We start from the raw sequence: 57671 nt of genomic DNA on the forward strand, positions 1-57671 counted from the left end.
TGCTCAAGATTCCGCACACCGGATTCACGCGTATATTCGCGAATGACACGCAGTAGCGTATCCTCCCCGATAACCAGTTGTTCCTCGTCCAAGCCATGCTCTCTCTTCTGCTTGGGCAATAGGTACCGATTGGCGATTTCCAGCTTCTCCAGTTCGGTGTAGCCAGGAATATAGAGCGTCTCCATGCGGTCCATTAGCGGACGCGGGATGTTGTGTGCAGCATTGGCTGTCGTTACAAACATCACATTGGACAGGTCAAACGGCAGCTCAACAAAATGGTCACTGAACGTATTGTTTTGTTCAGGATCAAGCACTTCGAGCAATGCCGCCGATGGATCTCCTCGAAAATCGGAAGCCATTTTATCAATCTCATCCAGCAAAAATACTGGATTAGACGTTCCTGCGGTCTTCATCCCCTGAATGATCCGCCCCGGCATCGCACCAACATAAGTCCGACGGTGACCGCGGATTTCCGCTTCATCCCGCACACCTCCGAGAGAGATGCGGACAAATTCCCGACCCATGGATTTGGCAATCGAACGGGCCAACGAGGTCTTGCCGACCCCTGGCGGACCCACGAGACACAGAATCGGTCCCTTAATGGTCTTCACCAGCTTGCGTACAGCCAAATACTCCAATACACGCTCCTTGGGTTTATCCAATCCGTAGTGGTCGTTATTAAGTACCTCTTCAGCTTTGACGATATCCAGATCATCATCGGTAAACTTGTTCCATGGCAAGCTTAACAACCAATCCACATAATTACGGATGACGCCACCCTCGGCAGAGCTTGCCGGCATTTTTTCCAGACGATCGATTTCCTTTTCGACCTTCTCCTTCACCGGAACAGGCAACTCCAGTTCACTTAGCTGGTTGCGCAGTTCTTCAACTTCTCCCGCGCGACCTTCCTTCTCGCCAAGTTCCTTCTGAATTGCCTTCATTTGTTCACGCAGATAATACTCCTTCTGCGTCTTTTCCATCTGCTTCTTCACACGCTGGTTGATTTTACGTTCCAGCTCCAGTACTTCACGCTCATTGTTCAAAATATCCAGAAGCTTCTCCAGACGCTGAGTAACGTCGATCGTCTCCAGTATATCCTGCTTTTCCTTAATTTTGAGCGTCAAATGACTTGTGATTACGTCTGCTAGCCGTCCCGGCTCCTCAATATCCGATACCGCAGCGAGAGTCTCCGGTGTTACCTTTTTGGACAAGTTGATATAATGCTCGAACTGAGTTAATACAGTGCGCATTAGCGCATCCGTCTCAGGCTGTACGTTTTCTGCCTCGTGCAGCTCCTTCGCCATTACCTCGTAATATTCTTCATTGTCCGTATATTGAATAATCTCGGCCCGTTCCAGCCCTTCCACCAATACTCGAATGGTTCCATTAGGAAGTTTGAGCATCTGGCGTACCTTGGCTACCGTGCCGACTCGAAAGATGTCCTCTTGTGTAGGTTCTTCAATATTTACTTCTGATTGAGAACACAGGAGAATCAAATTGTCTTCAACCATCGCTTTTTCCAAAGCCTTGACCGATTTTTCCCGGCCCACATCGAGATGCAGAACCATACTCGGGTAGACCAGAAGCCCTCTTAAAGGCAGCAAAGGAAAACGACGACCTTTTGTCTTGGTGGGTCCCATCGCTTTCGCACCTCCAGTGATTCTCAGGTTCCGGATTTTACAATCCTCAAGTTGTTATCTTTCATATTTTATCAAATGTTTTATGAAAAAACCAATGAAAGGGTGGTTCATCAGCAAGATCCTGTATCTGATATCGTCCCGTTATGCGTTCCATCAGCCTGTAACAAGGAAGATTGGGATGGGCGAAAAGTCTCAATTGGCGCATGTACAGGCGAATCCGACGTTATCTCTTCCCCGAACACATGTCGGAACACTTCGGTAACCGACTGTACGGGAATCACCTTTAAACCCTCAATGCTGTCAAAAAGAGCTTGCCAGTTGTCCTGCGGAATGATCACTTTTTTGGCTCCTGCCTGAAAAGCGGCTTCAACCTTGGCTAATACACCACCAATCGGTTTGACACGACCATGGATGCTAATTTCGCCAGTCATTGCAATTTCATGATCCACCGGAATTCCCCGCATCGCGGAAGCAATGGCTGTTGCCATCGCAATTCCTGCGGACGGGCCATCTACCGGCGTACCCCCAGGGAAATTGATATGCAAATCGTAATTCGACGGAGACAATCCGAGCGTACGCAAAACGGTTAGAACATTTTCTACAGAACCTTTAGCCATGCTCTTACGGCGCAGTGTACGGGACCCGCCTCCGATTTCTTCCTCATCCACAACCCCCGTAATATTATAGCTGCCCTTTCCCTCAGGAACCGGAACTGCTGTAACTTCAATTTCAAGCAGCATCCCCATGTTCGGGCCATATACAGCTAATCCGTTAACAAATCCGATTTGCGGCAAGCCTGGTATTTTTCGGTCAGGACGCGGTTGAATTTGACTACTGCCCGCTACCCATTCGACGTCGGAAGCATTGAGACATTCCCTTTTCTCGGTAAGTGCCAAACCAGCAGCCAGCTGGATCATATTGACCGCCTCCCGACCGTTCGTTGCGTAACGCTGTACAACTTCTACCGCCTCAGGACAAGGGCCAAAGCCTAGCTTGTGGACGGCATCCTCTGCAATACGAGCAATCTCCTGTGGCTGCAAGGCACGGAAATAAATCTCCATGCACCGGGAGCGAATCGCAGGTGGCAGTTCATGCGGCGAACGGGTCGTCGCACCCACCAAACGAAAATCGGCTGGCAAACCGTTTTGGAAAATATCGTGGATATAAGCAGGAGTATTCGAATCTTCCGAGTTGTAATACGCACTCTCCAAAAATACCTTGCGATCCTCCAGTACTTTCAAGAGTTTATTCATCTGCGTTGGATGCAGCTCACCAATCTCATCAATGAACAGCATCCCCCCATGCGCCTTCGTCACAGCTCCGGGTTTAGGTTGTGGGATACCCGCTACCCCCATCGCTCCTGCCCCTTGATAGATTGGATCATGCACTGAACCTATCAGCGGGTCTGCAATACCGCGCTCATCAAAGCGGGCCGTCGTAGCATCAATCTCCGTGAATTTGGCGTCTCCCTTGAACGGAGAGGACAGATTCTTCTTAGCCTCTTCCAGCACAACGCGTGCAGCAGCTGTCTTCCCTACACCCGGCGGGCCATAAATAATGACATGCTGCGGATTCGCACTACATAACGCAGCCTTGAGCGCGCGCAGTCCATCCTTCTGACCCACGATATCCTGTAATGTGGCAGGACGTGTGCGTTCAGCCAACGGCTTGGTAAGTGAAATAGAACGCAATTTGCGTAGCTTATCCAATTCCTTGCGGGATTCCCGATCCACCGCACTACGGTTCGTTTTCTGGCTCCGCAGGAGGTTCCAGAAATACAGACCAATAACAATCCCGAAAAACATTTGCACCAATAACAAAATCATAGTCAAGTCCATCGTATTTCCTCCGTTTCTCATCTCAGCAATTTTAAAAATGCCGCTCTATGAAAAACAGTATTTCCTTTTCCGCGATAGCTAAACGGCGGTCTTTCAAAAGATCAGAGAGAAATACAAAAACACCGCGAAGAACAGTTCTGTAGCAGAGCTGCTCTCCACGGCGTTTAAATGATGACAATAGATTATGACTATGCCTCTTTATAATAACTGCTTTTTGCCTACACCTTCTCGGCGGTATGACGTTCTTCACGTCCAGGTATTTTCCCTGTTTCCTCATATGCTTTGACGATGATATCAATTTCTTTTTTCAATTCGTCCACCATATCAGCCTCAGGTACTTTGCGAATCATTTTTCCATAACGGAACAAAAGGCCTTCACCGCGCGCTCCGGCAATTCCAATATCAGCTTCCTTCGCTTCACCCGGGCCATTTACTGCACAACCCAGTACTGATACTTTAATCGGTACCTTGAGTTTTGCAATGTAGTCTTCTACCTCGTTGGCAATAGAGAACAGATCAATATCCAGACGTCCGCAAGTCGGACAAGAAATCAATGTAGCTGCGTTTGTGATTAATCCAAACGTCTTGAGCAACTCACGGGCTACCTTCACTTCTTCCACCGGATCAGCACTAAGTGAAATACGCATTGTGGAGCCGATGCCTGATGCTAGCAAAGCGCCCATACCTGCCGCGCTTTTAACTGTACCCGTAAAGAGTGTACCCGCTTCGGTAATACCCAGATGGAGCGGATACTTAATAATTTCAGCGGCCTTCGTATAAGCAGCAATCGCCATAGGAACATCAGACGCCTTCAGTGACACGATAATGTCATGGAAATCAAGTTCTTCCAGTATCCCGATATGATACAGCGCACTTTCTACCATCGCTTCTGGCGTAGGGTAGCCATACTTATCAAGTAAATGCTGTTCCAATGACCCGGCATTCACACCAATTCGAATCGGAATCCCTTTTTCCTTACATGCCTTCACGACAGCTTCTACTTTTTCACGTCGTCCTATGTTACCTGGATTAATGCGAACTTTATCAATCCCATTTTCAATTGCCAGTAGAGCCAGCTTGTGATTAAAGTGAATATCTGCAACTAGCGGAATATGAATCCGTTTTTTAATTTCCTTAATGGCTGCGGCAGCTTCCTCATTGTTGACGGTAACCCGCACCAGTTGACATCCGGCTTCTTCCAAGCGAAGAATCTCGGCTACAGTTGCTTCCACATCTGCTGTTTTAGTTGTACACATGCTTTGGATGATGACTTCATTGCTGCCGCCAATCGTCAGATTCCCGACTTTAACGGGACGTGTGTCTTGTCTTAAGAACATGTACTTTTCTCTCCCATTAACGCCAAACCTCCACCCCTTAAAACCTCATACAGGTTTAGTGAAGTGGAGATCCGGCTTCTCATGTTTTAGAGATCGCGAAGTATCAATCCTTAGGCGCTCTCTTCTTGTTTTTTATCCTTATCTGTACCACCGAGTTCCGGTGCGATTTTGTCTTTTACAACCTGCTCATTGATGACGCAAGTAGTCACATCCTCACGGGAAGGAACCTCATACATTACGTCCAGCATAATACCTTCGATGATCGCACGAAGGCCACGGGCACCCGTGTTACGCTTGATCGCTTCACGAGCAATGGCTTCCAGAGCATCTTGCTTAAACTCCAGTTGCACATTATCCAGCTCAAGCAGCTTCTGGTATTGCTTGGTTAACGCATTTTTCGGTTCGGACAGAATACGAACCAATGTGTTCTCATCAAGCGGCTCCAGCGTAGAAATTACTGGCAAGCGTCCTACAAATTCCGGTATCAGACCGAATTTCAAAAGATCCTCAGGCAATACCATTGAAGTATATTCGCCTGGTTTCAGATCTTTTTGTTCGCTGGTAGCGTTGAAGCCGATAACCTTTTTACCGATACGACGTTTGATCATTTGCTCCAGACCATCAAAGGCACCACCGCAAATGAACAGGATATTCGTGGTGTCAATTTGAATAAACTCTTGATGTGGATGCTTGCGACCGCCTTGAGGTGGTACAGAAGCAACCGTGCCTTCCAAAATTTTAAGCAACGCCTGCTGTACACCTTCACCCGAAACGTCACGCGTAATGGACGGGTTTTCGGATTTGCGGGCTACTTTATCAATTTCGTCAATGTAGATAATGCCGCGTTCGGCTTTTTCTACATCATAATCGGCAGCTTGAATCAGTTTCAGCAAAATATTTTCAACGTCTTCACCCACATAACCTGCTTCCGTAAGGGAAGTGGCATCTGCGATAGCAAAAGGAACGTTCAAAATTTTAGCCATGGTTTGCGCAAGCAACGTTTTACCCGAACCTGTAGGTCCAAGCATCAAGATGTTACTTTTTTGCAGTTCCACATCATCAATTTTGTTTTGAGTATTAATTCGTTTGTAGTGATTATATACCGCTACAGACAACGATTTTTTCGCTTGATCCTGACCAATAACATATTGGTCCAGAATGTCACGGATTTGCATTGGTTTCGGAATGTCTTTCAGATCTACTTCTTCTTCATGACCCAATTCCTCTTCTACAATCTCCGTACACAACTCAATGCATTCGTCACATATATATACGCCCGGTCCGGCAACAAGCTTGCGAACCTGATCCTGAGATTTACCGCAGAAAGAACATTTCAATTGTCCTTTTTCATCATTAAATTTAAACATAGAGCCACCCCTTTACAGATTAATCGGTTTAGACAGCACCTGGTCAATGATACCGTATGCTTTTGCCTCTTCCGCTTCCATGAAGAAATCCCGGTCAGTATCACGTTCGATTTTTTCGAGGGGCTGACCCGTACGCTCTACATAGATTTGATTCAGCTTAGCACGTGTTTTGATAATCCAGTCCGCATGAATCAGCATATCGGAGGCTTGCCCCTGAATGCCACCAAGTGGCTGATGAATCATGACTTCACTATTGGTAAGCGCGTATCTCTTACCTGGCGCACCCGCTGTTAGCAGCAACGAACCCATACTTGCAGCCATGCCTACACAGATCGTCGATACGTCCGGCTTAATGAATTGCATTGTATCATATATACCCATGCCCGCAGTTACAGAACCGCCTGGCGAGTTAATGTACAAATTAATATCCTTCTCTGGATCTTCCGCAGAAAGGAACAATAGCTGTGCAATGACGAGATTGGCGACATCGTCATCAATCGGGCCACTTAGGAAAATAATACGATCCTTAAGCAACCGCGAGTAAATATCGTAAGATCGTTCTCCTCGATTCGTTTGTTCCACAACCATAGGGACGAGACTCATCACGACCAACCTCTTTTCTTTATTAAAATGAACACCTGTATTCATCCGCTTCCTTATGTCCCATTAAAACGGAAGCAGCAAGCATGAAACGTGAACACCTTACAAAATATTTTAACATGTTCAGAGTCTCGTGTCATATTTGCATGCGCTCATATATGCAGTGCGGGCTATTTACAGTACACTCTGCCGAGACCTTCTCATATTTAACCATGTTTCGTATGTATGTGCAAATATACGGTAGTGACTTATGTAAAACAAGAAAACGCGACTCACAGCACTTTCCATAAACGACTAAAATTTGGGTTATCAAAGGTAAAAATAAGGCACGTAACTTTCACTACGTGCCTTATCCCTATCTAATTACTACGTTTCAGCTTGTTACAGCATACTCCGTATATTTTATCGTCTGAATTACTCAGCAGCTTCAACTGGCGCTTCTACTTCTTTGCTGTTTTCCACCAACAAAGCAATGGTTTTGCGCAGTGAAATTTCTTCTTTCAGGTTAGCGAACGAGCCGTTACCTTCCAGAATGCTACGGATTTCTTCAACTGAACGTTTGTAAGCTTCAGCCATGTTTTTCAGTTCTTCATCAATTTCCGCTTCGGAAACTTCGATGTTTTCTGCTTTAGCCACTTGCTCCAGCACGAGGTTGTTACGTACGCGCTTCTCAGCATCAGCTTTCATTTGCTCTTCCAGGTCTTCCTTGCTTTGACCAGAGAATCCAAGGAACATTTCAAGGTTCATACCTTGGCTACGCAAACGGTTGTCGAAATCGCGAACCATGTTTTGCACTTCGCTCTTCACCATTGCTTCAGGAATGTCGATTGTTGCATTCTCAGCAACTTTCTCCACTACAGCACCCTCGCGGGCTGCTTTAGCTTCGTTTTCCTTACGATCCAACAATTGCTTTTTCAAGTCTTCCTTGAATTCAGCCAGTGTGTCAAATTCGCTTACATCTTTAGCAAATTCATCGTCCAGTTCAGGAAGAACTTTGCGTTTCAGTTCGTGAACTTTCACTTTGAATACCGCTTGTTTGCCAGCGAGGTCAGCAGAATGGTAGTTCTCAGGGAACGTTACTTCAACGTCCTTGGAATCGCCAGTGTGCAAACCAACCACTTGCTCTTCAAAACCAGGGATGAATGTGTTAGATCCCAGTTCCAAAGAATACTTCTCAGCTTGTCCACCTTCGAATGGTACACCGTCCACGGAACCGTCGAAGTCAATAATAGCTGTATCACCGGATTGAGCAGCATCTTCATCAACGACAACCAGTTCAGCATGACGTTGTTGCAGGCGCTCCAGTTCTTGAGCCAGTTCTTCGTCGCTTACTTCGAGTTTGCTTACAGGCACTTCTACGCCTTTGTAATCGCCCAAAGTCACTTCAGGTTTAACAGTAACCTTTGCTTTGAATTTGAAAGATTCGCCTTTAGCAAATTGATCAATTTCAACGTCAGGGCTGTCAACCGGGAAGATGTCCGTTTGCTCTACAGCTTGGCTGTAAGCTTCTGGCAACAGGATGTCAATTGCATCCTGGTACAGACTTTCAATACCATAGCGTTTTTCAAAGATAGGACGTGGTACTTTACCTTTACGGAATCCAGGTACACTTACTTGTTTTGCCACTTTATTAAAAGCTTTGTCGAGTGCAGCGGCTACACGATCCGCGTCAACCTCAACTTCAAGAACCCCAAGGTTCTTCTCTATTTTCTCCCAAGTTGCTTTCATTTTATGCTTTCCCCTCCAACAAAATCTTCACTTAGTTTTCATTACAATCAACGCACACAAAATAACCACTATAGTATATCTAACATTACTGTCTTTTTCAAGAGCAGCCCTTTGAATGCTTCACAGGTAAACGTTTCCGGTCATTAAGGAGTGTGCATTCCCGCCGCTACGAATAGTCGCATCGACCGATACGCCTGCTCAAAACGAAAGCGCAACGCATCTGTAATGCCATATATAGCACGGGTTTCTTCCTCATTATTATTACCGTTCAAACTTTCCGAAACGGTCTGATGGAGTGCTGCAGCCCAAATATCCGGCATTCCGTCCTCTTCCACCAACATGGATCTATAATCATTCGTACCGTATACTGCCATCACAAACTGTGACCACAACTCCTGTGCAAAATAGAATAGTGTAGGCTCGTGCACCTCAGTCTGATCAGCCACCCGTTCCAAAATACGCATAATCGACTCTGGAAAATCACCAGGCTGTAACGGAACCGTTTCAATGTCGATTTCCGCTTGTTCATCACCCCGTCTGATTTCTATCGTCCCTTCCATTCCGCGTCGTCGCATTGTCTGTAGAACACGGAATTGAAGTAAAGGATGGATTTCCCGGTCCATAATCCAGCGAAGCAAGGCATCGTCGATTTCTGGCAGTTCCAAATAGGACAACTGCTCCAACGCTAAAATCGTCTGTTCGGATAAGGGTTCATCCATAGCCATCCGCAACAGCTTGTTGCCGTAGCCCGCATCCTGCTCCTGCTTAAAGCGTGCATGACGGCGAGCTAACTCTACTTCACTGACCTCTTCTTCCACAGCGTCCGTTATCGCCCCGCTGTCAGCGTACTGTGGAAATGCAGCTTCCAGCCATTGTAATAGAGCGTTCCATTCATCGTATTGCTTCTGCTCCTGTCCCTGACACTGCATTAAAAAACGCAGCATCGCCATCGCCTCTCCGTAACGTTCGTTTTCAAGCATCACAGTAAGTTGGATTTGATAATAGTCCAGTGTCTTCGGAAACAATACAATATTATTTTCTTTTGTCGTCACCTTGGAGTCCTTTATTCAAGGCACCCCCTCTCCTTCACAAGCTCAAGTATTTGTAGATTATATGAGAAACAGTAGCCGAAGTCCAACCACTCGTCTTACACATATTCACCTGTATTCTAACATACCCTTTTATAAGGCAAAAAAAACTACGTCTACTCAGAATTTATGCTGTATAAAGCCTAAATAAGCGATATATGCAAAATAAGACTTGAATTTCTTTTATCCATATGATATATTAATATTCGCTTGAATTTTATGTCCCAGTAGCTCAGCTGGATAGAGCAACGGCCTTCTAAGCCGTCGGTCGGGGGTTCGAATCCCTCCTGGGACGTCATAACAAGAAGCTTCCATAATGGAGGCTTTTTTTGTTCTCATGAAATAACTCACAGGGGAACGTCGGCCCATCGGCATCGTTAGCCTATACTTCGCAGTCAACCATAGGGAGAGTATCTCTCTTGATAAATTACATCAAAAAAAGCTTCCGCAAGGGAGCTTTTTTTGATGATAAATAATGTAGAAAGAATAGTCTGCCACGCTACTTTAGGCGCTGGTTTCAAGTCACTACTCTTTCAATAAAACGCAGATATTGCTATCATCTATCATGTTACACCATTTTGAAGTAAAGGAGGTTGGCTGACTCCCTTGACTACGAATAAACTCCAAAAGTCGCGGGAAATTCATCGTTTTGTTGCCACTTTGCTTTCTATATTAGGTACTGGATTGGGTATGTTTTATCTCGCCATTCCTTCCTATATGATTGGAGGAGCGGCTCTGATCATCACACAGGGAATTCTGATCTATTTTACATTATTTTCTCTCGGATACCTGCTTATTATTTCGGGACCGCTGGCCATTATTCTCCACATTTTAGGCATTATTTTTACAATACGATCTTTTCAAATTACAAGCAATGTGGGTAGCGCGCCGACAAGTGCATCGTTGCCTTCCAAATGGCGCATGTTGCTCAGTCTCACTGTGGGAGCTACACTTCTACTTCTTGCAGTCACAATGAAATACGTAGATATTATAGAACCTTTTACACAAACAGGTGAAAATAAACGCAACGTAGCCGCAGAATCAGAGCAATATCTGGAGCAGAAATACGGAGAGGACTTTCAAATTCAAAATATTAGCTATCATAGTATTCCCTTCACTGAATATACCATGGAGGCGATCTCTAATCGTCATCCTTCCGTCCTCTTTAACATGACCAAGCGTCCTTATGAGGATGTCCCATTTAGAGAAAAATATCTTAACGCCCTTTGGGAGAGCCAACTGGACATGAAGCTCAAACCTGTTATACAGAAGCTATACAATGATGCAGCCGCTGTTCATTCTGGGGTGCAAGAAGGGGAAACAGATAAAATGATCAAAGAATACGACGATTTTAAACTGAATCCCGAAGCGGTCGGCGATCAATATATTCGTATAATTGTATTCGAGGATCTAACTGACTCAGGATTGTCATTGGAAAAAGAACGGGTATTACAAACTGCAAAAGTTCTCAAAACAGTGTTGGCCGGAAATAAAGCCTCATTAGACATCGAATACTTCCCTTCGGCTATGAATACCAACCGAAACCTTAAGGCAATAGAACTAAACGATTATATGTTTGGTCAGGACCATTTTGATGAAAAGACCTATGAAGTCAAGATAGAAGACATTTATAAGCTTATGTCAACAAAGGATATACAAATCACATCGCTTGACCGCGTGAAGTAGCAAGGAGATTAATCAAATGAAATTAATATCTTGGAATGTAAATGGCTTAAGAGCCTGTGTGACCAAAGGGTTTTATACTTATTTAAAAGAAACGAATGCCGATATTTTTTGCGTACAGGAAACGAAGCTTCAAGAAGGGCAGATCCTCATGGAAAACATGGAGGAATACACACAATACTGGAATTATGCTGAGAAAAAAGGATATTCCGGCACGGCTATTTTCACCAAAATCAAGCCGCTCTCTGTGCATTATGGACTTGAAGAAAATGAAGAACCGGAGGGCCGAACCATCACTTTGGAATTCGAAAAATTTTATCTCGTCAATGTGTACACACCAAATACCAAACGGGACTTATCCCGACTGCCCTACAGACTGGAATGGGAAGACCGTTTTCGCAGCTACCTGCAACAACTGGATGCTTTGAAGCCTGTCATCGTGTGTGGAGACTTGAACGTAGCTCATCAGGAGATCGATCTCAAAAACGCCAAAGCTAACTACGGAAATGCCGGTTTTACGCCTGAGGAACGGGAACGCATGTCACAGCTGCTAGACGCCGGATTTATAGATACCTTCAGAACCTTTTATCCTGACCGGACGGATGTTTATTCCTGGTGGTCCTACATGCCAAAGGTGAGAGAAAGGAATATTGGCTGGCGGATCGATTACTTCCTCGTCTCGGAGAGACTTCGTTCGCTATTGATGGATGCGAACATTGATTGTCATATTACAGGCAGTGACCACTGTCCTGTGATATTGGAGTTGCAAGATATTTCAGCATAAGTCCCCTGCCCTGACACAAGGATTTATGAAACTTTAAAAAGCGGTCATGCTCTGTTATTGCAGCATGACCGCTTTAATGAATGGAGCTATGTCCCCAAATATACCTCGATACGGGAAATCAACCGCTCTCTCACATCTTGTGCCTCTTTATGATCTAATATAGCCTGTCTTATCGTCTTCTTTTCGCCACTAGCGTAATGCAGTACATACTGGGTCACTATGCATTCCGGTGGATAAGTATCCTTGCGATCCGTATTAAAATAAGTCACCTGACAGCTTCCGAGAAAACAGAAAGATAGCTCACCTGTAGCTGTGAACAGCCAGCCTGGCAGCTTGGGCTCCAGCTTCAAGGATAGGCCCCTATGATCATAGCCAAACGGCTGCCCGCCCGTCATCATCCATATCCACATATGAATAAATTCTGCCGTAGATCCGCTCAGCCTCGCGATATATCCCGTTCCATGCAAACTTGCATCAGGATTAGCACTGCTAGCAATAAAGGAGCTGTTCGGTTGGCCGGAAAAAACTCCATGATAGCTCCATTCTTATCCTCCACACCAAAGCTCGCAATTCCTTGTCCACGATTAACATAATACGCCCACAGAGGAATTCCCTGAACACCAGCAATACCGGGTAGAAAACTGGAAAAGGGCTTGGCCTGCGCAAAATTCTCAATCACAAAACGTCCTTGATCGTCAAAATAATACTGCTGCATCGTGCACCCCTTTTCTATTTAAAACCCGTTATTCGCCATCACTTGCTTGAACCACAGCGCACTTTGTTTGGGTGTCCGTTCCTGCGTGTCGTAATTGATGTGTATAATCCCAAAACGTTTGCTGTATCCCCAGGCCCATTCGAAGTTATCGAGGAATGACCATACAAAATAGCCCTTAAGCTGACCTCCCTCCCCAATAAAGCGATGGCATGCCTTTAAATGTTCCTCAATGTAATGCTGACGCCCAATGTCTTCAATCTTTCCATTCACCAGTTCGTCCTTCATCGCTGCTCCGTTTTCTGTAATCAGGATGGGTAATCCTCTGGTAAAATCCTTCTCAATCCGTGTCAGCAGCTTATAAAAGGATTCAGGGTGAATCTCCCATCCCATATCCGTTACCGGTTCTTCTATGGAAATCTGCTCGACCTGAAGCAACGAAGCGTCTGTAGTCGCTCGAATGATACTGCGGGCGTAGTAGTTGATGCCCAAAAAATCCCCTGGCTGCTGAATCAGCTCCATATCACCAGGCTGTACAAAATCCAATCCGTTCAAGTGCTCCCCGTACCATTCCACCATATCCTCAGGGTATTTCCCGTTAAACAATGGCTCGGCAAACCAACGATTAATAAAGCCATCCCGCCGGACAGCAGCGGCTACATCCTCGGAGTGTTCAGAGGCTGCATCGACATGCTCCATGTTCAGCGTAATACCGATATTGCCCGTCAGGCCCTTTTCCTTGTGTAAGTTCATGGCTATCCCGTGACACATCAGAATATGATGAGCGGCAGCAAGAGCTTCCCTCCAGTTCTCATGGCCGGGGGCATGCTCGCCTGTGCCATAGCCCAAAATAGAGGCGCAGTAGGGCTCATTTATCGTATTCCACCAGCTTATACGCTGTCCAAATCGATCCATGATTACAGAGGCATACGTTTTAAAATGTTGGATAGTCTCTCGCTGCGTCCAGCCACCCTCGTCCTCAATCCATTGCGGCAGATCCCAATGATACAGCGTCAGCATTGGAATTAGCCCAGCCGACTCAATCTCATCCAGCAGACGCTCATAGAAGAGTAGCCCCTGTTCGTTAACCACGCCAGGTGCGGGAATAATGCGCGGCCAGGCCACGGAAAAACGGTAGTGTAAAAAGCCAAGTTGCTTCATTAATTGCACGTCTTCCTTAAAGCGGTGAAAATGGTCACAAGCCACATCTCCGCAGTCCCCTCCGATCACCTTCCCGGGTACTTGACAGAAAGTATCCCAAATAGAAGGCGTTCTTCCTTCCTCATCCACGCCACCTTCAATTTGATAAGAAGAGGTCGAAGTTCCCCACATAAACGTGGTGGGGAATGTATAGGTATTCTCATTCATACTTGGTATCATCCTTTCAGGAATCAAGACTTCACAGCTCCGGCTATCTTAGAATAAATGCACTTACCTTTACGAAAGCGGTTTAGTTAATTACAGCTACTATTATGTATCGGATAGCCTGTATTTGTAAATAGAGATTTGTAAATTATCAAATAAAATACAAATCACCGTTATTACTCCTTAAAATATTAGGAACCATCCTTTATTAGCACGGTTGACTCACTTCTATGAGGTAGCATAGAATACGAGTAATCATTAATTTTGAAAAACAAAGTCAATTTAACTAAATCAGTTTAGTTGCGGAGGATTCCATGAATATAAAAACAATAGCTAGTATGGCAGGCGTTTCAGTAGCAACGGTTTCGAAAATCATTAACAATTACACAGACATCAGTGAGGAAACCCGGCAGCGGGTACTTAAAATCATGGAGGAAACAGGCTATAGACCCTCCTCCTCGGCTAAAACGCTTGCTACCAAAAAATCTAATCTGGTAGGCGTTATATTCGCTGGTAAGCTGAATGTTGATTTTAGTCATCCTTTTTTTGTAGATATCATTAATGTCTTCAAAAAACAGATTGGCTTGCTTGGTTACGACCTATTGTTTTTTTCAAATGAGAAATTTCTGGATAATGGAGAGGACTATTTGGCTCGCTCGAAATATTTTTCAGTGGACGGGTGCATTATTATTGCTGGAGATGAAGTGGAGAAGAGTGTTTTTGATCTCGATGCCAGCCCTATCCCCTGTATCGGTGTCGATATTGAACTAACCGGAGCCAGTTCTTGCTACATTATGTCCGACAATCAGAAGATTTCAATGAAGGTTGTTGAGCACTTTTACATGAATGGATACCGCGACATGGGGTTTATAGGCATTGAACGCCCCTCCTTGGTTATTAAAGAGAGAGAGGAGGCCTTTATTGCTTCACTAAAACGGTTTAGTCTTGATGTTAGACCTGAATGGGTCGTGTATGGTAAGGACTACGCGGCAGAAGATGGATACCAGGTCGCGAAAGCGTGGATACAGCAAGGAAATTTACCAAAAGCTATTTTTGCGGCGACCGACCTGCTTGCCTTTGGTGCCATACGTGCTTTCAAGGAAAGCGGCTTGAGGGTACCCGAGGATATTGCTGTAGTGGGATGTGATGATATAGAAGCCTGTCGTTATACCGAACCTCCACTGACGACTGTAAAACAAGACAAGCAAAAAATAGGCCGTCTAGCTGCTATGGTGCTGTTTGACCTGATGAATAAACAAATGGATACCAAATGTATTAAAGTCGAGCCGGAACTGGTCATTCGTAGTTCCTGCGGAGCCGGCCAACATTGGAACCATACGAAGGTCAAAGGTTAGCTCATGCCTTAAAAAAGATGACTCCTGATAAATTCAGAAGTCATCTTTTTGCAGTTTAATATTCAGAGACCCAGCGCTTAATCATTTACTTGTAGGCCATCATCGCATTCACAGCCTTTTTCCAGCCTTCATACAAGCCTGCACGTCTTGATTCATCCATATTCGGGGCAAAAGAGGTTTCCACCCTCACCCGCTTACGAAGTTCATCCGTACTCTTCCAATATCCAATAGCCAAACCTGCCAGACATGCAGCCCCCAGTGCCGTCGTCTCATGGATCACTGGCCGCTCCACCGTTGCATCTAAAATATCGCTCTGGAATTGCATCAGAAAATTGTTCAATACAGCTCCTCCATCCACCCGCAGCGTCTTCACCGCAATACCTGAATCGATCTCCATGGCTGTAAGCACATCTTTGGTCTGATAAGCGAGTGACTCCAATGTGGCGCGGATAAAATGCTCCTTCGTGGTCCCTCGTGTTAGGCCGAACATCGCTCCGCGCACCTCGCTATCCCAGTAGGGGCTCCCCAGTCCGACAAAAGCGGGGACAAGATACACTCCTTCCGTAGACGAAACACGAGCGGCATAAGGCTCACTGTCCTTCGCTTCACGGAACATACGCAGCCCGTCTCGCAGCCACTGGATCGCCGACCCCGCTACAAACACACTCCCCTCGAGTGCGTATTGCACTTTGCCTTCCTCCAGTCCCCAAGCGATGGTCGTAATCAGGCCGTGTTTAGATTCAACAGGCTGATCCCCCGTATTCATTAGCATAAAGCAGCCTGTGCCGTAAGTATTTTTGATCATCCCTTTTTCGTAACATGCCTGACCGAACAAGGCTGCTTGCTGGTCACCTGCTGCACCGGCGATCGGTACATTCTGACCGAAGAAATGATAATCCACGGTGTGCGCATATACCTCAGAAGAAGGTCTTACCTCAGGCAGCATGATTTTCGGAACACCCAGAATGTCCAGCAGCTCTTCGTCCCACTTTAGCTCATAAATGTTGTACATGAGCGTCCTGGCTGCATTCGAGTAGTCCGTCACATGTGCCTTTCCGCCGGATAGTTTCCAGATCAGCCACGAGTCAATCGTACCGAATAACAGGTCACCTCGTTCCGCCTTTTCCCGCGCGCCCTCTACATGGTCCAGTATCCACTTTACTTTAGTGCCTGAAAAATACGGGTCGATCAGCAGCCCTGTTTTGCTGTGAAACAGTTCCTCGTGCCCTTGTCGCTTCAATTCTTCACAGATGTCCGAGGTTTGGCGTGATTGCCATACGAGTACATTATATACGGGCACTCCTGTATTTTTGTCCCACACAGCCACCGATTCTCGCTGATTGGTAATGCCGATGGCAGCCACTTGATTTGCTTTTACACCGGATTCGGAAAGACAGGAGGCAATGACTCCGAGAATAGAGCTCCAGATTTCATTCGCATTCTGCTCTACCCAGCCGGGATGAGGAAAATATTGCGGAAATTCTCGCTGAGCCGAGTACACTACATCTCCCTCGCTATTGAACAAAATCGCTCTTGAGCTTGTCGTTCCCTGATCTAGTGACAAAATATATTTTCCCATTGTTCATCTCTCCCCGTGTAAATCCATCGTTTTTACGCTGTAAGTTTGTGATCCGTTTTATGATTTTTATAAGTACGACTCATACGGAAGGTAATCAAGAGTACAATCACGATGATCCCTAGTAAAATCCAGAAAGCCGGAGTCACACTCCCCTTAAAAACAGCCTGATAAAACAGCCCTGCGAAAGATCCACCCAACAGAGGCCCTACAATGGGCACCCAGGCATATTTCCAGTTGGATGCTCCCTTACCGGGAATCGGTAGTAAATAATGCATCAGACGCGGCCCAAAATCCCTCGCTGGATTGATGGCATAGCCCGTTGTGCCTCCAAGGGATAAACCGATACTGACAACTAAAAAACCAACAATCAGCGGTTTCAGGCCGTCTGTAAATGAATTGGCGCCAAACGACAGTAAAGCAAGAACAAAGATGAAAGTACCTATCATTTCACTAAGCACGTTGGCAAACGGATGATCAATAGCTGGTCCTGTCGCGAATACACTGAGTTTGGCTGCTGTGTCCTCCGTCTCTTTCCAGTGGGGCCAATAATGCAAAACGACGATGATCGCACCCGCCATGGCCCCAAGAAGCTGAGCCACAATATAGCCGGATACATCTTGCCATGGAAAACTACCCTGAAATGCCAACGCGAGTGTAACTGCCGGATTCAAATGCGCTCCGCTGATTTGACCCACTGCATACACCGCAATAGCTACCGCAAGCCCCCAACCCATTCCGACCACAATCCAGCCGGAAGCGTGGGCAAATGACTTTTTCAGGGACACCCCTGCGCACACTCCGCCACCTAGGGCAATAAGAATCATTGTCCCTATGAATTCGGCTGCGTATGGCGACATACAACCTACCTCCTCAATAGATCACCCGATTTTGATCGCTTTCATCGCACAAAAAAAAGAAAAGCCATCACAAATCAACCCTGTGCTGTACCATGGGATGTCTGCGTGGCTCTCTTGTCTCCGTCACGATTATTAACTTAAATTTGATACTATATAAGCATGTAAGCGATGTCAACTGCGGATTTACGTCATTTCATAGCTTAAAATAATCGTTGACCATGTTAGATCCCCCGATTTATGATGTAAAAAAATGGGCACAAGTAAGGATTTCAGGATGAATACGACACTCCCAAACTCGATGAAGAAGGGAAGAATGTTATGCTGAAATTTCTGCAAAAAATCGGCAAGTCGTTAATGCTTCCAGTAGCTACTCTACCCGCCGCAGGGATTTTGCAAGGATTAGCTCTGATTAATTATGAAACGGATATACCGTTTGGTCCCGTAGTTGGCGGATTTCTGAATCATTATGTCACTCCTTTTCTGAACGAGGGGGCGGGGGCTATCTTCGGTAACCTTGCGCTCATTTTCTCCATTGGTGTTGCCATTGGTCTGGCAGGCGACGCAGTAGCCGCATTATCGGCAGTCATTGCCTATATGGTGTTGACCCGTATTTTGGCGGCAGTGCCGGGTATATTTGCATATATTCCAGACGACGTCAAGCTGGACATGGGCGTATTGGGTGGTATTTTTATCGGTGGATGGTCTGCTTTTCTGTTTAAAAAATATCATAATATTCAGCTCCCGGATTGGCTTGGCTTCTTCTCAGGCAAACGTTTTGTCCCCATGATTACCGCCTTCACGACCATGATTCTGGCCATTCTGCTCGGAATGATCTGGAGTCCGGTACAAGATGGGATTGCAGCCTTCGGCAACTGGATTGTCGGGTTTGGCGGAATCGGATCAATGGTATTCATGATTGCCAATCGGCTGCTGATCCCGCTCGGTTTGCATCATGTACTAAACTCAATCGCGTGGTTTCAGATTGGTAACTATACGAATGCAGCTGGCGAAGTTGTTCATGGTGACCTGACCCGTTTCTTTGCAGGCGATAAATCAGCTGGTCTATTCATGTCCGGTTTCTTCCCTATTATGATGTTTGCTCTCCCGGCAGCCGCTCTCGCATTCATCCATACGGCTAAACCGGAAAAACGTAAAGCCGTCGCTTCCATTTTCATCGGTTCTGCGCTGGCATCGTTCCTGACCGGAATTACCGAGCCCCTCGAATTTTCGTTTATGTTCATTGCACCATTGCTTTACGGCGTTCATGCTCTGCTGACAGGCCTGAGCGGCCTGGTCGTATACCTATTGGATGTCAAACTGGGCTTTTCCTTTTCAGCAGGACTCATTGACTATTTGGTCAATATGAAACTCTCCACTCACCCATTGCGAATGATCCCGGTCGGGCTTGTCTTCGCCCTCATCTATTACTTTCTGTTCCGATTTATCATTCTCAAATTCAACCTAAAAACTCCTGGGCGTGAAGATGATGGAGAAGACAGTCTCCTGTCTGAGGCTAACGAATCTGTACCCAATAAAAAAGCAAACGCTACATCCGACACTCCGTCCAGTCAGGCAGGCAGGGTACTAACCTATCTCGGCGGTTCGGACAATATCCTAAGCATTGATGCCTGCATCACACGGCTGCGTCTTGTCGTCAAAGACGACAAAGCAGTTAACGATCAAGCTCTCAGGCAGCTCGGAGCGTCGGGAATCATCAGGCTTGGTAACGGTACCCTGCAGGTTATTTTCGGGACTCGGTCCGAAATTCTGAAAGATGAAATACTGCGGTTGATGTCATGAGCTGAATCCCTAACTTAAGTACGTGCGTTCTTCATATAACAGACGCACGTGCTTTTTTTTATGGATAAACGTTTCAAATTTTTTGTTTTTGGTTAAGGCAATGCACATAAATGGGTAACAGCTTCATATGATGGAGCTAAACCATTTACAACTTGTTTAGCAGGCAGATTATCTCAGACAGCAAGGAGGGAAATGATGTGAAGACAGTACAATGGTTGGTATTATGTCTTGCTTTTCTCACTATGTTCAGTGCTTGTAGTGGACCCTCGTTCTCTGAAAGTCAATCATCTGAAACTAATTTGTCAAATGGAAAAAAGATAACGCTTACATTATGGTATTGGAACCGTTCCATTGATGATGAACTACTCGCCCAAGCGGAAAAACACTTTCCCAACATTGAATTAAAAACTCAAAAAATAGGTGGTGACTTCAAAGCTAAACTGAAGACAACGCTCGCAGCTCGTTCTGGTGAACCAGACATCGTAGCTCTGAACGACTGGATGGTGGAGCTATTTCCAAGTGCGGATCGTTTTTATGATTTAAGGGAGCTCGGAGCAGACCGCCTAAAAGATCAATATTTGGAATGGAAATGGAATCAGGGGATCACTCCTGATGGTAAAATGATTGCATTTCCCATGGATACTGGGCCTACTGCCCTCTTCTATCGAAGCGATCTATTTAAGCAAGCAGGCTTGCCTAGTGATCCTGAAAAGGTTAGTGCCTCGATCCGCATATGGGATGATTACATGGCAGCCGGAGAACAACTTCAGCAGAAATTCGGAAGCCGTTCGTTTTTGGCTGATAATATTGTAAACGTTTACAATCAAGTGCTCGCTCAGCATACAAACCTCTACTTCAAGCCGGATGGCAGCTATATTGGCAATCAATCTCCTGACATCCGTCTGGGCTGGAAAACCGCTGTCGATTTCCACAAGAAGCATCTGCTCGCCAATGCGGATGGCTGGACTCCCGAATGGAACGCTTCGGTCAATAACGGCAAAATTGCCTCTTTTGTAGGGGCTGTTTGGATGAAGCAAGTTCTCACAGAGGCCGCGCCGGATACAGCTGGCAAATGGAGAGTCGCCCGTGCTCCTGGAGGAGACGGCAACCTGGGTGGTTCGTTCATTTCTATCCTCAAATCCAGCAAACATCCCAAAGAAGCCTTTGAAGTCCTGACCTGGCTGCAAAACCCGGAACACCAGTTGGAAGCCTACCACAAAATCGGTCTGTTCCCGTCCACTCCCGGCGTCTATAACGATCCTATCATGGGGACACCCGAGCCTTTCTTTGGGGGTCAGGCCACCGGACTCATCTTCGCCGCCTCCGCACGTCATGTGAAAAGCAGCTATTTCGGCGAGCGCTACCCTGTCATCCACGGCATTGTGACCCGTCGCCTTGCTAATGTTGCCAAGCAGGATGCTAATCCTGATGCATTATGGACGGAAACCATGGAACGAATCGAACGGGAATTACAGCGATAAAAAAACAAAATTCAAAAAAGGCGTGTGGACAATATGCTGAGAGAAATCTGGAAGCACCGTGCCGTTTATGCTGCGATCTCGCCGTTTTATCTGCTGTTTGGCATCTTTGGACTGTTTCCGATTGGTTTTTCATTATACCTGGCGTTTCACAAATGGGACGGAATCGGAGACATGACCTACAACGGCTGGGGCAACTTTCGCTACCTTGTAACAGATCATGAATTTTGGCAGGCTGTAGGCAACACCTTTGTGATCTGGGTGTATGCAACAATTCCAATGCTATTCTTCGCACTGATTATTGCCTTTCTGCTTTATGCCCCATTTGTGAAAATGCGCACCTTATGGCGAGTTGGATTCTTCCTGCCCAATGTGACGTCTATTGTGGCCGTCGCCATCATATTTGGTGCCTTATTTGCCAACAATTTCGGATTTCTCAACTACCTTCTGCAACTCTTGGGACTGCCCATGGTTCAATGGCTGAATGTGCCATGGGGTATCCAAATTGCCATTTCTTCTATGGTCGTATGGAGATGGATGGGCTATAACGCAATCATCTATCTGGCCGGACTTCAGAGTATTCCGCATGTGCTGTATGAGGCCGCCAAAATAGACGGAGCAACCGGAGCACAAGCTTTTTTCCGCATCACTATCCCCATGCTGCGCCCAGTCATTCTGTTTACGGTCATTACGTCCACCATCGGCGGTATGCAACTCTTCACCGAGCCACAGGTCCTGGTCGGTAATGACGGCGGTTCCGGGGCAAGTGGCATGACCATCGTTTTATACCTGTACCGCGAGTCGTTCATTAACAACTATTTTGGATATGGTGCAGCCGTCGGATGGGGAATGTTCCTCATCATTGCTCTATTCTCCATCATAAACTGGAAACTCGTTCAAGGTAAAAAATAACGATGGGAAGGAGCTTCACAACATGATGCAGACACGTGCAAAATCCTTTGTTTTATATGCCGGATTGTTGGTGGGAATCATCCTGTCGATGTTTCCATTTTACTGGCTGATCGTTATGGCAACCCGTACAACTTCAGACATCTATCGTTTTCCACCGCAATTGTGGTTTGGCGGCCACTTCTTGGATAACATAACGAGAGTATTGCAGCAGATTAATTTTGCCGGAGCCTTTTTTAATACCCTTTTTGTAGCTGGTTCTGTTACCTTATTGGTTCTGTTTTTCGATTCACTGGCAGGTTTTGCATTCGCCAAGTTTGATTTTCCGGGCAAAAAAGTGCTATTTATCGTTCTGCTAGCTACAATGATGGTCCCTTCACAACTTTCGCTTGTCCCCTCCTTTGTCATGATGGCCACCTTTGGATGGGTAGGTACGTTCAAAGCGCTTATTATCCCGGGGATGGTAAATGCCTTCGGCATTTTCTGGATTCGTCAATATGCGGAAGAATCCATTCCAAAGGAGCTGCTGGATGCGGGGCGGATGGACGGATGCAGCTTTTTTCGGCTGTACTTAAATGTAGCACTGCCTATTCTACGTCCTGCGTTCGCTTTTCTCGGCGCGTTTACCTTTATAGGAGCCTGGAATGATTATTTATGGCCGCTAATCGTCTTAACGGATGAGCGTAAATTCACGCTCCAGATTGCACTGTCACAATTAAACGGGATATACAATACGGATTATGCGATGGTCATTGCGGGCACCCTGCTTGCTGTACTGCCACTTATAATTTTATTTCTTTTCATTAGCCGCCAGTTTATTTCCGATCTTGCCGCCGGAGCGGTCAAAGATTAGATTTATTTGAATTCCCTTATTCATTTCATGTATAATAGTTAATCGTCATTTCAAATAGCTTACATGGTAAAGTTAGGTATTCAACAGGCAATCAGGTTAAGCGATTTACGATTTGAACATGAACTATGAACTGAGGGGAACTTTCCAGATGAACAAATTCACATATTATAACCCCACCAAATTAATTTTTGGAGACAATCAAATTGAAGAACTGCAGCAGGAGCTGCTGAATTACGGCAAAAATATTTTACTGATATACGGAGGCGGAAGTGTCAAGCGAAATGGTCTGTATGACCAGGTATTAAACGCGTTAGAGCCGCTACATCTTAACATTCATGAATTGTCCGGCGTAGAGCCGAATCCGCGCTTGTCTACCGTTAAGAAGGGCATCGACATTTGCCGAAATGGAAACATCGACTTCTTACTTGCAGTAGGCGGCGGAAGCGTTATTGATTGCACCAAAGCCATCGCAGCAGGGGCTAAATATGACGGCGATGTGTGGGATATTATCAACAAAAAGCACATGCCGACCGAGGCTCTACCATTCGGCACCATCCTCACACTCGCCGCCACCGGTTCAGAAATGAATCCGGATTCTGTCATCACCAACTGGGAAACGAACGAAAAATACGTATGGGGCAGCGCGGTGACGCATCCGAAGTTTTCGATTCTGGACCCAAAAAACACCTTCTCTGTGCCACGTGATCAGACGGTATATGGCATGGTGGATATGATGAGCCATGTGTTTGAACAGTATTTTCACAATGTTAAAAATACACCGTTGCAAGATCGTATGTGCTTTTCCGTGCTGCAAACCGTGATTGAAACTGCACCTAAACTGCTGGAGGATTTGCACAACTACAAGCATCGTGAAACGATTTTATATGCCGGAACGATTGCTCTTAACGGAACACTGCAAATGGGCTACTTCGGGGACTGGGCTTCGCATACGATTGAACATGCATTATCAGCTGTATATGACATTCCTCATGCTGGCGGTCTAGCGATCCTATTCCCCAACTGGATGAGACATACGGTGGATCAGGATGCTGCACGCATGAAACGGCTGATGCTCAGTATGTTTGACTTAGACACCGTAGGTAAAACAGATAGAGAAATCGCCTTGGAAGGTATTGACCGTCTTACTGCATTCTGGACAAGTCTCGGTGCCCCTTCCACCCTGGCCGATTACAATATTAATGATGAGCAATTGGAAAAAATCGCAAACATTGCAGCCCGTGAAATGGAATACGGAGGCTTCGGTAACTATAAAAAGCTTAATCAAGGAGATATTTTAGCTATTTTGCGCGCATCGTTATAACATTTAAAAAGGGAGTGTCCTCAAGCCTATGGTGGCTGAAGACACTCCCTTTTGGAATTTATGAATTAACCGTTTGTCCCTTTTCTTCTACTTGGATAGCAGCCCCTACATGGGTACCTGCAAGAATACCCTTTTTCTTATTAGGATACAAAGAATCCATATAGGTTCGGGTTTCTGCAACTACGATTCCCGATAAGCCAAGCAGTGCAATCAGGTTCGGGAAAGCCATCATTGCGTTAAAGATATCTGCCAGCAGCCAAATGGCTTCCAACTTGATGAACGCACCTCCTGCCACAAGTGCGATGAACAAATAACGGTATGGTTTAATCCATTTGACACCCAGTAAATATTCAACACAACGTTCCCCGTAGTAATTCCAGCCCAGTATCGTTGTAAATGCAAATAAAATAAGGCTAATCGTCACGAGTTCTGCACCAGCCGGAAAGGCACTGGAAAACGCATGCTGGGTCATCAGACCTCCATCGTCATTTCCACTCCATATTCCCGTAACCAGCAACGTAAATCCCGTCAGATTACAAATAATCATCGTATCGATAAATACGCCTGTCATGGATATCAACCCTTGTTCTGCAGGCCATTTCGTCTTAGCAGCAGCTGCTGCAATTGGCGCACTTCCCAAACCGGCTTCATTAGCAAAAATACCTCTGGCAACTCCACTTCGCATCGCCAACATAATCGTCGCTCCGGCAAATCCACCCGTTGCAGATGTGGTCGAGAAGGCCCCTTGTAATACTAAAGCAATCGCATGAGGAAGCTCTCCTGCAAACTTAATGAGTACAATTAAGCAAACTACGATATAGAGCCCCGACATGAATGGAACAATCTTTGTGGATACCTTGGCAATACTTTTGAGTCCTCCAATCGTAACAACAGCAGTTAACACGGAAATAATGATCGCTGTAACTACCGTTGGCACTCCAAAGCTACTTTCCGTCGAAGAAACGATAGCCTTTACTTGCGGAAAAGTACCGATTCCAAATAGGGCTACAAGAACACCAGAAAAGGCAAACAACATCGCCAGCGGCTTGAAACGGCGGCCAAGTCCGTTTTCAATATAATACATCGGACCACCCGAAAATTGTCCGTTCCGGTCTTTAACACGGTATTTAACGGATAATAATCCTTCCGCATATTTGGTTGCCATCCCGAAAAAAGCTGCAACCAGCATCCAGAATAATGAACCGGGCCCACCCAGCTTGATCGCTGTCGCCACGCCAACAATACTTCCTGTACCTACAGTAGCTGCCAGTGCCGTACTCAATGCACCGAAGCTGCTTACATCTCCGCTACCTTCGTCCGGCGCTTTACCAATTAGCTTGAGCGCCAAAGGCAATCGAATAACCTGAAGCAGCTTCAAGCGGATCGTTAGCCACAACCCCGTGCCCATCACGAGAATAAGAAGCGGCGCTCCCCATATCCAGCTGTCAATCGTTTCTAACACATGTACCAAATTCATTTCAACCCGCTCCTCCAGCATATTAGAAAACAAAAAAGAGTCAAATCCGCTGATTCGACTCCTGGAGAGGTTAAAGGCACGAAAAAATACAACCATCTTGTGCAGGTTTTGCCTCTAATAGCTCATAAAAAAGCCTAGGGCATTCCCTGTCACAGGTTATTCGCGTCTCTGTCCTTTTGCCTGAGAGTTTAAGCAGATGTTCTCTGCGGTGCACCTTCGGCGCCCAATTAAGGGTCTCTCCAGAGTTCTGTCCGTTTACGGTCCCCGCTTGTGGCTGTAAACAGCCTAAGCACCTGAGAGTTTTGCCCCTTCGGTCGGAACTTTCGTTCCATCTCCCGCAAACATCAACCAGACATATGAAATTTTTATTCATTATACAGAAAACTTTCAGCTTATTACAAGTGAAAAGTTTGTGAAGCCCTCTGAAATATTATTATTGAGTCTATCAAAAAAGCGGGTACAGCAGATCGCATCCTTAGGATGTCCTCTGCTATACCCGCCCGAGATGATATGGAATTACAATTCTTCACCGTTGGTTGCTATCACATTTTTATACCAATTAAAAGAGTCTTTTTTGGAGCGTTTGAGCGTTCCGTTACCGTCATCATCCAGATCAACGTAAATAAATCCGTAGCGCTTGGACATTTCGGAAGTAGACATGCTCACAAGGTCGATAGGGCCCCAGCTGGTGTAACCAATCAGATCAACACCGTCGGCAATCGCTTCCTTCATTTGGGCAATATGCTGACGCAAGTAATCAATGCGATATGTGTCATGCACAGAGCCATCTTCCTCCACCTTATCATATGCACCCAAGCCATTTTCCACGATGAACAGAGGCTTTTGATAGCGATCATAAAACGTATTCAGTGTAACACGCAGGCCGATCGGATCGATCTGCCATCCCCAGTCGGAGGACTGCAGATACGGATTTTTCACGCCGCCAATCAGGTTTCCTGCTGCTTTCTCGCCTTCTGGACCTGCCGATACGGTCAAGGTCATGTAGTAGCTAAATGAGATAAAATCAACCGTATTATTTTTCAAAATTTCGTCATCGCCGGGTTCTGTCTGGATCACAATATTATTTTCTTCAAAATAACGATTCATATAGTTGGAATATTCCCCACGGGCATGCACATCCGTAAAGAATAGGTTCATCTGATTTTCATGCTGGGCTTTCAGTATATCCGCTGGGTTACACGTATGTGGATAGCTTTCTATACGTGCCAACATACAGCCGATCTGAGCACCCGGGATGATCTCATGTCCCCGTTTGGTTGCCAGTGCACTAGCTACAAATTGATGATGCAATGCTTGATATATCGCTTGCTGTTTGTTTTCTACACGGTCAATAACCACACCGCCACCGGTGAACGGACTCATGGTCATTACATTGATTTCATTAAAGGTCAGCCAGTATTTTACTTTATCCTTATAGCGTGTAAACACCGTTTCGGCATAATTGACGTAATGCTGTATGACTTCACGACCCAGCCAGCCATTATACTTCTGAGTCAGACCTAGCGGTGTTTCATAATGTGACAATGTTACCAAGGGCTCAATATTATATTTGCGTAGCTCATCAAATACATTGTCGTAGAATTGCAATCCTGCTTCATTCGGCTCGTGATCATAGCCATTCGGGAAAATCCGCGACCAGTGGATGGACATACGAAATACTTTAAAGCCCATTTCAGCGAACAATGCAATATCTTCTTTGTAGTGGTGGTAAAAGTCCACACCTTCACGTTTTGGGAAACGGGCATTGACTTTGCCTGCCAAAATGTCTTCGAGTCGCTCGGACGAAATCTCTATAGCGTGATCGTTCTTACGTTCCGCTTTGGGTACATAAGCAATCATGTCTGCGCTGGACAAGCCTTTTCCATCTACGTCAAAAGCACCTTCCAATTGGTTGGCTGCAGTTGCCCCGCCCCACAAGAAGTTTTTCGGAAATCCTTTTAGCATCTTCGTCATGGTATAAAGACCTCTTTCCGTATATAAGATTTTCACTTTGGCCTAAGTAATCCCATCAAATGCTGCAAATGTGAATCCATACCTAACGGTAACCGTTCTCCTTTGAAATGCATTGACAGATGCTTTAAAATAGATGTAATGCCCTCATAAGCATCCTAATTGTTGTAACGCGTTTCATGTCAAGTATTTTTTTCTTATGTGAGGAGAAGCACCATGTCGAATCTTGATCAAATTGCAAAACTGGCGGGCTTTTCCAAGGCTACGGTATCCAGAGTATTAAATCAGTCCCCCCATGTCAGTCATGAAACAAGAGCTAAGATTTTGAAAATCATGCAGGAATTAGATTATGTTCCTAATCGGAATGCCATTTCCCTATCCAAGGGTCAGACGCTTCAGATTGGTATCATCACTTCAACGATTAATGAAATTGTTCTTGCTTTTCTGGACAGCTTTGTAGAAATCGCCGGACAATATGAATTCCAGACCATTATTTATACTTCGGGAGAAGACAAAAAGAAAGAGCTTCAAGCTTTTGAAGATTTAAAAAGAAAAAGAGTCGACGCGCTGGTCATCATTTCCTGCGTGAATGACACTGATTTTTTGAGTACCTATTGTAAATATGGCCCGATCGTGGCCTGGCAACGAATGGAGCATACCGATATTCGCTCCGTCGCAATGGATCAATATGAAGGTTACATGCTAGCATTAAAGCATTTGATACAAAAAGGCTATACCCGTATAGCCAATGCTTTTGGTCGTCCGAGCAGCATCAATACCCATAGCAGACAACGAGCCTATGAACAGATCATGAGTGAGCACAATCTGCCAGTGTTGCAACACTGGAATCACTCTTCAATTTATAATATCCGTGATGGCGAACAGGTCGTACGGGATTTGTTACAGCATCGGGGGGAATTCCCAGAGGCTATTTTATGTGCTAACGATTATGTAGCTGTGGGCATTCTCTGCGAAGCACGCAGACAACGGCTGAACGTACCGGGAGATCTGGCGATTGTTGGGTTTGATAACACGGAGCTGTCGCATACGTTGGGGATTACAACGATTCAAAATCCTATCATGGCTCAAGCACAAAATGCTTTTTTCATGCTTTCCCCCCAGCTGATTGGACGCCAAATGGAGCTTCATTCGCTAGAGTACAGCCTCATTGAACGTACGACCACATAAGGTAACGCTTTACTTGCAAATTAGGCAAAAGGGTCTTGATATAAAATGTTTTTTGTCGAAACAGAATAAAAAATGTTGAAATCGCTTTTTTTTGTGCTACAATAGCACTATATCGAAGGATTGTGACCGGTGATGCGGGCAATGCCTGAGTTCAATTGAGTACTATTGCTAACAATAGTATTGAATTGTGCTTAGGCATTTTTTATTGGTAAAGGATGGGAGGGGGAACTTCAATGATTATTGAGAAGGTGCTCAATAACAACGTCCTATTGACTAAAAACGATAAAGGCAAAGAGGTCATCGTGATGGGAAGAGGTATTTCCTTCAAAAAGGTGGCTGGCGATCAAGTCGATGATGATAAAATAGATAAGATTTTCATGTTAAATGAAAACGAGTTCACGGCCAAACTAACCGAGCTGCTGAACGATATTCCTGTATCTCATCTGGAGGTCGTGAATGAAATCGTAACCCATGCAACAGAAGTGTTGGATACGGAGTTAAGCGATAATATTTATTTAACGTTGACCGACCATATTCATTTTGCCATACAACGGCAAGAAAAAGGACTGGCACTCCAAAACGCGATGCTGTATGAAATTAAACGCTTTTACAAAAAAGAATTTGCAGTTGGACTGGATGCTCTCCAAAAAATTGAAAATACGCTCGGAGTAAAATTGGGCGAAGATGAAGCGGGATTTATTGCATTGCATATGGTGAATGCACGGATTGACGGTAACGAAATGAAATCTACACTGAAAATGACCGAGATTGTCCAACATATATTGAACATTATTACGTACCATTACGGGATTGTGCTGGATGAGTCTTCTTTTAGCTATTCGAGATTTTTGACACATTTGCAATATTTTGCGATGCGAGTGATTCGTAAAGAAGTCATTCACAGTGGTGAAGAATTCTTGTACAACCAGGTGAAGCAGACGTATACCGAAGCTTTTGCTTGCGCCCAAAAGATCAATGAGTATCTGGAAAAAACATACGATCAATATTTAAGCAAGGATGAATACGTATATCTAACTATCCATATTCATCGGGTAACTGAGCGTAATAACATATAAGACTAACAACTTCATACCCCTCATCGTTCATGGATTGTGACTGGTAAGGCAGGCAAAACCTAAACTGATGGTGAAATCGACGTTCCCTTATAGGAAGAGTGCGCAGTTTTCACCACGAGTTTAGGTTTTTCTTGTTTACAAGGTTAAAAAGATGCATGCCGGCGCATCTTAGCAACAAATGTAAACGGTAAACCCTATCAGTAGCAAGAATAACCCATAAGGAGTTCTAAATATGAGTGATAAAGAACTATCTAAAAAAATAGTGACTCTCGTTGGCGGCGAAGAGAATGTCAATTCCGTATTCCATTGCGCTACACGCTTGAGATTTAAATTAAAAGATCGCACAAAAGCAGACAAAGCTGCACTGGAAGCAACACCTGGTGTCATTACAGTGGTGGAAAGCAGCGGCCAGTTCCAAGTGGTCATCGGCAACAATGTAGGTCAAGTATTTGAGCATATGATGGCAGAAACGAATTTGCAGGATGCAGACAATCCTAATGCCAAAAAGGAAGAATCTTCCGAAAAAACAAATGTTCTCGGCAAAGCGGTCGATATCATTTCCAGCATTTTCTCACCTCTCTTGGGTGCTCTTGCCGGAGCAGGTTTGCTCAAAGGGATTATGGCCTTAATTGCGTCGCTTCATTGGATTGATACTACAAGCGGTACGTATCTCATTTTGAACGCCGCTTCGGACAGCGTATTTTATTTCTTGCCTATATTCCTGGCTATTACTTCGTCCCGTAAATTTAAGACAAATGCCTTTGTATCGGTCGCAGTTGCTGGAGCACTCGTGTACCCGGATGTTATTGCAGCGGTGGACCATCCGGCAAAACTGGCTTTTCTCGGGATTCCAATCATTCTGATAAAATACAGTTCCAGCGTAATCCCAATTATTCTCGCGGTATGGGTACAGTCCTATGTGGAACGTTGGTTTAATTCCTTTGTTCATCAATCGGTTAAAAACATTATCGTCCCTATGCTATCACTGCTAGTTGTTGTTCCGTTGACGTTTTTGGCCTTTGGTCCAGTCGGTAACCTGATCAGTCAAGGCTTGGCGAACGGTTTTACATGGGTATACAATTTAAGCCCATTGATCGCCGGAGCTGTGGCTGGTGCATTCTGGCAAGTGTTTGTTATTTTCGGTGTACATTGGGGCTTCGTTCCTATTATGCTGTCCAATATTGCTACATTGGGTTATGACACGATGCTTCCGATGCTTACAGCAGCCGTACTTTCTCAAGCCGGTGCAACACTGGGGGTATTCCTGAAATCTAGAAATACTCAAATGAAGGCTTTGGCGGGTTCCTCTACACTGGCGGCTGTATTCGGGATTACAGAACCAACGATTTATGGTGTAACTTTGAAATTGAAAAAGCCTTTTATTTATGCTTGCATATCCGGTGGTATTGGTGGCGCTATTATCGCTTCTGGCGGAGCGACTGCAAAATCCTTCTCCCTACCTAGTTTACTGGCGCTGCCAACTTATTTTGGAACTGGATTCTTGTGGGTAGTCATCGGTTTGCTCGTTGCCTTTGTACTCGCAGTTGTGTTGGTTATGATTTTGGGCTTTGATGATCCAAAAGAAGAAACTGCAAAAACAGAAGCTGCGCCTATAAAGAAAGAAGTGACAATCGAGAAAGAAATTCTCGTAAGCCCACTGCAAGGTAAAGTATTGCCTTTGGAACAATCTTCTGATGTTGCTTTTGCTTCAGGTGCTATGGGGAAAGGAATCCTTATTGATCCTACAGAGGGTGTGCTGACATCTCCTGTCAATGGAACGATTACGACCGTATTCCCAACCGGACATGCCATCGGTATTACTTCCAATGACGGAGCAGAAATTCTGATTCACGTTGGTGTGAATACAGTGAAGCTGAAAGGACAATTCCTTGACAAGCGCGTCAAAGAGGGTGATGTAGTGAAGCAAGGGCAATTGTTGCTCGAATTTGATATCGAACAAATTAAGGCGGCAGGCTATACAACGACTACGCCGATTATCGTAACAAATTCCGCTCAATACCTGGACGTATTGAACACAATGGAAACTGAAGTGAAGCGTGAGGATTACTTGTTGACTGTTGTGGTCTAACATTTAATTATCAGACTAGGGCATTTTGCATAAATCCCAGGAGCGTTTTCAAATCAGCAGTATATAGATCGAAATGCTTTAATTCGTCTATATACTGTACTTACAAGCGTTGGGAATCGAATTATGCAAAATGCTGACTAAAGAAGCTTTCCCTACGGGAAAGCTTCTTTTTTATACATAATGAGACAAGTGTTACAGTGAAAAACGAAAAAATCATTTATTGTAAGTTTGAGATTGTAAAAAAAGGAGGGTTTCTGTGAAAAAAGGATATATCGCCGGGTTAAGTGTCATTGTATTGCTTCTCATTGGTATCGCTATTTCAGCTGTAGTTAAATTTCAAGATCTGGAGCAGGTTGTTCAGCAGAAAGATAAAGAGATCCAAGCAAGCAAAAGCAATTATCCCGAAATATATGACCACTTGAATGCGGTTACACTAGATGGTTTTAAGCGTTTGATTCAGCAGGATCAAAGTGTGTTTGTCTATGTCGGCAGACCGAGTTGTGGCGATTGCAATCGGTTTGAGCCTAACTTTAACAAGATGATCGAACAGTATAATCTAGGCTCTAAAATTACTTTTTTGAACGTTCACAAAATCCATAAGGACAAGCCTCAATGGAATAAATTCAAAGAGGATTACAACGTTAAATACACCCCCACTATTGCAGAATTCAGAAACGGCAAGCTGGTTGATAAAATAGAATGGACGCCCAAAAGAGACCTCAGTACGGATGCTGTAAAAGAGTGGCTGACTTCCAAGAAAATTATTATTTTATAAGTCTCTTTTCTATTCAATTCATTACAAACACAGAGAACTGTTTATGCAAAAAAAAGGTATTCATTCGTATAACGCATGAATACCTTTTTAGGAATGAACAGGCATCTAAGCTCTAATAAAAAATAGTTCCTACTACTCTTCACTGCCTTCTGATAAACCTCGTTCGTATCTATCAGTCCCTATATTGTAGACACTTCATGAGTATGGTCGTCAATCGAATCAGGAAATTCATAACGGATAATATCCGTTTCGGATACGATATGTCCGATTTGTGACTCAATGAATTCTAAATCTCCTTCTACTGCCCCTATAAAATGCTTTGTACCGGGTTCAATGACGATGACCTCACCGGGGCTGACTGTCTGTATCACGCCATTGATAGAGACACTCCCGGTTCCAGAAACTATAGTCCAAACTTCTTTACGAAACTGATGCTCATGATAGCTGATAAATCTCCCGTTTGAAATGACCACGCGTTTGGTCACTGTCTGCAATCCACTTGCTGCCGCTTGATGGGATAACACCGTTTGCTTTCCCCAGAAGCGCTCCTCAAAACGTGGTCCGATTTCAATTTCCGCCACCATATCCTTAATTCCTGTGGATGACTGCCGATCCGTAACCAGCACGCCATCCGGCCCGGCAACGACGATAATGTCCGGGACATTCCAGATACTGACCGGAATCTCCAGTTCATTGATGATATGCGAGTCATGTGAAGCTTCTGAAATATATCCTGGACCACTCAGCTTCGAACTTACTTCTCTCACCAACGAATCCCATGTGCCCAAGTCTCTCCACTCTCCATGATATGGAAGCACAGAGAGCTTATGAGTATGCTCTACTACCGCAATATCGAAGCTAGTTTTAGGCAAGTCTGCATAATTTGTCGAAAGAGATTCATAGTCGGATGGTATACCCATTTGCTTCAGAATATCCAATAAAAAGCCCAGTCTAAAAGCAAACACCCCGCAATTCCATAAGGCCCCTTCACGGATCAACGCTTCTGAACGAATCAGATCCGGCTTTTCTACAAATGAACTAACCCTATAATATGGCTGGTCAAGTGAAGGAGAGGCTGAAGGCACAATATATCCGTATTTATCAGAGGGTTCCGTCGGAGCAGCCCCCATTAATGCGATATGGCTTCCTGATTGCTCTAATATGGAAGGAAGCCTGCGCAGATGCTCAAAAAATTCATCCCCCGCATACCCGTCCACAGGCATGACCCCTACGATCTCGTCGCGTGATGCGCCTGCAACGTCATGCAAGTAGGCCGTAGCCAGGGAAATGGCCGGGAAGGTATCCCGCTGAGTCGGCTCCTCAATGACTACAGCATCTCCGCCAATTTGTCCTCGAATCAGCTCGGCCTGAGTTCCACTCGTTGAAAAATAGGCCTCATCTGCCAAATTCGCCTCATCTAATTGCCTCCATATTCGTTGCAGCATACTTTCGGGCCGTTCGTCGTGACGTAGTATGGAAAGAAACTGCTTGGGACGGTTCACATTGGATAAGGGCCACAGACGTTTACCCGAACCTCCAGATAATAAAATCATTCGCAAAGATGCAACCTTCTTCCTGTAAATTAATATTTTTCTTACATTATAAGACTGTTCATTTTTCGCATTTCTGCCGAATACATAAGTATGTATTATCGTGGCAAATACATGATTATGCAATGCTATTGTATCTTTGTCTGTACAGGAGATGTCAGTCATGCCCATAAAAATACTCATCATTGAAAATCAAAAAGGTTTGGCAGATATGATTGCTCTTCACCTTCAGGAGGAAGGCTATCATACCGAGCTTATTTATGACTCTAAACTTGCAATTCCTACACTCATGCGTTTTAAGCCGGATATTATTGTGACCGCTCTAATGTTTTCCGGTAAAGTCGAATGTGCGCTGATCAGCCAAATCCGTCAATTTACCACAGTCCCTATGCTGGTCATCTCTAATAACACCGTGCTGAATATAAGAATAAAAGCTCTGGATGACGGAGCAGATGACTTCTTATGCAAGCCGTTCAGTCTGATAGAGTTAAATGCCCGCATCAAAGCCCTGCTGCGCCGCTGCGGCCGCAACATGCCTGTTGAATCGCCAACCGTTACGCAAAGGCTTAAAAAGGTAAGAGTGTGGGTAAATGATTATCGTCACAGCCTGCTAGTCGATGACCAAGAAATAGAAGTCACTCAAATCGAATTTTCTATTATAAAAGAAATGTCCTGCAATCCAGGTAAAGTCTTTACCCGCAGTGAGCTGATGGATCGGATCAAAGGCGGAGATGGCGCTTATCTGGATCGCACTATCGACGTACATATTTCCAGCCTCCGCAAAAAAATAGAACGTGACCCTAAAAATCCTCAGCACATCCGTACCGTCTGGGGCAGAGGCTACAAATATGAGATGTAGCCGTATCATGGCTACCCATTTCCCCACTGAGCAGCTTGCTTTTTATGGAAGGTTTCGCTTCTTCCATCGCCGATAAGGAAGAAAACAAGCTGCTCCACCCAGTATCCCTATGAGGAACAGTCCCCATCCGAAACGGTAGGCGGAAGCCAGAATAACGACGACTTTCCCGTTCCCGTTACCATTGGTAATAAATCCGGTAGTTACTCCATTCACAGACAGACGGGCTCGCTGATTTTCGCCACCCAGCCTGAACTCCCATAGTGGATTGGGTGATTCGGTCTCCCGGATCAGCACCTGCTGATGTGTCGGATTATATAGCGTAAAACTACGTTCCATGGAATTCTCACGAGTAGCCTGAATGCTTTCCGAAGCATGTGGAGCCATAAAAAAGGTATCCATATCCGTTCCCTCAAACAACGTAAATTGATCCACTGTAATCATGGCTTGATAAGGGATAATGGAATATTCCTTCATTTGAAATAAGCCTGACTGCTTCTTGTGCGCATGCGCTAAAATTTGAAACTGCATCATGGCGGTTCCTGCCGGTGCCTTCACAATTTGATCATAATGATTCCATTGTTCCTTATCTCTCTCCTCCACCTCATCAATATAGGAGGTTTGAAGAACCTGGGACGCTTTATTCAAAAATATGACCTTCATGTGCCGACTTCCAACTTGTGCTGATCGCGCATCCAACTGCACGGCATACTCTTGCAGCGGCTCGGCCTTCATTTTCTTGGACGCATATATATTCCAGTCACAGGAATAGCTAGGTGTGTAACGGATAGAGAGTCCTTCGTCCATAAATGACAGGTTCGTCTGGCCAGGTCGTATATCCGCTACACATCCGACATCCGTGTCTAATGACTCCTTCGTGTTCTCCCCAGGCATTACCGTCACTTCCTGCCCGCCCATTCGATGAATATCTCCAAAACGGCTCAATGACGGTACTTGGCTGTCCAGCACAAGGGTTAAGTGATACTTTCCCTTGGTTAGGAACAGATTTTTGAATTCTATTCGGCCATAGTCGTTCAGCAGACCGGGAATTTGTATGATTTTCTTGGCAAAACCATCCTGATCGGGCACCGTTTCAATAACCTGCTTTTCAGATAAAGAGGTAGCGGGTAACCGCTTATACGACTCTTCCGTACGAATCGTTCTGGTCAGCACCTCTCCCGTCTCTTCATTCACCCACTTCATCGTTAATGACCCATGGTATCCTGCAGGTAGATTAGCCAAAATAGCTGTGGCATAGGTTCCCGTTTTGGCGACTTCCACATCCCTGCTTAACGTCCCCTTCTGATAGCTGATCCCTCGCCCCATACTAAGTCTTGGCAAAGCACGCTCCGTCTGCACATTCCCTTGGGCGTTAAAATCGTTCTCTGCCTCCAAGGTGAAAAAGAGCTTGCCCCGCTTCAATGCCTGCTCCACTGGAAAAGATAACCGATCTAGCTGATCCACAGGCACAATCGCAAATTGATTGACCGCATTAAAACCTTGCAGGTTATTAACCGTGACTGGAGTATCTCCTTTTGGAAAAACATGTTCTCCCAGATCGACCCATTGAAATTGGTTTAAACCATCATCCTGGGTCTTGATACTAACCACTTTGTCCGGTAACGTGACTTGTAATTTCCCGCCTGCCTTATTCATAAACACTCTGGCATATACATGCGAGGTTTGAGGTTGATCCAGTTTTTTGTGCATCGTAAACGTGTTAGGCTTACTGTATTGCCCCAAATCACGTAGCTGGATATCATGAATCCACCAGTAATTTTTTTGCTGTGGACGCTGCAGGGTTAACAAATCCATTCGCATCCAATAGCTGCCGGGCGGCGACACGTATTCCCCGTAAAATTTCACACTGTCAAAATTATATCCCTCCGAAGGCGCCACGACATAGCTAACCCCCAGTTCACGCATTTGCTTATCGTAAAATCTCATTTTCACATGCATTTTGTTCGTTCCGCGACCGGAAACAGTAATTTGGAACTGATACGGATTATTTTCCTTGGCTTCCAGCAAACCCGATCGAGCGACCTGCCATATATTACTCGGGTCACCCTTCATAATTTCGCCATGCAGAGTTGGCACATCATTCAATTCCTCACGGGGATTAGCCTGCACACTGAACAACTGCGGGTTATCCGGCTTGAAGAAGGTTTCGGTCCGCAACATGGAATCAAAGTCCACAACCGTCTTCCCTTCGATGCTGCTCATCTGATACGGGGCCACATCCAGCTTCTTACTGGCAAAGGTGACCGCAATCCCTGCATCCATTTCCATATCGAACGGAAAGTTCCGTATATTTTGGGAGGATAAATACCACAACCAATCGTTGGTCGAGGCAAAGGTTTTGGACCATTTTAAAAAGGCATTACCATCCTCAATGGCATCAAAAGGCCGTAAGTAATCCTCTGCTGGAAGCTGTGACAATAGCAAGTCATTAAAGGACACCGCTTCCACATAATCCCCTTTGTTAATCGTCTGGACGGTTTTTAGCTCAGGCTTTAACGCACTGAACAGCACTCCAAAGCGGCTAAAATCAAAACCGGGCAGATGGCTGTAGCTCTCCAGCCGGCTAAAACCGTAAGGTGTTACAATTTTACTCGCAAGGATGTTCATATAGGGTGGTGTCTGGTCGAGATTGAATATGGAAAATAGCCCGTTCTGGTACGTACGTTTCAGCCCGGTCTGACCTTCCAGCTGAGAGAGGTGGAAATCCTGACGCTTCTCCTGTCCCACATATTCATCATGGTAGACCAACTGGTTAACACCAAAGGTAGAGAACAGCCAACCTAATCGGGAGCTTAATCCGTTGTCCATGACATACTGTAGAAAATTCATATAGTATGTAATACCGGGATCATTGCCCTCATGATGAAAGATCGTATTTTTAGGAGAAGAGTATACCTGAAAATCTCCCGTTGCCTTTTCGTTTGCGGTCTTCCCTTTATTCCATTTGGGCGTGGCTACTCCGTTATAGCTCTGAATCATATTGTCAGCAATCGGAAAGTATAATGCCTTGCTATCGAAACGATCCGGATCAGTCAGCTTTTCAGCCATTTGAGCATAAGCCTCTGGCACTTGTACTGGCTTGTAGTACCCCTCAATGAACTGAGTGCGCAAGGGAGCAAAATATACCCCCAGGCACAAGACAACGATAACGACCGCCAGCTTTTTATATACACGCTGTAGCGGCGAGGATCCGAACCATTCCATAAATTGAATGACACCAAAGGTCAGCAACACCCCGAAGTTAAGGGCAATCAGTCCAATAAATTTGTTAGGATCACGGAAAACCGAACCAATCACAGGGGTTTTCGTAACCAGAATGACAAACCACTTGGCAATCGATGGGAACGTCGTCCCGGTAGCTGCAACCAGAAACAGCAGCGTAAGTAGCGAGAAGATCAGAATGATCGGATTTTTATGTGAACGTGTCACCATCGCATACCCGATCAATAGCAACAAAAATCCCCCTCCTACATAAAACATGACAGGCAGTGAGGACAAGGAAAACATGGGCCACCAATAGCTCAGTAAATAACCCACATTATTTAAACTGCTGTTGCGGCTGAACAGAGACAACGTATCCACGACATTGATATTATGCTGAGACGCTTGAGCGTCCATCAACATGCTACCGACATATAGAGACAACCAATAAAAACTGAGCAGACCGAAAAACATGCCAAAAATGATCCCTTTACGCAAAAAATTGCCGTATAACGGCTGCAAATAGGTGCGACCAGCCTTACGGTGGGTCCAGGTCAGCTTGATCAATAGCAACATGGTGAACAAGCCCAAATAAATCATGCCGAAGAAAAAATAGTGAATTGCCGCAGCACTAACGGTGAATACCGCAGCCAACAGAAACAGGTCGATCCAGTTCCGCTGATACAGCTTGTGGGAATGATAGTTTTTAATTTGTTGAATTTGAAACTTGGGGTCCACCGCACTGAAAAAGAACCGCAGCATTAACGGAAATAAACTATATCCACAGAGCAAATAAATATGCTGAATGCGGAAAATAACCCACGGATTCAACGCATAAAACAACGAGCCGACCATGATGGCAAAAATACGGGTCTTCGTAAAGCTTGGTGAATAATACACGCTAACCAATCGTTTGGCAAAGGCATACATCGAAAATGCCGAAACAAATAACAAGCCTGTAATAAACGACTTGAGCAAGACCGGTCCGCTTTCGTCAAATAAGAGTGACAGTCCATAGAAGGGCAAGATGTACAGGATACGTGGAGCATTGAACAAGGTCGAGGTAGACCATCGCTCGTTCCATACCCCGGTTATTTCCTCCAGATACCGATGAGAGGTGGCTCCAAAAGCAATGTCGCTAAACACAATTTGCCCTGGTCCATAGATGGGTGCAAGATATGCAACAATCGCAATCAGCATCAACATCATTGCCGCCATATCGTAACGATAGTGAAATACCCATTTTTTCATGCTTGTCCCCCTCTCTTGAACTTCTCGTATATCTGTCGGTTATCTTGGACCTATCTTCTCAAACGAACGATTGCCTGCAAGCCCTGATCGGTATTACGCAGCTTTAAACGGCCGCCTATGGTCTTCAGGTATGCATCCATATGGTACAAGCTGAATGCATGCTCCTGCGAGTTTTGGGAATAGTCTGGCTGGAAATAGCTCCAACGCATTTTATCATCAATCCCGCCGCCTGTGTCCTCAATGATAATAACAATTTCTCCTTCTTCCAGCCGTGAACTAACCTTAAGCACTTGAGATTGTCGCTTGGACCGCAGACCTGTTTGGCCCTGTTCTTGATCCTCAGGCTGTTCTCCGCCTTGGCGTCCCATGGCCTGCACTGCATTTTCCAGCAGTCCCTGAATCGTTTTGTACAGCATGGGTGCTTGTGCTGCAATCGATGGAACAGGCTCTTGCCGCAAGATCACTTGAATGTTCTTCATGTTCAATGAACGGTTCGCCCATTTCAGCGACTCAGACAATATTTCATTCATATCTGTAAAGCTAATTCCACTATTATCATGCATCTTCTCTTCCAGCTCATCGCGCAAGCTACGAACTCCCGTCAGTAACTCTCCCAGTGAGGATTCCTGTCTGAGGCGACCCTGGATAAAATTTTCATTCAACTCGCGAAAATACTCCAGTTCCTCATGAGAGGCTCCTTTTCCCTGACTGGAAGCCGCTTCAAAGCGGTTTGCTAGATCATGATAGAATCCCAGCAACTTCAAATCATCACCACCTGTGAGACGGCTAGTCTGCTCTTGCAGCTCTTGTAGCTGCTGCTCAATCGTCTGCATTAACGGCAAATAATACATGTCCTGCTGCTGTCGCATATCTTCATCTCGCCGTTGATCACGCACCTGGTTGTTCACGATGGCATCCTTCACAATCCTTTTGCGGAACTGTACGAGCATGGCCCACAGAATGAACAATATTAGAACCATGACCATCCACAACTGTTTGCCGAAGGAGCTGATTCGCTGTGCTGTATCCTCGCTGACATCCTTAACCGATATGTAAAGGGCTTCTTCCCCAATGCGGCTAAATCCTATCCCGTATTTTTCACCGTCATCTTCAATGACACCTGTATTGCCCTCCAGCAGCCTACGGGTGACGCCCGTGATGTCCGTTCGGTTAATATCCGGATTACTTCGGGAAGCTACAACTTTAAATTGACCGTTATAAAATAAAGTCTCATACTGGTTAACCGGTTTACTTTTAATAATTCCGCTGAGCATATCAGCGTCAACCTTGCGCACCATAAAACCGCCCATCTGCGCTCCTTGAATCCTGCATGCGATATACTGGGCAGGCTGATGATCCTCTGTCACAAAAGAGCTTACTGCACAACCATTTTGCAGCCACTTAATCTGCTGGACCGCACTTTTCATCTCACGATTATCTCGTCCGACCATCACATGATACTGTTCATCCAGCACATAAAAGGCCCCGCTTTCACGCTTAAACCCCTCAGGATACTGGCGTGTTCCCTGATTCAGCATATCTCTGCCCAGACTGGACGACAGCTCCTTCAATTCAGCCTGCCATGCGGCATAACGCTCGGTTATGCTGCTAGAAAGTTCCTGTACCTCATACTGGAGCTGTTCATTCTGAATCTCCGCCAAGTGAACACTGAATTGTCGCACGACAAACCATTGAAGCACAGCGGCCAAAAACACGGTCACACCCAGTACGATCAGGTACAGGATCAGCTTTTGCCAACCTGGTTTCAACAAAGCCCATTGTTTCATGCTTCCCTGTCCCCTCCATTTTGTTCACGACGGCTCAAAATAGCCTGCATCAGGCATTCCAGCTCGTAGCTGACCAGCGGTAGCCGTGCGCACAGCAAACGGGGAGTGCGGCGCTGGAGGGCAGCAAACCTCGCAGCGGTTTCCGTTGCCCCGTCCGTCAGTAGGATCAACTCGCATGTTTTTGCGATATATAAGCGATCCAACTCTTCCTCGCCGTATTCCCGCAGATCAACAACGTAAATATCATGACGATCGTCCATATGCTGAAGTGCGCTGGAGACAACCAGGGTCACCCCTGTATGCCGTGCAGCATGATACTGATGAAGGAGACGCATACCTTTTTCCCAGAGGGCATGCTCAGCCGAATCAAATCGTTCACAAAAAAGACGCAACGCCCGTTCTGTATTGACATCTTTCAAAAATGCCAAAACGCTGATATTATACATGTAGTTCCTCATTTCTTACTTCCTGATTGGAGTTGCGCAGTTCTTATGACACCCCAAAACATTCTATTTGTTGACGACAGCCCTATGGTTCTGTCCCTGCTTGAACGGACCTTGACGCAAGAAGCATTCACCTTACATACCGCTCACACGCCCAAAGAAGCCCTACAAGTGCTGGAACAGCACCCGATTGATGTGGTCGTTTCCGATCTGCTCATGCCTGGTCTGGATGGGATTACCTTCCTTCGCATGATTAAGAAAGATTATCCACATATCGTACGAATCATTTTGTCTGGTCACCTGCATACGCAGTCCATTTTATCGGCGATTAATCAAGTCGGTGTGTTCCGTTTTTTGACGAAACCGCTGGAGCTGGATGATGATACGCTAAAAAAAATACTGTATGAGGCGCTTGATCAAGCCAAACTCAATCGAAACAGCCTGCATGCAGCAGACCAGAACGTAGCTTCCGACCTGTCAGTATTTATAGACAGCATTTTGAATGCTCCGTACCGACCCTATGTGCTGCTGAATGAACAAGATATCGTAACCGCTGTACACATTGCACTTGCTGAGCTGTATCCTGTTGGGCGCTCACTACGTCATCCTGACGGGGAAGGTATTCAGTTAACCACGCATTCATTATACATACCGTATGAGGAGTCGGAATCTTCCGATCCCGACCTGTACACGCTGGATACGCTGACCCTCGGACATTCATCGTTACGCCTTATCCGCCTTAGCGAGATCGCCTGAGTGACGGGTGCCGCCCTTTAACACGGCGGCTACCCCAATCACAGTTAGGCATACATACATCCACAACATCCCCATCGTCAGCAACGGGTGACGGATATAGTTTTTCAAATTCCCCCACGTATACAGCACCGGACGGAAGAAATACCAACGTTCCAGTGCCTTTCGTAATCCGCCCTCTTCAGATGACATCGTACGATCCATCACTGAAAAGTAGTAGGCTTTTTTACGTAATACATCGTGCAGATACACCTGTTTTTCATCATGATATACCCGTGTAAATACCGCCCGGCGAATGACTCCACCAGACTCTATATAACGTAAGGTCGGCTGTATTTCTTCAAAAGCAATCTGCTCCGCATTAAACCCACCCGTCGATTCGTAAGCGCTCATTCGCCAGAAGCGTGCCGCTTCAATGGAGCGTTTTCCCAAGGTCTCACCCGCATTGTTAATTACATTTCGCTCAAAAACTTTCACTTTTGAAAAAAAATTATTCGCTTCCGAATACGCCTCCTCCGGAACGACCAAAGCGCCAATATCCTGATGATCATCAAAAAAGTCGATGCTCTGCTGAATCAGATGTTCGGCTAAAATCATATCGGAATCCAATACAAATATGTATTCGGCACCCAAGCGTTTCGCTTCCTCAACCGCTCTAACCCTAGCGACTCCCCGCTCCCCATGGGGAAGCTCCAATACCGTTACGGGTACTGCGCTCCCTGTCGACAGCATACGAATCGTCTCGACGGTCCGGTCATTGGAGCCATCATCAGCAATTACAATATGCAGATCCTTGTAATTTTGCCCCATACAGCTTCGCAAACAAGGCTCTATCGTCCGTTCATTGTTGTACGTGGAGAAGAGAATGACCACTTTGTCCACTCTGTTCCGCCTCCTCTATCCAATCTTCCATCAACTGCTCAAACGCAGCAGCCGTATGATCAAAATGGAATCTTAACGCATATTGATACGCCCGCTCACGGATGGCCATGTAATCTTCGCCGCCCTTCGCTGCTCTTTCCATTTGTTCAGATAATCCCCGGATGTCGCCGTGAAAGCATAGATATCCGCTCTTCCCAAAATCCGTTGCATCCACCAGACCCGGTGAATTGCTGACAATGCTGGGCGTTCCAACCGCTGCCGCTTCGGTAATTGTCAACCCCCAACCTTCACGCAAGGAAGGAAACACCAGCGCGTGGGCACGACTCATCAGCTCCAGCTTATGCTCTGCTGAAACAAATCCGTAAAAGGTAATATCAGCTTGCGATTGCCCCTGTTCATCCGGTTCTCCGTATGTTAATCCATACCGTTTCATAATCGGCAACAATTGTTCTGCCACATAGGTTTTATCGGTTTTTCCGGCAATCCATAACATAGCCTGAGGGAACTTTTCCTTGAGCTGCCCAAAGGCCTCAACGACCAGATCAATGCCTTTATATTTGACGAAGCGCCCAGCGTACATGAAGGTCGGATTAGGTTCCTTCGTTAAAAATTGTTCGCGCGGCCAATGATCAAACTCAATGCCTTCCGGTAAAAGATGAACACGATCCGGGTGAAAGCCCAGCTTAAGTAGATCATACCGAGTAGACGGAGATACCGTAAGCGTTCGATCCTTACGAGCCAGCTTAAGCATCAAGGGTTCCATATGAAACCCAATAACATTTAGCGGGAATTTGGCGTTCTCAAACCATATTTCCCTTGTTAGCTGATGTATGAAAAAAATCCGCTTGGATGCCTCCACCCAAAATCGGGTAAAGAATTGATGCGTATTCGCCTGGTTAATCACATAGTCGATCTTCCTTCGATGACGACGGTAATAGCGCATCGCATAATAAATAACACTGTATATGTTTCCTTTTCGAATATACGTAATACCGTCGATAATTTCATGCTCAGGCATCCCCTCAAATTGGGGTGAAAAATGAATGAACTGGAAGCGGCCTTGTTGTGAGCGTTTAAGCATTTCGTGGGTGAAAATTTCTGCTCCTCCGCTTTTAGGTGAACGTATGTCACGCCAGGACAGCAATAGAACTACGGTTTTACCGTCCTGTTCATGTATGGTATTCATGGGGTACATCCCCCTTTATCTTTATTTTGAACAAATGCACATAGGCGTCTATCACAAAGTAGAGAGCCATAGCTCCGTAAACCATGAACTCAGATAGCAAGAAATCTACCGGCTCTGTGTGGGCAATATGAAAGGCTACTAATAAAGCCGCGGCTCCTGCCATCAGACTGAACATAAATTTGCGTCTGCCCACCAATACGTGCACATGCACAAAAAACAGCACGATGGAAAATAACCAGTACACCCATCCCCCCCATGGAATATAGGCCTCGGCCGATTGGTAAGAGGCTCCGAATAATATGGGTATAGAGGATGGGAACACAAAGGTCGTGCCCACATATACACAGATCGCAGCTACAGCCATTAATCCGGCATAGACGGCAATCAACTTGCCCAAAGCTTGGCGGTCATGCCCCTGCGCACCGAGCTTTGGAATAAAGGCAGCAATCAGGCTATACGAAACGTAATAGACCAACTGGCTGTACTTCAGCGCAATGGCATAGCTGCTGGCCTGCTCGGGAAAGTAATGCTGTACATACAACATGTCGATAGAGATACAAAACAAAATGAATAAATTCGTCATAAGGCTATCGGTGAAATCCTGACCCAATGACTTCCATAGCCCAGAAGGGATATGTTCTCCACTGGTTGTGAATAAGGACAAGCCACGAGCCGAAACGATCCAGCCGTGGAGTAGCGACAGCAACATTCCCCCACAGCTCGCCAATAGTAGGGCTTCCAGCTTTAACCCCAGTGCAGCCAGAACAAAAAACAAGCTCAGCTTCCCTATTACTTCAATGTAATAGTTCACATTGAGCGCCAACATGCGTTCCCTACCCTGTAAATCTCCACGGCACGAACTCACCAAAATATGTAGGCCGATCAAGCCATACAGCATGAATAGCGGGGCGGAATCGACGCCTAAAAGCGAGCGCAATAACGGATGAAACATGAGTAAAATGATCATGGCAAGCACAGTTAGCACCAAAGGTGCTTTTAGTAATAGAGAACCGAGCGGTAAGCTACGTAGCGCAAGCATCTTGTCACCCTTGGATACCAGCTTGGCGGTCAATAGCTGGATGGATAAGCCCAAAACGGACAACAGTGCAAAGAGGGCCAGCAGCGCATTCGCTTGACCATAGGCTTGTCCGGTAAGATACCAGCTCGCTGCAATGTGGAAGAAAAAATTAAATCCGTTAAGCAGCACATTAAAGAGAGGAAACATCAACGATCGCAATCGGTTGTTCACGTTGTTATCTCACCCTCCGATCCAGTCGCCAAATATCAATGATAGAGCGTAAAAAACGAATGGAATCTTTCCAGACATGGATGTGCGAGCCATCCCGGTCAATACATTTGACGGGTAATTGCAGCACACGAAGCTGGAGTCGCTTGGCAATAAACATCATTTCTAGATCCAGCGCCAGTCCGAGCTGTTCCTTTAAATGCGGAAACATCCGCTTCACTGCAACCGAACTCATCACTTTAAGCCCAGTCTGGGAATCCACCACACCTGTGGGTAAAAAAGGACGGGAAATAACCCGCTTACCAAAGCTGACAACGGATCGCAATAAAGATCGATTCTCGGCGGTCATATCCTTGGTTCCGATCACGACATCATAATAGCCCTGCTGAACAACATTAATCATTCTGGCAATATCCTCAATAAAAAAGGAGTCGTCCGCGTCCACAAATACGTAGTAATCCGCACCAATGGTCCGCATCCCTTCCAGATACGTCCCTGCCTTACGTGTATTGCGTCCCAATTCCCTTGTTTGAAGCAGCGGACTAAGATTCTGATTAATCCGGTTTACGGATAAGTCCGTTGCTGCCTCCAGCGCTTTAATCAAGGCATGGGTGCCATCGTGGCTGCCATCATCAATGAGATAAATCGAACCTTCAATAATATGGCTACGGATAAAGGCTTGCAGTCGTTCAGCAAAGGTTTTGACATGAACAAAACGTTGCTCTTCGTTATATACAGACAAGATAAATGCAATATGTTGGCTTTTGGTCGAATACTCGGGATAGAGCAAGCTTTGAATTTCCGAAAGTATTTCTTCGGTGTCATTGGCTTGCCAAAATAGCAGCCGCAAACGGCCTACTCCGGTGATTTGCACCATATGCTGATCACTGAACGGAAATGTTACATCCGTCACCAGTAACAATGGCATTTGCGGAAATTGGCTACGGATCTGATTGGCTTTCCGCACCGCTTGCCCCGGCTCCCTATAATCAATCAGGCAGCAACATGCGTTCTCGTAGACTGAAGCTGTCTCCGTGTCCTCGCACTGTATATACTGGTAAAAACAAATCACCTTGGGATAATCAATAGCCCTGTCGTTATCGCTAAAAATGGCTATAGGTCCCTGCACACAAACCTCTCCTTTTCCTCCGAATAGTTCTATTTTGTTGAAAAAGAATTAAAAATGTTTGTTTATAGGGATTAAATTAATGTCCAAATACTTCATATTTTCTTAACAAAATAGCTGACACTCCATGATATATAAGGGAATAAGAGAAGAAAAACTGATTTTTATATTTGATAAAAACAGAGTATTTAGACCTGGTTCACTAGAACCAAAATCCTTAGTATTAGTTTAGCGAATCCATATCGAAGGTTAGTCCTATTAGATCAACAGAAAGAAATGAATATGGTTATTTTGTCATAGAAAGATAGATGAATAAACCAGATTCGCATGTCTATACTATGGACAACATGTCATCTTTCGTCATGAATAATCATGAAAATGAAAAGAAAGAAGGTCTTTCTATGGAAGCTTTTTATGTCAATCGCGATGGGTCATTATCTACTCCATTGCGGGGAAAGGATGTGTTAGCAAATCCCCTTTTGAACAAAGGTGTCGCTTTTACAGAAGAAGAACGCAAAGAACTGGGTTTGGAAGGAATCCTTCCTCCCACCGTCCTTTCATTAGAGAAACAGAGCATACGAGCATATCAGCAATTTCTCGCACAACCTACCATGCTACGTAAAAATGCTTCTCTCAACGACCTCCACAACCGAAATGTCGTCCTCTACTATCGGCTACTAACCGATCATTTGAGTGAAATGCTGCCCGTAGTCTACACGCCGACCGTAGGAACTGCGATTCAAGAATACAGTCACGAGTACAACCGTCCTGGGGGCGTATATTTGTCGATAGATAATCCGAACGGTATTGGACAAGCATTCTATAATTCCGGTTTGAGCGGCGAGGATGTGGACCTGATCGTCGTAACGGATTCCGAAAGTATTTTGGGGATTGGGGACTGGGGTGTCGGGGGGATTAACATTGCTATTGGCAAACTTGCAGTGTATACGGCTGCGGCAGGCATTCATCCCGGGCGGGTGCTGCCCATTGTACTGGATGTAGGTACGAATAATGAAAAGTTGCTGAATGATCCACTGTACATCGGAAACCGCCATAAACGGGTTCGCGGAGAAGCCTATAACCAGTTTATTGATACTTTTATCAGCAAAACGTTAGCGCAATTCCCGAAGGCGCTTTTACATTGGGAAGATGTGGGTAGCGTAAATGCACGCCATATTATAGGAAAATACGGTCAAAGTATACTCACCTTCAACGATGATATACAAGGTACAGGAGCGGTGACCTTGGCTGCAATTCTTTCGGCGGTGGGTGTCACCAAGACTCCGCTGCGTGAGCAAAAGGTACTTGTCTTCGGCCCAGGAGCAGCAGGGGTCGGTAACGCTGACCAAATTCGGGGCGCTATGATCGAGGACGGCCTTTCCGCGGAAGATTCATTCCAGTCCTTTTGGGCCTTTGATTACCGTGGGCTGTTAACGGACGATATGGAAGATGTACTGGAATATCAGAAACCGTATGTACGTAAAAAAGAGGAAGTCAGCTCATGGACGCGGTCGGATGACGGCAAAATACCGCTGCTGGAGGTCATCCGTCAGGTGAAGCCTACCCTATTAATCGGAACTTCTGGAGTAGCAGGTGCCTTTTCTGAAGAGATCATCAAAGAGATGGCGAAGCATGTAGAACGCCCGATCATTATGCCCATGTCCAATCCTACAAATCTTGCAGAAGCTATACCTGAGGATCTAATACGGTGGACCGATGGCAAGGCATTAATTGCTACCGGAAGCCCTTTTGACCCCGTCACTTATAACGGTACGAAATTTGAAATTGGACAGGCGAACAATGCCTTTGTGTTCCCGGGACTGGGTCTGGGTGCGATTGTGGTTAAAGCCAAAAGGATTACCCCTGCGATGTTTACAGCCGCAGCAGATGCCGTTGCCAATGGCGTAGATTCGAATAAGCCTGGCGGTGCGTTGCTCCCTCATATCCAAAAATTACGTGATGTTTCGTACGTTGTTGCGGTTGCGGTAGCGAAAGCAGCGATTCAGGATCAGGTAGCTCAGGCACACATTTCAGATGTTGAACAAGCTATACGGGATGCAATGTGGAAACCGGAATATGTCAAGGTCAAAGCAGTGGAAAGCGTAATACATCACCCTCACTAATGCTCCATTTAGGAAAGGGATTGCCTTGTTCAGACAGGCAGAATACGTCAGTTCAAGCAAGGAGAATCAATCTATGAGTGTCGGACATATCTTGTACATTTTGGTGCCGATTTTTTTCGTTATTATTTTAGGGTGGTTAGCGGGGCATTACAAAAGCTTTGATGCCTCTTCCTCCAAGGCCTTAAATGCGCTCGTTACCAAATTTGCACTGCCTGCGCATCTATTCATCGGTATCACGACAACGGACAGGAAAGCACTCATCGAGCAATGGCCATTCCTGCTGGCACTGTTCATTGGCATTGTCGGCTTTTTTGCCGTTCTCCTTCTACTGTCCCGCTTTGCGGGGAAGCAGTCAGTGAAGGATGCCGCCATGTTTGCTTTGAACTCGGCACAGCCTACCTTTGCTTTTATGGGTATTCCTGTGCTTGGAGCCATCTACGGTTCCGCTGCTGTCGCCATTCCGATTGCGCTTACCGGGATCGTAGTCAATGCCGTCCTTGACCCGGCGGCTACCATTATAGCTACCGTAGCCAGCAGGAATTCAGGCAAAGAACGGAACGGTCACCTCGGAAGGTTAATCTGGGACTCCATTCTTCATGGATTAAAAGAACCGCTGGCGCTGGTTCCACTGATTGGTGTAATTTTGACCTTGTTCGGCTTCCATTCACCGGATTTGTTGAACAAATCGTTGAATCAAATCGGAGACATTACGTCCGGGGCCGCTTTATTCGCTGTCGGAGTGACCATTGGCGTACGCAACATTAGTTTTAGTGTAAGTGCCTTTGCCATCGCACTGTTAAAAACAATTGTACAGCCTTTATTAATGCTGCTGATCGCCTACCTATGCGGTCTGTCGTCTGCAGATACTGTGAAGGCAGTTCTGCTCGTTTCCTTCCCGGGTTCAGCAGTCGCTGCTATGATCGCCACCCGTTTTGAAAGCCTGGAATCAGAAACAGCCTCCTCCTTTGTCATCAGTGCTGTCATATCGCTCGTTACACTCCCAGTACTGATTTCTCTATTGGTATAAATGCTGATTATTTAGACATTGGAGCCTGCCGCGAATTCCTTCGTGTAGACGGAACTGATCTTCTCCAGCGCCTTTTTCCCTCTCGGAAGCGAACTTCAGCTCTGTCGTTTGGCCCTTGACCAGATAGACATGTTTGACATAGCGTATGAACGTATGTACAGTAATAGTCAAAAGAATAGAAGTCCACTAGGGGAGCCGCTATGGCTGAGACAAGAACGTATCTTGGACCCTTTGAACCTGATCTAGTTCGTACTAGCGTAGGAAAGTGGAGCCTTCGTATATAAGGTTTCAAGCGTTTTTTGCGTATTGGGCCTATTGTTGAAGCCGCTCCATTTTTCTGGGGCGGCTTTTTAGCGTTGTTCCGGAATTATATTCTTACAGGACTTCTTGCTCTTCAATTTTATGGAGGTGGCGAAATTGAGTTTTACACAAGAACTCCGTCGGCAGGCGGACGGCATTTTTCAAGCGATTTTTGAGCATCCCTTTGTGAGAGGTATTGCTGAAGGAAGTTTGACAAGGGGACAGCTGATTCACTATGTAAAACAGGACTTTGAATATTTGAACGCCTACATGCGGATATACGGCATCGCAATCTCCAAATGCACGAATCGGGAGGACATGGCTGTATTTAATGAACAAATCTCTTTTATTCTCCACAGCGAGGTTCACCCGCATCAAAATTTCTGTGCTGTCGCAGGGGTGACCTATGAAGAATTGCAGGGATATTCGCTCGCTCCGTCGGCTCATCACTATATCCGGCACATGCTGACGGTTGCGCATGAGGGCAACCTGGGCGAGATCTTGGCTGTGCTGCTGCCATGTATGTGGACGTATGCCGAGATTGGCCGCAGGCTGCTAGATGAAGTAAAGCCGGATAAGTCCCATCCGTTCTATGAATGGATGGGCTTCTATGGAGACCAGCTTGATGATACAACACTCAAGTTCCGAGAACGTGTAGATGCTTGGGCGGAAGGGGCAACGGCTGCTGAGCGGGAGCGGATGATTGAGCATTTTATACTGAGCTGCCAGCTGGAATATAAGTTCTGGGACATGGCTTATAAGCAGGAAGAATGGCCGGTCCAGATGCAGGCAGCGGTCTTGGAATAGTCAGCCTGTCAATTCGATGCGTGAAGTACGGTTAATGTCCTGTTGAACCACCAACTATAGAGAGGATAATCATGATGAGTACATGGGAAAAAAGTTATTCGGATCTCCTAACGAAGGTACAAAATAGCAAACCCCTCGTTCACAATATCACCAATGTGGTAGTCACCAACTTTACCGCCAACGGCCTGTATGCATTGGGAGCCTCCCCAGTGATGGCCTATGCACCCGAGGAAGTAGCAGATATGGCCAAAATAGCAGGCGCCGTCGTGTTAAACATCGGTACGCTGAACCGCGAACTGGTGGATGCCATGATCATTGCTGGACAATCGGCGAATGCACACGGTGTTCCGGTCCTGCTAGACCCGGTCGGTGCGGGAGCAACGAGCTTTAGAACTGAATCGGCACTGCGAATCCTGAGTAAAGTCAAAATCTCATTGGTACGGGGCAACGCAGCCGAAGTTGCCCATCTTGTCGGAGAAGCGCGTGAGATTAAAGGCGTAGATGCTGGTGACAGTGCTGACAGCGGCCATGTCGATCTGGCAATTCGGGCTGCTCGAGCGCTCAATACAATGGTTGTCATCACTGGAAAAGAAGACGTCATCACCGATGGGGCCGAAGCACGAATGATAAGCGGCGGAGACGCGCTGCTCACGAAGGTAACCGGAGCAGGCTGCCTGCTGACCTCTGTGTTAGGTGCCTTTGCAGCTGTTGAACCCAACCTGCTGCTCGCAGGTACAGCAGGCTTGGCATTTTACAGTGCAGCAGCTTCCCGAGCCGCAGCACGTACCGCAGAGCTAGGGCCAGGCAGCTTCCAGATTGCCTTTCTCGACGAGCTCGCCAAACTACATACTGGTTCGCTGGAGGGGCATGTCACTGTCCGTGAAGCCGGAACAACTACAGCAGGTGGTGCGCGATGACAGACACTCGTGTACCCAGAGCACTGACGATTGCCGGCTCGGACAGTGGCGGCGGGGCCGGAATTCAAGCCGATCTCAAAACCTTTCAAGAGCTTGGCGTATACGGCATGTCAGCTATTACGGCCATTACTGTACAGAACACCTTGGGGGTTCACGGCGTATATCCACTGCCACAGGAAGCAACAGCGGAACAGATCGAAGCTGTAGGATCAGATCTTGGAGTGGATGCCCTGAAGACTGGCATGCTGTTTAATGCGGGTATCATCCGTCTTGTGAGCGAGCAGATCCGAAAGTTCGGCTGGAAAAAAGTCGTCGTCGATCCCGTGATGATTGCCAAGGGAGGCGCTGAACTGCTGCAACTGGAGGCGGTGCAGGCTTTGAAGGACGAACTGCTCCCCTTGGCCCTGGTCGTTACACCAAATATTCCGGAGGCGGAAGCCCTGACAGGGATCAGCATCCGTACGATGGAGGATCGCCGCGAGGCTGCAAGACATATTAGCAGTATGGGATCAGAATTCGTTGTGATCAAGGGTGGCCACGCTGACGAGAGCGAGAGCAGCGGACAGATTGTTGACCTGCTCTTTGACGGAACCGCCTTTACAGAGCTGAGCGGCAAGCGAGTACGGACTGTCCATACACACGGAACTGGGTGCACCTTCTCGGCAGCGATTACCGCAGAATTAGGGAAAGGGATGTCTGTACCGGAGGCTATCTCGAATGGCAAAGCCTTCATCCAGGCGGCGATTGAGGAATCTTTGCAGCTTGGACAGGGACATGGGCCCACCAATCATTGGGCCTTCCGTCGTCGTCAGGAGATGCTTCTATGAGCGGCAGAATGTTGCCCGAGGTGATGCGCCGCCAGCTACAGATGTACCTGGTGCTTGGAAGCGTGAATTGCCTCGCGGAACCAGGCTGGGTCGTGCAGGAGGCTCTGGCTGGCGGTGCAACTATGGTCCAGTTCCGGGAAAAGGGCTATGGCGCGTTAACGGGCGTCCCTATGTTCGAACTTGCGCGCCAGCTACAGAACCTGTGCTGCGATGCTGGTGTCCCCTTCATCATCAATGACGATGTGGAGCTGGCTCTTGAACTCGACGCCGACGGTGTTCACATCGGTCAGGATGATGAATCCGCCGAAACCGTCCGCGAGCGAATCGGAAATCGAATTCTAGGCGTCTCTGCCCATACCATTGAGGAAGCACGTCGAGCCATTCTGCAAGGTGCTGATTATCTCGGCGTCGGGCCAATCTATCCTACCCTCTCGAAGGATGATGCCCATGCTGTACATGGGCCAGCAATTTTATATGAGATGCGTAAAGCGGGAATTGATGTGCCGATTGTTGGAATCGGAGGTATTACAGTCGACCGTGTTGAGGAAGTCGCACGTGCAGGTGCAGATGGTGTGGCGGTGATTTCAGCCGTGACACAGACAGAGCAGGTTAGAGGCGCGGTCAAGGAATTAAAGAAAAAGGTAGTGCTAGGCATCAAAAATCGAGAGATGTCCCAAAAATCATTTAATAAAAGATAAAGATGGATCATAGCAAATTGTTTCGATTGACTAAATAATTTCTCGTTTCATACCCAGCAGAAGACGATCTGATTAATCAGATCGTCTTCTTAGGTTGTCGAGACTTTATATAAGACCAGTATTATAACCGATACGATCGTAGAACTGATTATGTTTATGATCTTATTCGGAATTATCCTATTTTTATTTATCTCAAAAGAAACACGATGGCATAAGTCGCTTTTAATTAATACTTATGTTCAGACAGAGTCGTTTCAAAAATAGAAATAATACATTATTCTTCAATTCCGAGCAATTCGGATACTTTTTTTCTGTATCTTGTAGCCTTGCGTGTCCCATGAATGAGATTTGACAATCTGGAAGCTGGAATATGATATGTACTACAAAAAGTTTTCTGATCCATTCTTTTCTCGAGCAGTTTTTGCTTGATCTCCCATCCAAAAGGGGTTACAGAATTTCGATGATTCAACATCACTACCTCCAAGTTTTAGTTTTTGGAATCATGTATTACGCAACATGTAATACACCAGAGCTTAATGATTCGATCTGCATGTTTGGTAATGATTCAACAGGTAATCCAACCTTTTAGATTGCTCAATTACTTTGGGGTGTGTTAAAAATCCATACTTTTTCTGGACTTGGTACAGTTTCCTCCTAGCTCTCTCGACACGAAGTAAAGTCACACCTTGGTTCATCAGTATGATCCCCTCCTCTATGTCACATTTTAGAATAAAAAGACGTTTTTTGGTTTTTCGGATGATGCGCCTAACAAAAAGAGAATATCACAAAAGTTTTCATAAATAAGGGCGTCCCTAAATCTATGCAAAAAACCTCCGTTTCCACTAATAAAGTGGAGCAGAGGCTCTAGTTTCTATTAATAATATTTACATACAGGATCTTAATCCTACATGAATAAAAGGATACTACTACCAATAATAAAACGTTCTTTCTCTTTGCCCTTCGCTCACTAAACTTTCGTACCTCATATGGGCCTTAACATCTGCAAACGCTTTAAACTTCTCAAATAGTCTTATGCACCTAATAAAAAAAGCTTCTTTATTAATGGTTAATGATTTAGATAAAACGTCTAGCAAGTATTTAAAGCCATGCGTGTAGCTACCTCTATTCAAGTAATACTTAGCAAGTTCATATTTAAAAAGCGTTATGTGTTCTGGTACAACTTGATGTGTGTACATATCAGTAGATGCTGGATCAAAAGAATTAAACTCCACTTCAAAACGTGAGAGTACATCATCAACATCTATTGCATATCGGTTAGCCGCTATTATAATGTTCAACAGCATTGAGAGCTTTTCATCTTCGTTAGTAATTAATGTAGCTACAATATATTCAACATAATCTGGAAGCACACTGGTATCCCCAGACAGAAGTTTATTTACAAAGATATTACCTACTGCCCAATGCTCGTACAAGTTGATCCAGTGTCGAGTTTCCTCGTCTGTCTCAATCACCCAATCTAAATTTGCGTAGGCATATGTAAACTGTAAAGCTTGCTGATAATTGCCTTGGGCTTCACATACACTAGCACACAGTAAATCAGCATAGGTAATGTAAACAAATATGGGACGACTTAACCTCATATAAGACTCCTCACTCTTTTGCTTCTTCTGCCGTTGTTTCATAGAATAATAAATTTCCGCTTTATGTCTCATTTTTTGAGCTGTTTCATAAAGCATATCCCACTCGTGTAATGAACGATACACATTCGCTAGATCCTTCAACGCATCAAGTTGATCTATTTCATCCAGACGTTCGACAAAGGGTTCAAATCGAGTAGCCGCCTTGAGATTTCGGATCTGATCGTTCCCCACCTGAATCGTAAACAGACGATACTGACAGATAGCCAAGCGTTCAGAGTGCTGGTACTTCTCGCCTTCCGCAATCCCCTCATAGAGTAACAAAGCAGCATTACGCTGACCTTGTGCGAATAACATTTCTGCCGCATCGAATAGCTTCGGGGAATAAAGGAGGTTGTCCATGATATGGGCCACTACAAGCTGGATCGCATGTAACTTGTCCAGTTCCGCACAGCGAAATAACAACGGCTCAATTCGCCGCCAATCTGGGGAACGCTCAATGATGTAGTTATCTATGTATAGTTCGTAAAAAAAACCTTCTGGTAGTCCCATAGCCCAAGTGATTCGATCTAGCTGATGTATAGCAACAGGACGATGCTTGGCAATCCAATTATTAAGTGTTCTTTGATGAACACCTGAATGTTCGGAAAATTGCGCCAAAGTCAAATTGTTTTGTTTTAAAAAATTCTCAAACTTATCTAAGATCGTAGGTGTATGTCCCAAGTCATAACCACCCTTCACATAAAAACACCAAATTTTTATAATCTCATCTCAAATTATTGTCCAAATTTTAACATACGTCAATGAGCTTTAGTTAATATCCACATTATTAGTACCCCTTAAAAAGGTGAAAATACCACATTAATTCATATATTCATTAGCATTTAAATATTTGTAACAATGGATGGGTGAACACCTCCATCATTTTCATTGAGAAGCTTTGAAACACAACCCTTTCAGAATTCAGGTGGTCGCTCGCTCTACTAATTTGAATTCCAGATGATGTATCGTTTCATCCAGCCCTTCGAGGGCATTTCGAATCATAATGAACGCATTCTCAGCTTGCTTGTCTATCGGGTAATGAATCGTAGTTAAATCAAGCAAATGCGAGATTTCGGTGTTATCAAAGCCTACTACTGCAAAATCACTCGGTACAGAAACACCTAGCCTACGCGCTTCAGTCAAAAGACCTGCTGCCAAATAATCGGTAGAACAGGCGAAGGCGTCCGGCCTGTCTGTTGGTGCTCGTTCTGCCCACCAATGAGCTATTTGTTCACCAGCTTCTATTGAATTTAAATCATAAAAATGCGGGAAGGCCTCAGCGTCCAAATCATATTTTTCGCAAAAGTCATGATAAGCTCGAATGCGTTCTTTTGTATTCAACCCACGCATGCTGCCGTACACATTCACAATTTTCCGATATCCTCGGGTGTACAAATGTTCCAATGCCAGCGTATAGCCCTGATACTGATCCATAAATACAGACGGGATTGCCTCAATGTTTACACGCTGCCAGGTCACAATCGGGCCATATTTTGTATAATGCTCAATCACACTCCACTCATTAACGCGAATCATACAGACCAAGGCGTCCAGTTGCTTTCTCCGCAACATTTCCAGCGCTTCAAGCTCCTGTTCCTTCTCCCCATTGGTAATAAACAGCGCTATATTAAAGCCATGCTCCTGGGCATACATTGTAAATCCGCGCACAAATAAACCCAATGAATCATTAAAAGAAAGTGAAATAATCCCTATGAGCTTGGTCATGCCTTTTTTTAAAGATACCGCATTAAGATTAGGAACATAATCCAGTCGATCTATGACCTCCTGCACACGCTGTCTTGTCGGTTCACTTACGTACGGATGGTTGTTAATGACACGGGACACCGTAGCCGAGGATACCCCCGCCAGCTTTGCAATTTCATGAATATTCGCCATTTTTCTCACCTCGTTCTTTCTATTTTAGCATGTTCGTGGTGTCCGCCCTATAATTGTCACCTTCCCAAAATAAGTTTTTCAAAAGCGCTTGACCTGTAATGCATTACAGGGATTACAGTGAATTTGTGCTTAAGAAAGCGGTTTACAAAACATACTTAGGAGGCACTAACTATGAAAAAAGGCATAAAGATTGCAACCATTGGCGGAGGCTCCAGCTATACACCGGAATTAGTAGAAGGCTTCATCAAACGTTATGCAGAGCTT

Annotated in this window: 47 protein-coding genes, 1 tRNA gene and 3 riboswitches (2 of these 51 only partly in view); of the genes, 22 read left to right on the forward strand and 26 right to left on the reverse strand. The window is 45.5% G+C overall.

All coding sequences use genetic code 11. The features are described from left to right. From lon to ACYCS5_RS08390, 7 genes are all read right to left on the reverse strand, one after another. Window positions 1-1640 carry the 5' portion of an endopeptidase La gene (gene lon, locus ACYCS5_RS08360; RefSeq protein ID WP_023989969.1) on the reverse strand. The gene continues 697 nt to the left of window position 1, outside the view, so the window shows 1640 of its 2337 coding nt (coding positions 1-1640); it begins with the start codon at window positions 1638-1640; the stop codon falls past the left edge of the window. 110 nt (window positions 1641-1750) lie between these two features. After that, window positions 1751-3478, reverse strand: a complete 1728-nt coding sequence (gene lonB / locus ACYCS5_RS08365; RefSeq protein WP_029518404.1) for an ATP-dependent protease LonB — start codon at window positions 3476-3478, stop codon at window positions 1751-1753. 218 nt (window positions 3479-3696) lie between these two features. Then, window positions 3697-4815, reverse strand: coding sequence for a flavodoxin-dependent (E)-4-hydroxy-3-methylbut-2-enyl-diphosphate synthase (gene ispG, locus ACYCS5_RS08370; protein ID WP_025718670.1), 1119 nt, complete (start codon window positions 4813-4815; stop codon window positions 3697-3699). A 110-nt stretch (window positions 4816-4925) separates the two neighbouring features. Then, complete coding sequence (clpX, locus tag ACYCS5_RS08375; RefSeq protein ID WP_013311623.1) at window positions 4926-6182, reverse strand: ATP-dependent protease ATP-binding subunit ClpX; 1257 nt, start codon at window positions 6180-6182, stop codon at window positions 4926-4928. 12 nt (window positions 6183-6194) lie between these two features. After that, complete coding sequence (gene clpP / locus ACYCS5_RS08380; protein WP_016324659.1) at window positions 6195-6785, reverse strand: ATP-dependent Clp endopeptidase proteolytic subunit ClpP; 591 nt, start codon at window positions 6783-6785, stop codon at window positions 6195-6197. Window positions 6786-7196: 411 nt separating this feature from the next. After that, window positions 7197-8510, reverse strand: coding sequence for a trigger factor (gene tig, locus ACYCS5_RS08385; protein WP_028541569.1), 1314 nt, complete (start codon window positions 8508-8510; stop codon window positions 7197-7199). Window positions 8511-8653: 143 nt separating this feature from the next. Then, window positions 8654-9562 (reverse strand): hypothetical protein, encoded by a 909-nt coding sequence (locus ACYCS5_RS08390; protein ID WP_318628059.1) that lies wholly within the window; start codon window positions 9560-9562, stop codon window positions 8654-8656. A 257-nt stretch (window positions 9563-9819) separates the two neighbouring features. Here ACYCS5_RS08390 and ACYCS5_RS08395 point away from each other — a divergent pair. The 3 genes from ACYCS5_RS08395 to ACYCS5_RS08405 all read left to right on the forward strand — a co-directional run bounded on the left by ACYCS5_RS08395 (window position 9820) and on the right by ACYCS5_RS08405 (window position 12065). Further along, window positions 9820-9893: transfer RNA gene (locus ACYCS5_RS08395), tRNA-Arg, on the forward strand. A gap of 311 nt (window positions 9894-10204) precedes the next feature. Continuing rightward, on the forward strand, window positions 10205-11284 hold the full coding sequence (locus ACYCS5_RS08400) for a hypothetical protein (protein WP_069011259.1): 1080 nt from the start codon (window positions 10205-10207) through the stop codon (window positions 11282-11284). Window positions 11285-11300: 16 nt separating this feature from the next. Next, window positions 11301-12065, forward strand: a complete 765-nt coding sequence (locus tag ACYCS5_RS08405) for an exodeoxyribonuclease III (protein WP_029518401.1) — start codon at window positions 11301-11303, stop codon at window positions 12063-12065. Window positions 12066-12151: 86 nt separating this feature from the next. Here the strand turns inward: ACYCS5_RS08405 and ACYCS5_RS08410 are convergent, their stop codons facing one another. The 3 genes from ACYCS5_RS08410 to ACYCS5_RS08420 are packed head-to-tail and all read right to left on the reverse strand — an operon-like array spanning window position 12152 to window position 14145. Beyond that, window positions 12152-12475, reverse strand: coding sequence for a hypothetical protein (locus tag ACYCS5_RS08410; protein ID WP_230585102.1), 324 nt, complete (start codon window positions 12473-12475; stop codon window positions 12152-12154). 26 nt (window positions 12476-12501) lie between these two features. Beyond that, a complete protein-coding gene (locus tag ACYCS5_RS08415) occupies window positions 12502-12780 on the reverse strand; it encodes a hypothetical protein (protein WP_029518399.1) in 279 nt (92 codons plus the stop codon). Window positions 12781-12798: 18 nt separating this feature from the next. After that, entirely contained in the window at window positions 12799-14145 is a 1347-nt protein-coding gene (locus ACYCS5_RS08420; RefSeq protein ID WP_165148781.1) for a GH1 family beta-glucosidase, read from the reverse strand. Window positions 14146-14456: 311 nt separating this feature from the next. On the opposite strand from ACYCS5_RS08420, the gene ACYCS5_RS08425 reads away from it, so the two are divergent. Next, window positions 14457-15497 (forward strand): LacI family DNA-binding transcriptional regulator, encoded by a 1041-nt coding sequence (locus ACYCS5_RS08425; protein ID WP_029518397.1) that lies wholly within the window; start codon window positions 14457-14459, stop codon window positions 15495-15497. A gap of 85 nt (window positions 15498-15582) precedes the next feature. Here the strand turns inward: ACYCS5_RS08425 and glpK are convergent, their stop codons facing one another. Together glpK and ACYCS5_RS08435 are read right to left on the reverse strand one after the other, a co-directional pair. Continuing rightward, window positions 15583-17076 (reverse strand): glycerol kinase GlpK, encoded by a 1494-nt coding sequence (glpK, locus tag ACYCS5_RS08430; protein ID WP_342425159.1) that lies wholly within the window; start codon window positions 17074-17076, stop codon window positions 15583-15585. A 32-nt stretch (window positions 17077-17108) separates the two neighbouring features. Next, entirely contained in the window at window positions 17109-17933 is an 825-nt protein-coding gene (locus ACYCS5_RS08435; protein WP_069011256.1) for an MIP/aquaporin family protein, read from the reverse strand. 318 nt (window positions 17934-18251) lie between these two features. Here ACYCS5_RS08435 and ACYCS5_RS08440 point away from each other — a divergent pair, with 318 nt between their 5' ends. From ACYCS5_RS08440 to ACYCS5_RS08460, 5 genes are all read left to right on the forward strand, one after another. Next, window positions 18252-19733 carry a PTS transporter subunit EIIC gene (locus tag ACYCS5_RS08440; RefSeq protein ID WP_029518394.1) on the forward strand — a complete coding sequence of 494 codons (1482 nt, stop codon included), beginning with the start codon at window positions 18252-18254 and terminating at the stop codon, window positions 19731-19733. A 197-nt stretch (window positions 19734-19930) separates the two neighbouring features. Next, complete coding sequence (locus ACYCS5_RS08445; protein WP_459760924.1) at window positions 19931-21214, forward strand: ABC transporter substrate-binding protein; 1284 nt, start codon at window positions 19931-19933, stop codon at window positions 21212-21214. Window positions 21215-21247: 33 nt separating this feature from the next. After that, window positions 21248-22123 (forward strand): carbohydrate ABC transporter permease, encoded by an 876-nt coding sequence (locus ACYCS5_RS08450; RefSeq protein ID WP_029518392.1) that lies wholly within the window; start codon window positions 21248-21250, stop codon window positions 22121-22123. 22 nt (window positions 22124-22145) lie between these two features. After that, entirely contained in the window at window positions 22146-22973 is an 828-nt protein-coding gene (locus ACYCS5_RS08455) for a carbohydrate ABC transporter permease (RefSeq protein WP_029518391.1), read from the forward strand. A gap of 148 nt (window positions 22974-23121) precedes the next feature. Further along, entirely contained in the window at window positions 23122-24294 is a 1173-nt protein-coding gene (locus ACYCS5_RS08460) for an iron-containing alcohol dehydrogenase (protein ID WP_459760925.1), read from the forward strand. Window positions 24295-24352: 58 nt separating this feature from the next. On the opposite strand, the gene ACYCS5_RS08465 is transcribed toward ACYCS5_RS08460, so the two are convergent. Beyond that, on the reverse strand, window positions 24353-25771 hold the full coding sequence (locus ACYCS5_RS08465; RefSeq protein ID WP_459760926.1) for an alanine/glycine:cation symporter family protein: 1419 nt from the start codon (window positions 25769-25771) through the stop codon (window positions 24353-24355). 158 nt (window positions 25772-25929) lie between these two features. Next, a riboswitch (glycine riboswitch) is annotated at window positions 25930-26024 on the reverse strand. Between the two features lie 18 nt (window positions 26025-26042). Beyond that, a riboswitch (glycine riboswitch) is annotated at window positions 26043-26119 on the reverse strand. 168 nt (window positions 26120-26287) lie between these two features. Beyond that, complete coding sequence (locus ACYCS5_RS08470) at window positions 26288-27745, reverse strand: glycoside hydrolase family 1 protein (protein WP_165148771.1); 1458 nt, start codon at window positions 27743-27745, stop codon at window positions 26288-26290. A 213-nt stretch (window positions 27746-27958) separates the two neighbouring features. Here ACYCS5_RS08470 and ACYCS5_RS08475 point away from each other — a divergent pair, with 213 nt between their 5' ends. The 4 genes from ACYCS5_RS08475 (at window position 27959) to ACYCS5_RS08490 (ending at window position 32870) form a co-directional block, all read left to right on the forward strand. Then, a complete protein-coding gene (locus ACYCS5_RS08475; protein WP_029518387.1) occupies window positions 27959-28930 on the forward strand; it encodes a LacI family DNA-binding transcriptional regulator in 972 nt (323 codons plus the stop codon). Between the two features lie 233 nt (window positions 28931-29163). Further along, window positions 29164-30006, forward strand: coding sequence for a BglG family transcription antiterminator LicT (licT, locus tag ACYCS5_RS08480; protein WP_023990001.1), 843 nt, complete (start codon window positions 29164-29166; stop codon window positions 30004-30006). 232 nt (window positions 30007-30238) lie between these two features. Beyond that, on the forward strand, window positions 30239-32095 hold the full coding sequence (locus ACYCS5_RS08485; RefSeq protein WP_165148765.1) for a beta-glucoside-specific PTS transporter subunit IIABC: 1857 nt from the start codon (window positions 30239-30241) through the stop codon (window positions 32093-32095). A gap of 256 nt (window positions 32096-32351) precedes the next feature. After that, window positions 32352-32870 (forward strand): thioredoxin family protein, encoded by a 519-nt coding sequence (locus ACYCS5_RS08490; RefSeq protein ID WP_029518385.1) that lies wholly within the window; start codon window positions 32352-32354, stop codon window positions 32868-32870. 179 nt (window positions 32871-33049) lie between these two features. On the opposite strand, the gene ACYCS5_RS08495 is transcribed toward ACYCS5_RS08490, so the two are convergent. Continuing rightward, complete coding sequence (locus tag ACYCS5_RS08495) at window positions 33050-34423, reverse strand: sugar phosphate nucleotidyltransferase (RefSeq protein ID WP_165148878.1); 1374 nt, start codon at window positions 34421-34423, stop codon at window positions 33050-33052. A 160-nt stretch (window positions 34424-34583) separates the two neighbouring features. On the opposite strand from ACYCS5_RS08495, the gene ACYCS5_RS08500 reads away from it, so the two are divergent. After that, window positions 34584-35279, forward strand: coding sequence for a response regulator transcription factor (locus ACYCS5_RS08500; RefSeq protein ID WP_459760927.1), 696 nt, complete (start codon window positions 34584-34586; stop codon window positions 35277-35279). Between the two features lie 42 nt (window positions 35280-35321). Here the strand turns inward: ACYCS5_RS08500 and ACYCS5_RS08505 are convergent, their stop codons facing one another. From ACYCS5_RS08505 to ACYCS5_RS08515, 3 genes are read right to left on the reverse strand one after another with little or no spacing between them, the layout of a single operon-like run. Further along, on the reverse strand, window positions 35322-39749 hold the full coding sequence (locus ACYCS5_RS08505) for a hypothetical protein (RefSeq protein WP_459760928.1): 4428 nt from the start codon (window positions 39747-39749) through the stop codon (window positions 35322-35324). 50 nt (window positions 39750-39799) lie between these two features. Next, window positions 39800-41536 carry an ATP-binding protein gene (locus ACYCS5_RS08510; protein ID WP_342434418.1) on the reverse strand — a complete coding sequence of 579 codons (1737 nt, stop codon included), beginning with the start codon at window positions 41534-41536 and terminating at the stop codon, window positions 39800-39802. Beyond that, window positions 41533-41982 (reverse strand): hypothetical protein, encoded by a 450-nt coding sequence (locus ACYCS5_RS08515; RefSeq protein WP_029518378.1) that lies wholly within the window; start codon window positions 41980-41982, stop codon window positions 41533-41535. The genes ACYCS5_RS08510 and ACYCS5_RS08515 overlap by 4 nt, the downstream gene beginning before the upstream one ends. Before the next feature lie 45 nt (window positions 41983-42027). On the opposite strand from ACYCS5_RS08515, the gene ACYCS5_RS08520 reads away from it, so the two are divergent. Next, entirely contained in the window at window positions 42028-42735 is a 708-nt protein-coding gene (locus ACYCS5_RS08520) for a response regulator (protein WP_069011050.1), read from the forward strand. Here the strand turns inward: ACYCS5_RS08520 and ACYCS5_RS08525 are convergent. From ACYCS5_RS08525 to ACYCS5_RS08540, 4 genes are read right to left on the reverse strand one after another with little or no spacing between them, the layout of a single operon-like run. Then, on the reverse strand, window positions 42703-43614 hold the full coding sequence (locus ACYCS5_RS08525; protein ID WP_459760929.1) for a glycosyltransferase family 2 protein: 912 nt from the start codon (window positions 43612-43614) through the stop codon (window positions 42703-42705). The genes ACYCS5_RS08520 and ACYCS5_RS08525 overlap by 33 nt on opposite strands. Further along, entirely contained in the window at window positions 43574-44800 is a 1227-nt protein-coding gene (locus tag ACYCS5_RS08530) for a glycosyltransferase family 4 protein (protein ID WP_029518375.1), read from the reverse strand. The genes ACYCS5_RS08525 and ACYCS5_RS08530 overlap by 41 nt, the downstream gene beginning before the upstream one ends. Further along, window positions 44784-46049 carry a polysaccharide biosynthesis protein gene (locus ACYCS5_RS08535; RefSeq protein ID WP_459760930.1) on the reverse strand — a complete coding sequence of 422 codons (1266 nt, stop codon included), beginning with the start codon at window positions 46047-46049 and terminating at the stop codon, window positions 44784-44786. The genes ACYCS5_RS08530 and ACYCS5_RS08535 overlap by 17 nt, the downstream gene beginning before the upstream one ends. Window positions 46050-46053: 4 nt before the next feature. Beyond that, on the reverse strand, window positions 46054-47175 hold the full coding sequence (locus tag ACYCS5_RS08540) for a glycosyltransferase (protein WP_459760931.1): 1122 nt from the start codon (window positions 47173-47175) through the stop codon (window positions 46054-46056). Between the two features lie 398 nt (window positions 47176-47573). Here ACYCS5_RS08540 and ACYCS5_RS08545 point away from each other — a divergent pair, with 398 nt between their 5' ends. From ACYCS5_RS08545 to thiE, 6 genes are all read left to right on the forward strand, one after another. Continuing rightward, a complete protein-coding gene (locus ACYCS5_RS08545) occupies window positions 47574-49295 on the forward strand; it encodes an NAD-dependent malic enzyme (RefSeq protein WP_459761300.1) in 1722 nt (573 codons plus the stop codon). Between the two features lie 73 nt (window positions 49296-49368). Continuing rightward, window positions 49369-50322, forward strand: a complete 954-nt coding sequence (locus ACYCS5_RS08550; protein ID WP_459760932.1) for an AEC family transporter — start codon at window positions 49369-49371, stop codon at window positions 50320-50322. Between the two features lie 178 nt (window positions 50323-50500). Continuing rightward, window positions 50501-50603, forward strand: a riboswitch (TPP riboswitch). A gap of 136 nt (window positions 50604-50739) precedes the next feature. Then, window positions 50740-51429 (forward strand): thiaminase II, encoded by a 690-nt coding sequence (tenA, locus tag ACYCS5_RS08555; RefSeq protein ID WP_459760933.1) that lies wholly within the window; start codon window positions 50740-50742, stop codon window positions 51427-51429. A gap of 74 nt (window positions 51430-51503) precedes the next feature. Then, on the forward strand, window positions 51504-52346 hold the full coding sequence (thiM, locus tag ACYCS5_RS08560) for a hydroxyethylthiazole kinase (RefSeq protein WP_459761301.1): 843 nt from the start codon (window positions 51504-51506) through the stop codon (window positions 52344-52346). After that, window positions 52343-53173 (forward strand): bifunctional hydroxymethylpyrimidine kinase/phosphomethylpyrimidine kinase, encoded by an 831-nt coding sequence (gene thiD, locus ACYCS5_RS08565; protein ID WP_459760934.1) that lies wholly within the window; start codon window positions 52343-52345, stop codon window positions 53171-53173. Before thiM ends, thiD begins: the two co-directional genes overlap by 4 nt. Next, window positions 53170-53871, forward strand: coding sequence for a thiamine phosphate synthase (thiE, locus tag ACYCS5_RS08570; protein ID WP_459760935.1), 702 nt, complete (start codon window positions 53170-53172; stop codon window positions 53869-53871). The genes thiD and thiE overlap by 4 nt, the downstream gene beginning before the upstream one ends. Window positions 53872-54145: 274 nt before the next feature. Here the strand turns inward: thiE and ACYCS5_RS08575 are convergent, their stop codons facing one another. The 4 genes from ACYCS5_RS08575 to ACYCS5_RS08590 all read right to left on the reverse strand — a co-directional run bounded on the left by ACYCS5_RS08575 (window position 54146) and on the right by ACYCS5_RS08590 (window position 57407). After that, window positions 54146-54340 carry an XRE family transcriptional regulator gene (locus ACYCS5_RS08575; RefSeq protein ID WP_459760936.1) on the reverse strand — a complete coding sequence of 65 codons (195 nt, stop codon included), beginning with the start codon at window positions 54338-54340 and terminating at the stop codon, window positions 54146-54148. A gap of 64 nt (window positions 54341-54404) precedes the next feature. Further along, window positions 54405-54566, reverse strand: coding sequence for an aspartyl-phosphate phosphatase Spo0E family protein (locus tag ACYCS5_RS08580; RefSeq protein ID WP_176715706.1), 162 nt, complete (start codon window positions 54564-54566; stop codon window positions 54405-54407). Between the two features lie 231 nt (window positions 54567-54797). After that, window positions 54798-56192, reverse strand: a complete 1395-nt coding sequence (locus tag ACYCS5_RS08585) for a helix-turn-helix domain-containing protein (RefSeq protein ID WP_165148732.1) — start codon at window positions 56190-56192, stop codon at window positions 54798-54800. A 240-nt stretch (window positions 56193-56432) separates the two neighbouring features. Continuing rightward, window positions 56433-57407, reverse strand: coding sequence for a LacI family DNA-binding transcriptional regulator (locus tag ACYCS5_RS08590; protein WP_165148729.1), 975 nt, complete (start codon window positions 57405-57407; stop codon window positions 56433-56435). 171 nt (window positions 57408-57578) lie between these two features. Between ACYCS5_RS08590 and ACYCS5_RS08595 the strand changes: the two genes are divergently transcribed. Continuing rightward, window positions 57579-57671, forward strand: partial view of a 6-phospho-beta-glucosidase gene (locus tag ACYCS5_RS08595; RefSeq protein WP_165148727.1) — the 5' end (the start) only. Its footprint extends 1251 nt past the window's final position; the window shows 93 of its 1344 coding nt (coding positions 1-93); its start codon is at window positions 57579-57581; the stop codon falls past the right edge of the window.

The sequence above is a fragment of the Paenibacillus sp. SEL3 genome, from assembly GCF_054602585.1.

Excerpts from the sequence above, each read along its gene's own strand:
- lonB (WP_029518404.1), bottom strand. The coding sequence starts at position 3,478 with ATGGACTTGACTATGATTTTGTTATTGGTGCAAATGTTTTTCGGGATT.
- ispG (WP_025718670.1), bottom strand. The coding sequence starts at position 4,815 with ATGTTCTTAAGACAAGACACACGTCCCGTTAAAGTCGGGAATCTGACG.
- clpX (WP_013311623.1), bottom strand. The coding sequence starts at position 6,182 with ATGTTTAAATTTAATGATGAAAAAGGACAATTGAAATGTTCTTTCTGC.
- clpP (WP_016324659.1), bottom strand. The coding sequence starts at position 6,785 with ATGAGTCTCGTCCCTATGGTTGTGGAACAAACGAATCGAGGAGAACGA.
- tig (WP_028541569.1), bottom strand. The coding sequence starts at position 8,510 with ATGAAAGCAACTTGGGAGAAAATAGAGAAGAACCTTGGGGTTCTTGAA.
- ACYCS5_RS08405 (WP_029518401.1), top strand. The coding sequence starts at position 11,301 with ATGAAATTAATATCTTGGAATGTAAATGGCTTAAGAGCCTGTGTGACC.
- ACYCS5_RS08410 (WP_230585102.1), bottom strand. The coding sequence starts at position 12,475 with ATGTGGATATGGATGATGACGGGCGGGCAGCCGTTTGGCTATGATCAT.
- ACYCS5_RS08415 (WP_029518399.1), bottom strand. The coding sequence starts at position 12,780 with ATGCAGCAGTATTATTTTGACGATCAAGGACGTTTTGTGATTGAGAAT.
- ACYCS5_RS08420 (WP_165148781.1), bottom strand. The coding sequence starts at position 14,145 with ATGAATGAGAATACCTATACATTCCCCACCACGTTTATGTGGGGAACT.
- ACYCS5_RS08425 (WP_029518397.1), top strand. The coding sequence starts at position 14,457 with ATGAATATAAAAACAATAGCTAGTATGGCAGGCGTTTCAGTAGCAACG.
- glpK (WP_342425159.1), bottom strand. The coding sequence starts at position 17,076 with ATGGGAAAATATATTTTGTCACTAGATCAGGGAACGACAAGCTCAAGA.
- ACYCS5_RS08435 (WP_069011256.1), bottom strand. The coding sequence starts at position 17,933 with ATGTCGCCATACGCAGCCGAATTCATAGGGACAATGATTCTTATTGCC.
- ACYCS5_RS08440 (WP_029518394.1), top strand. The coding sequence starts at position 18,252 with ATGCTGAAATTTCTGCAAAAAATCGGCAAGTCGTTAATGCTTCCAGTA.
- ACYCS5_RS08450 (WP_029518392.1), top strand. The coding sequence starts at position 21,248 with ATGCTGAGAGAAATCTGGAAGCACCGTGCCGTTTATGCTGCGATCTCG.
- ACYCS5_RS08455 (WP_029518391.1), top strand. The coding sequence starts at position 22,146 with ATGATGCAGACACGTGCAAAATCCTTTGTTTTATATGCCGGATTGTTG.
- ACYCS5_RS08460 (WP_459760925.1), top strand. The coding sequence starts at position 23,122 with ATGAACAAATTCACATATTATAACCCCACCAAATTAATTTTTGGAGAC.
- ACYCS5_RS08465 (WP_459760926.1), bottom strand. The coding sequence starts at position 25,771 with ATGAATTTGGTACATGTGTTAGAAACGATTGACAGCTGGATATGGGGA.
- ACYCS5_RS08470 (WP_165148771.1), bottom strand. The coding sequence starts at position 27,745 with ATGACGAAGATGCTAAAAGGATTTCCGAAAAACTTCTTGTGGGGCGGG.
- ACYCS5_RS08475 (WP_029518387.1), top strand. The coding sequence starts at position 27,959 with ATGTCGAATCTTGATCAAATTGCAAAACTGGCGGGCTTTTCCAAGGCT.
- licT (WP_023990001.1), top strand. The coding sequence starts at position 29,164 with ATGATTATTGAGAAGGTGCTCAATAACAACGTCCTATTGACTAAAAAC.
- ACYCS5_RS08485 (WP_165148765.1), top strand. The coding sequence starts at position 30,239 with ATGAGTGATAAAGAACTATCTAAAAAAATAGTGACTCTCGTTGGCGGC.
- ACYCS5_RS08495 (WP_165148878.1), bottom strand. The coding sequence starts at position 34,423 with ATGATTTTATTATCTGGAGGTTCGGGTAAACGTCTGTGGCCCTTATCC.
- ACYCS5_RS08500 (WP_459760927.1), top strand. The coding sequence starts at position 34,584 with ATGCCCATAAAAATACTCATCATTGAAAATCAAAAAGGTTTGGCAGAT.
- ACYCS5_RS08505 (WP_459760928.1), bottom strand. The coding sequence starts at position 39,749 with ATGAAAAAATGGGTATTTCACTATCGTTACGATATGGCGGCAATGATG.
- ACYCS5_RS08510 (WP_342434418.1), bottom strand. The coding sequence starts at position 41,536 with ATGAAACAATGGGCTTTGTTGAAACCAGGTTGGCAAAAGCTGATCCTG.
- ACYCS5_RS08515 (WP_029518378.1), bottom strand. The coding sequence starts at position 41,982 with ATGTATAATATCAGCGTTTTGGCATTTTTGAAAGATGTCAATACAGAA.
- ACYCS5_RS08520 (WP_069011050.1), top strand. The coding sequence starts at position 42,028 with ATGACACCCCAAAACATTCTATTTGTTGACGACAGCCCTATGGTTCTG.
- ACYCS5_RS08530 (WP_029518375.1), bottom strand. The coding sequence starts at position 44,800 with ATGAATACCATACATGAACAGGACGGTAAAACCGTAGTTCTATTGCTG.
- ACYCS5_RS08545 (WP_459761300.1), top strand. The coding sequence starts at position 47,574 with ATGGAAGCTTTTTATGTCAATCGCGATGGGTCATTATCTACTCCATTG.
- ACYCS5_RS08550 (WP_459760932.1), top strand. The coding sequence starts at position 49,369 with ATGAGTGTCGGACATATCTTGTACATTTTGGTGCCGATTTTTTTCGTT.
- thiM (WP_459761301.1), top strand. The coding sequence starts at position 51,504 with ATGAGTACATGGGAAAAAAGTTATTCGGATCTCCTAACGAAGGTACAA.
- thiD (WP_459760934.1), top strand. The coding sequence starts at position 52,343 with ATGACAGACACTCGTGTACCCAGAGCACTGACGATTGCCGGCTCGGAC.
- thiE (WP_459760935.1), top strand. The coding sequence starts at position 53,170 with ATGAGCGGCAGAATGTTGCCCGAGGTGATGCGCCGCCAGCTACAGATG.
- ACYCS5_RS08580 (WP_176715706.1), bottom strand. The coding sequence starts at position 54,566 with ATGAACCAAGGTGTGACTTTACTTCGTGTCGAGAGAGCTAGGAGGAAA.
- ACYCS5_RS08590 (WP_165148729.1), bottom strand. The coding sequence starts at position 57,407 with ATGGCGAATATTCATGAAATTGCAAAGCTGGCGGGGGTATCCTCGGCT.